General features: G+C 69.4%; 52 protein-coding genes (1 of these 52 only partly in view). 32 read left to right on the top strand and 20 right to left on the bottom strand.

Going from position 1 to position 56994, the window contains the following annotated elements; genetic code table 11:
- Positions 1-72: 72 nt before the first annotated feature.
- Entirely contained in the window at positions 73-891 is an 819-nt protein-coding gene (locus ACYQ78_RS37535) for an NAD(P)-dependent oxidoreductase (protein WP_459805754.1), read from the bottom strand.
- A 57-nt stretch (positions 892-948) separates the two neighbouring features.
- On the opposite strand from ACYQ78_RS37535, the gene ACYQ78_RS37540 reads away from it, so the two are divergent.
- The 4 genes from ACYQ78_RS37540 to ACYQ78_RS37555 are packed head-to-tail and all read left to right on the top strand — an operon-like array spanning position 949 to position 3745.
- Positions 949-1284: a winged helix-turn-helix transcriptional regulator gene (locus ACYQ78_RS37540; protein ID WP_459805755.1), complete on the top strand. Its 336-nt coding sequence runs from the start codon at positions 949-951 to the stop codon at positions 1282-1284.
- Positions 1277-1669, top strand: coding sequence for a VOC family protein (locus tag ACYQ78_RS37545; RefSeq protein ID WP_459805756.1), 393 nt, complete (start codon positions 1277-1279; stop codon positions 1667-1669). The genes ACYQ78_RS37540 and ACYQ78_RS37545 overlap by 8 nt, the downstream gene beginning before the upstream one ends.
- On the top strand, positions 1666-2601 hold the full coding sequence (locus ACYQ78_RS37550; protein ID WP_459805757.1) for an NADP-dependent oxidoreductase: 936 nt from the start codon (positions 1666-1668) through the stop codon (positions 2599-2601). Before ACYQ78_RS37545 ends, ACYQ78_RS37550 begins: the two co-directional genes overlap by 4 nt.
- 28 nt (positions 2602-2629) lie before the next feature.
- Positions 2630-3745 carry an acyltransferase family protein gene (locus ACYQ78_RS37555; RefSeq protein WP_459805758.1) on the top strand — a complete coding sequence of 372 codons (1116 nt, stop codon included), beginning with the start codon at positions 2630-2632 and terminating at the stop codon, positions 3743-3745.
- Here ACYQ78_RS37555 and ACYQ78_RS37560 read toward each other — a convergent pair.
- Positions 3727-6006 (bottom strand): right-handed parallel beta-helix repeat-containing protein, encoded by a 2280-nt coding sequence (locus ACYQ78_RS37560; protein ID WP_459805759.1) that lies wholly within the window; start codon positions 6004-6006, stop codon positions 3727-3729. The genes ACYQ78_RS37555 and ACYQ78_RS37560 overlap by 19 nt on opposite strands.
- A gap of 202 nt (positions 6007-6208) precedes the next feature.
- Between ACYQ78_RS37560 and ACYQ78_RS37565 the strand changes: the two genes are divergently transcribed.
- Positions 6209-6547, top strand: a complete 339-nt coding sequence (locus ACYQ78_RS37565; protein WP_459805760.1) for a hypothetical protein — start codon at positions 6209-6211, stop codon at positions 6545-6547.
- On the opposite strand, the gene ACYQ78_RS37570 is transcribed toward ACYQ78_RS37565, so the two are convergent.
- The 3 genes from ACYQ78_RS37570 to ACYQ78_RS37580 all read right to left on the bottom strand — a co-directional run bounded on the left by ACYQ78_RS37570 (position 6522) and on the right by ACYQ78_RS37580 (position 9784).
- On the bottom strand, positions 6522-6863 hold the full coding sequence (locus ACYQ78_RS37570; protein WP_459805761.1) for a DUF742 domain-containing protein: 342 nt from the start codon (positions 6861-6863) through the stop codon (positions 6522-6524). The genes ACYQ78_RS37565 and ACYQ78_RS37570 overlap by 26 nt on opposite strands.
- Positions 6860-8827, bottom strand: a complete 1968-nt coding sequence (locus ACYQ78_RS37575) for a sensor histidine kinase (RefSeq protein ID WP_459805762.1) — start codon at positions 8825-8827, stop codon at positions 6860-6862. Before ACYQ78_RS37575 ends, ACYQ78_RS37570 begins: the two co-directional genes overlap by 4 nt.
- A gap of 582 nt (positions 8828-9409) precedes the next feature.
- Positions 9410-9784 carry a barstar family protein gene (locus ACYQ78_RS37580; RefSeq protein WP_459805763.1) on the bottom strand — a complete coding sequence of 125 codons (375 nt, stop codon included), beginning with the start codon at positions 9782-9784 and terminating at the stop codon, positions 9410-9412.
- A gap of 220 nt (positions 9785-10004) precedes the next feature.
- Here ACYQ78_RS37580 and ACYQ78_RS37585 point away from each other — a divergent pair, with 220 nt between their 5' ends.
- From ACYQ78_RS37585 to ACYQ78_RS37600, 4 genes are all read left to right on the top strand, one after another.
- Positions 10005-11018 carry an EamA family transporter gene (locus tag ACYQ78_RS37585; RefSeq protein ID WP_459805764.1) on the top strand — a complete coding sequence of 338 codons (1014 nt, stop codon included), beginning with the start codon at positions 10005-10007 and terminating at the stop codon, positions 11016-11018.
- On the top strand, positions 11015-11623 hold the full coding sequence (locus ACYQ78_RS37590; protein ID WP_459805765.1) for a GntR family transcriptional regulator: 609 nt from the start codon (positions 11015-11017) through the stop codon (positions 11621-11623). The genes ACYQ78_RS37585 and ACYQ78_RS37590 overlap by 4 nt, the downstream gene beginning before the upstream one ends.
- Positions 11624-11668: 45 nt before the next feature.
- Positions 11669-12010 carry a hypothetical protein gene (locus tag ACYQ78_RS37595; RefSeq protein ID WP_459805766.1) on the top strand — a complete coding sequence of 114 codons (342 nt, stop codon included), beginning with the start codon at positions 11669-11671 and terminating at the stop codon, positions 12008-12010.
- A 71-nt stretch (positions 12011-12081) separates the two neighbouring features.
- Positions 12082-13146, top strand: a complete 1065-nt coding sequence (locus ACYQ78_RS37600; protein ID WP_459805767.1) for a hypothetical protein — start codon at positions 12082-12084, stop codon at positions 13144-13146.
- Positions 13147-13200: 54 nt separating this feature from the next.
- Here the strand turns inward: ACYQ78_RS37600 and ACYQ78_RS37605 are convergent, their stop codons facing one another.
- On the bottom strand, positions 13201-14082 hold the full coding sequence (locus ACYQ78_RS37605) for an SDR family oxidoreductase (protein WP_459805768.1): 882 nt from the start codon (positions 14080-14082) through the stop codon (positions 13201-13203).
- Between the two features lie 103 nt (positions 14083-14185).
- Here ACYQ78_RS37605 and ACYQ78_RS37610 point away from each other — a divergent pair, with 103 nt between their 5' ends.
- Positions 14186-15061 (top strand): helix-turn-helix domain-containing protein, encoded by an 876-nt coding sequence (locus tag ACYQ78_RS37610; protein ID WP_459805769.1) that lies wholly within the window; start codon positions 14186-14188, stop codon positions 15059-15061.
- 180 nt (positions 15062-15241) lie between these two features.
- On the top strand, positions 15242-16144 hold the full coding sequence (locus tag ACYQ78_RS37615; RefSeq protein ID WP_459805770.1) for an NAD(P)H-binding protein: 903 nt from the start codon (positions 15242-15244) through the stop codon (positions 16142-16144).
- On the opposite strand, the gene ACYQ78_RS37620 is transcribed toward ACYQ78_RS37615, so the two are convergent.
- Positions 16137-17072, bottom strand: coding sequence for an LCP family protein (locus ACYQ78_RS37620; protein WP_459805771.1), 936 nt, complete (start codon positions 17070-17072; stop codon positions 16137-16139). The genes ACYQ78_RS37615 and ACYQ78_RS37620 overlap by 8 nt on opposite strands.
- A gap of 349 nt (positions 17073-17421) precedes the next feature.
- On the opposite strand from ACYQ78_RS37620, the gene ACYQ78_RS37625 reads away from it, so the two are divergent.
- The 4 genes from ACYQ78_RS37625 to rfbD are packed head-to-tail and all read left to right on the top strand — an operon-like array spanning position 17422 to position 21670.
- Positions 17422-18867, top strand: coding sequence for a sugar transferase (locus tag ACYQ78_RS37625; RefSeq protein WP_459805772.1), 1446 nt, complete (start codon positions 17422-17424; stop codon positions 18865-18867).
- Positions 18868-18870: 3 nt separating this feature from the next.
- The gene (locus ACYQ78_RS37630) at positions 18871-19938 is read left to right on the top strand and encodes a glucose-1-phosphate thymidylyltransferase (protein WP_459805773.1); all 1068 of its coding nucleotides are present in this window, start codon (positions 18871-18873) and stop codon (positions 19936-19938) included.
- Positions 19935-20861 carry a dTDP-glucose 4,6-dehydratase gene (gene rfbB, locus ACYQ78_RS37635; RefSeq protein ID WP_459805774.1) on the top strand — a complete coding sequence of 309 codons (927 nt, stop codon included), beginning with the start codon at positions 19935-19937 and terminating at the stop codon, positions 20859-20861. Before ACYQ78_RS37630 ends, rfbB begins: the two co-directional genes overlap by 4 nt.
- Complete coding sequence (rfbD, locus tag ACYQ78_RS37640) at positions 20858-21670, top strand: dTDP-4-dehydrorhamnose reductase (protein WP_459805775.1); 813 nt, start codon at positions 20858-20860, stop codon at positions 21668-21670. Before rfbB ends, rfbD begins: the two co-directional genes overlap by 4 nt.
- Here rfbD and ACYQ78_RS37645 read toward each other — a convergent pair.
- The 6 genes from ACYQ78_RS37645 to ACYQ78_RS37670 form a co-directional block, all read right to left on the bottom strand.
- Entirely contained in the window at positions 21639-22601 is a 963-nt protein-coding gene (locus tag ACYQ78_RS37645; RefSeq protein ID WP_459805776.1) for an FkbM family methyltransferase, read from the bottom strand. The two genes, rfbD and ACYQ78_RS37645, sit on opposite strands and share 32 nt — an antisense overlap.
- 55 nt (positions 22602-22656) lie before the next feature.
- Positions 22657-24282: a PQQ-binding-like beta-propeller repeat protein gene (locus tag ACYQ78_RS37650; RefSeq protein WP_459805777.1), complete on the bottom strand. Its 1626-nt coding sequence runs from the start codon at positions 24280-24282 to the stop codon at positions 22657-22659.
- A 19-nt stretch (positions 24283-24301) separates the two neighbouring features.
- A complete protein-coding gene (locus ACYQ78_RS37655; protein WP_459805778.1) occupies positions 24302-25318 on the bottom strand; it encodes a hypothetical protein in 1017 nt (338 codons plus the stop codon).
- Positions 25293-26561, bottom strand: coding sequence for an MATE family efflux transporter (locus ACYQ78_RS37660; protein ID WP_459805779.1), 1269 nt, complete (start codon positions 26559-26561; stop codon positions 25293-25295). The genes ACYQ78_RS37655 and ACYQ78_RS37660 overlap by 26 nt, the downstream gene beginning before the upstream one ends.
- On the bottom strand, positions 26561-27775 hold the full coding sequence (locus tag ACYQ78_RS37665) for a hypothetical protein (RefSeq protein ID WP_459805780.1): 1215 nt from the start codon (positions 27773-27775) through the stop codon (positions 26561-26563). The genes ACYQ78_RS37660 and ACYQ78_RS37665 overlap by 1 nt, the downstream gene beginning before the upstream one ends.
- 62 nt (positions 27776-27837) lie before the next feature.
- Positions 27838-28947 carry a glycosyltransferase gene (locus tag ACYQ78_RS37670; RefSeq protein ID WP_459805781.1) on the bottom strand — a complete coding sequence of 370 codons (1110 nt, stop codon included), beginning with the start codon at positions 28945-28947 and terminating at the stop codon, positions 27838-27840.
- 71 nt (positions 28948-29018) lie between these two features.
- On the opposite strand from ACYQ78_RS37670, the gene ACYQ78_RS37675 reads away from it, so the two are divergent.
- Positions 29019-30110, top strand: a complete 1092-nt coding sequence (locus tag ACYQ78_RS37675) for a DUF1972 domain-containing protein (RefSeq protein WP_459805782.1) — start codon at positions 29019-29021, stop codon at positions 30108-30110.
- The gene (locus ACYQ78_RS37680) at positions 30107-30964 is read left to right on the top strand and encodes a phosphotransferase (RefSeq protein WP_459805783.1); all 858 of its coding nucleotides are present in this window, start codon (positions 30107-30109) and stop codon (positions 30962-30964) included. The genes ACYQ78_RS37675 and ACYQ78_RS37680 overlap by 4 nt, the downstream gene beginning before the upstream one ends.
- A gap of 212 nt (positions 30965-31176) precedes the next feature.
- Here ACYQ78_RS37680 and ACYQ78_RS37685 read toward each other — a convergent pair whose 3' ends face one another.
- On the bottom strand, positions 31177-32016 hold the full coding sequence (locus ACYQ78_RS37685) for a sulfotransferase (protein ID WP_459805784.1): 840 nt from the start codon (positions 32014-32016) through the stop codon (positions 31177-31179).
- Between the two features lie 217 nt (positions 32017-32233).
- On the opposite strand from ACYQ78_RS37685, the gene ACYQ78_RS37690 reads away from it, so the two are divergent.
- The 5 genes from ACYQ78_RS37690 to rfbC all read left to right on the top strand — a co-directional run bounded on the left by ACYQ78_RS37690 (position 32234) and on the right by rfbC (position 41710).
- On the top strand, positions 32234-33457 hold the full coding sequence (locus ACYQ78_RS37690; protein WP_459805785.1) for an O-antigen ligase family protein: 1224 nt from the start codon (positions 32234-32236) through the stop codon (positions 33455-33457).
- Positions 33458-33467: 10 nt separating this feature from the next.
- Positions 33468-35099, top strand: coding sequence for a hypothetical protein (locus ACYQ78_RS37695; protein WP_459805786.1), 1632 nt, complete (start codon positions 33468-33470; stop codon positions 35097-35099).
- The gene (locus ACYQ78_RS37700; RefSeq protein ID WP_459805787.1) at positions 35096-36772 is read left to right on the top strand and encodes a right-handed parallel beta-helix repeat-containing protein; all 1677 of its coding nucleotides are present in this window, start codon (positions 35096-35098) and stop codon (positions 36770-36772) included. The genes ACYQ78_RS37695 and ACYQ78_RS37700 overlap by 4 nt, the downstream gene beginning before the upstream one ends.
- 118 nt (positions 36773-36890) lie before the next feature.
- A complete protein-coding gene (locus ACYQ78_RS37705) occupies positions 36891-41063 on the top strand; it encodes a LamG-like jellyroll fold domain-containing protein (RefSeq protein ID WP_459805788.1) in 4173 nt (1390 codons plus the stop codon).
- A gap of 62 nt (positions 41064-41125) precedes the next feature.
- On the top strand, positions 41126-41710 hold the full coding sequence (rfbC, locus tag ACYQ78_RS37710) for a dTDP-4-dehydrorhamnose 3,5-epimerase (RefSeq protein WP_459805789.1): 585 nt from the start codon (positions 41126-41128) through the stop codon (positions 41708-41710).
- On the opposite strand, the gene ACYQ78_RS37715 is transcribed toward rfbC, so the two are convergent.
- From ACYQ78_RS37715 to ACYQ78_RS37730, 4 genes are all read right to left on the bottom strand, one after another.
- Positions 41703-42749, bottom strand: coding sequence for a 2-oxoacid:ferredoxin oxidoreductase subunit beta (locus tag ACYQ78_RS37715; protein ID WP_459805790.1), 1047 nt, complete (start codon positions 42747-42749; stop codon positions 41703-41705). The genes rfbC and ACYQ78_RS37715 overlap by 8 nt on opposite strands.
- On the bottom strand, positions 42742-44589 hold the full coding sequence (locus ACYQ78_RS37720; protein ID WP_459805791.1) for a 2-oxoacid:acceptor oxidoreductase subunit alpha: 1848 nt from the start codon (positions 44587-44589) through the stop codon (positions 42742-42744). Before ACYQ78_RS37720 ends, ACYQ78_RS37715 begins: the two co-directional genes overlap by 8 nt.
- Before the next feature lie 134 nt (positions 44590-44723).
- Complete coding sequence (locus ACYQ78_RS37725; protein WP_459805877.1) at positions 44724-44807, bottom strand: putative leader peptide; 84 nt, start codon at positions 44805-44807, stop codon at positions 44724-44726.
- Between the two features lie 28 nt (positions 44808-44835).
- Complete coding sequence (locus ACYQ78_RS37730) at positions 44836-46278, bottom strand: polysaccharide deacetylase family protein (RefSeq protein WP_459805792.1); 1443 nt, start codon at positions 46276-46278, stop codon at positions 44836-44838.
- Positions 46279-46375: 97 nt separating this feature from the next.
- Here ACYQ78_RS37730 and ACYQ78_RS37735 point away from each other — a divergent pair, with 97 nt between their 5' ends.
- Genes ACYQ78_RS37735 through nuoH form a run of 4 tightly spaced genes read left to right on the top strand, consistent with a single transcriptional unit; the run spans position 46376 to position 48712 of the window.
- Positions 46376-46747 (top strand): NADH-quinone oxidoreductase subunit A, encoded by a 372-nt coding sequence (locus tag ACYQ78_RS37735; RefSeq protein ID WP_459805793.1) that lies wholly within the window; start codon positions 46376-46378, stop codon positions 46745-46747.
- A 3-nt stretch (positions 46748-46750) separates the two neighbouring features.
- Positions 46751-47248 carry an NADH-quinone oxidoreductase subunit B gene (locus ACYQ78_RS37740; RefSeq protein WP_459805794.1) on the top strand — a complete coding sequence of 166 codons (498 nt, stop codon included), beginning with the start codon at positions 46751-46753 and terminating at the stop codon, positions 47246-47248.
- Entirely contained in the window at positions 47245-47772 is a 528-nt protein-coding gene (locus ACYQ78_RS37745) for an NADH-quinone oxidoreductase subunit C (protein ID WP_459805795.1), read from the top strand. Before ACYQ78_RS37740 ends, ACYQ78_RS37745 begins: the two co-directional genes overlap by 4 nt.
- A complete protein-coding gene (gene nuoH, locus ACYQ78_RS37750; RefSeq protein ID WP_459805796.1) occupies positions 47765-48712 on the top strand; it encodes an NADH-quinone oxidoreductase subunit NuoH in 948 nt (315 codons plus the stop codon). Before ACYQ78_RS37745 ends, nuoH begins: the two co-directional genes overlap by 8 nt.
- On the opposite strand, the gene ACYQ78_RS37755 is transcribed toward nuoH, so the two are convergent.
- Positions 48709-50079 carry a serine/threonine-protein kinase gene (locus ACYQ78_RS37755; RefSeq protein WP_459805797.1) on the bottom strand — a complete coding sequence of 457 codons (1371 nt, stop codon included), beginning with the start codon at positions 50077-50079 and terminating at the stop codon, positions 48709-48711. The genes nuoH and ACYQ78_RS37755 overlap by 4 nt on opposite strands.
- A gap of 39 nt (positions 50080-50118) precedes the next feature.
- Positions 50119-50739, bottom strand: coding sequence for a ComEA family DNA-binding protein (locus ACYQ78_RS37760; protein ID WP_459805798.1), 621 nt, complete (start codon positions 50737-50739; stop codon positions 50119-50121).
- A 156-nt stretch (positions 50740-50895) separates the two neighbouring features.
- Here ACYQ78_RS37760 and ACYQ78_RS37765 point away from each other — a divergent pair, with 156 nt between their 5' ends.
- The 6 genes from ACYQ78_RS37765 to ACYQ78_RS37790 all read left to right on the top strand — a co-directional run.
- Positions 50896-51654 carry a 4Fe-4S binding protein gene (locus ACYQ78_RS37765; protein WP_459805799.1) on the top strand — a complete coding sequence of 253 codons (759 nt, stop codon included), beginning with the start codon at positions 50896-50898 and terminating at the stop codon, positions 51652-51654.
- An 80-nt stretch (positions 51655-51734) separates the two neighbouring features.
- The gene (locus ACYQ78_RS37770) at positions 51735-52184 is read left to right on the top strand and encodes an NADH-quinone oxidoreductase subunit J family protein (RefSeq protein WP_459805878.1); all 450 of its coding nucleotides are present in this window, start codon (positions 51735-51737) and stop codon (positions 52182-52184) included.
- Positions 52184-52492 carry an NADH-quinone oxidoreductase subunit NuoK gene (gene nuoK / locus ACYQ78_RS37775; RefSeq protein ID WP_459805800.1) on the top strand — a complete coding sequence of 103 codons (309 nt, stop codon included), beginning with the start codon at positions 52184-52186 and terminating at the stop codon, positions 52490-52492. The genes ACYQ78_RS37770 and nuoK overlap by 1 nt, the downstream gene beginning before the upstream one ends.
- Positions 52489-54315 carry an NADH-quinone oxidoreductase subunit 5 family protein gene (locus tag ACYQ78_RS37780; RefSeq protein ID WP_459805801.1) on the top strand — a complete coding sequence of 609 codons (1827 nt, stop codon included), beginning with the start codon at positions 52489-52491 and terminating at the stop codon, positions 54313-54315. The genes nuoK and ACYQ78_RS37780 overlap by 4 nt, the downstream gene beginning before the upstream one ends.
- Complete coding sequence (locus tag ACYQ78_RS37785; protein ID WP_459805802.1) at positions 54312-55793, top strand: complex I subunit 4 family protein; 1482 nt, start codon at positions 54312-54314, stop codon at positions 55791-55793. Before ACYQ78_RS37780 ends, ACYQ78_RS37785 begins: the two co-directional genes overlap by 4 nt.
- On the top strand, positions 55790-56994 hold the 5' portion of the coding sequence (locus ACYQ78_RS37790) for an NADH-quinone oxidoreductase subunit N (RefSeq protein WP_459805803.1). It continues 214 nt past the right edge of the window; the window shows 1205 of its 1419 coding nt (coding positions 1-1205); its start codon is at positions 55790-55792; its stop codon lies beyond the right edge, outside the window. The genes ACYQ78_RS37785 and ACYQ78_RS37790 overlap by 4 nt, the downstream gene beginning before the upstream one ends.

Below are 56994 nucleotides of genomic sequence, written 5' to 3' on the forward strand. Positions count from 1 at the left end.
GACGACGTCACAGCGCACTCGACGGTCATCCACCGATCAGCCGCCTGTCACCAACGTCGTGACCGAGTACAGCTAGAGCAGCGCCGTATACGCGTCACGTCCGCGCCCACCCTCGATCGCCCGGTCGGCCAGGCCGAGGGCGGCCCGGAGCACGGTGGCGTCGAGCCCGTGGCGGTCGGCCGCCTCGACGACATGGGCCATCCCGGCGCGGGCCGAGACGATCGTCGACTCGTCGCCCGGATGCTCGCCGGTCGTGTGGTGGCCGGCGAACTCCTCGATGATCGGCGGCAGGATCGCGCCGATGCCCTGGAGGAAGGGCGCCAGATCGGCGGGCATGACACCTTCGCGCGAGGCCAGCTCGAAGGCGTGGACGAGGCCGGTCATCGACGTCCAGAAGAAGTCGAGCAGGGCCACGTCGAACGCCGCCGCCCGGCCGATCTCCGTGCCCACATGGGTCACACCGCCGATGGCGGCGAGGGTGGCGGCGTGGCGGTCGTACACCTCCTGAGGGCCGGAAAGGATCACCACGCCACTCGCGGTTCCGATCGTCGGTACGGGGGTCAGGATCGACCCGTCGAGATAGTCGATGCCGTGGCCGGAGGCCCAGGCGGCCATGTCGCGGGCCCGGTGCGGGGCGTCGGCGGTCAGGTTGACCAGCGTGTGGCCCTTCAGCGCGACCGGATCGAGGATCGACGCCGCCGCCGCGTAGTCGATCACGCAGACGACGGTCAGGGGGCCGGCCGCATCTCGTACAGAGGAAGCTTCGAAGGTTCCCTTCGGGGCCTTGCCCGGGGTTCTGTTCCACACGGTCGTCGGGTGGCCCTTGGCCGCGAAGGCCGAGGCCAGGGCGCCGCCCATCGGGCCGAGCCCGAGAACTGTCACTGGGGTCATGCCGTCGATCCTCGCCAGGGCACTAACTTTCCGGCAAGTACCCACTATTTTGTCAGTATGAAGAAGGTGTCCTATTCCTGCGGCCTCGACGCGGCGATGGACGTCGTCGGCGGCAAGTGGAAGGCGCTGATCCTCTGGCACCTGCACGCCGAGCCGCTGCGGTTCGGGGAGCTGCGGCGCCGGGTCGGCGGCATCAGCGAGAAGATGCTCACCCAGCAGGTGAGAGAACTCGAACGCAACGGAGTGCTGCACCGCGAGGTGTACGAGCAGGTGCCGCCCAAGGTGGTCTATTCCCTGACCGAATTCGGGCAGACGCTCAACACTGCCTTGGAACCGCTGGGGGAATGGGGCCATCGTCACATGGAGACGATCGAGGCGATGCCCCGTGACTGAGGTGCGTGAACTGCGGCTGGTCGTGACGGCCGAGAACTACGAGGAGGCCCTCCACTTCTACCGCGACGTGCTCGGCCTCCCCGAGATCGCCGACTTCTCCTCCGACGAGGGGAAGGTCCGGCTGCTGTCGGCCGGGCGGGCGACAGTGGAGATCATCGATGTACGCCAGGCGCGCTTCATCGACCGCGAAGAGGTCGGCCGCCGGGTCGCCGGGCACATCAGGGTCGCCCTGGAGGTCCCCGACGCCGAGTCGACGACCGCCCTGCTCGAAGAGCACGGCGCCGACGTGCTCGCCCCGCCGACCCGCACCCCCTGGAACTCGCTGAACGCCCGGCTGACCGCCCCCGACGGCCTGCAACTGACCCTGTTCGAGGAGCTGGAATGAAGGCCATCAGCCAGGACACCCTGGGCGGACCCGACGTGCTGCACGAGATCGACCTGCCGAAGCCGGTCCCCGGGCCGACCGAGGTGCTGGTCAGGGTGCGCGCCGCCGGGCTCAACCCGACCGACTGGAAACACCGCTCGACCGGCGGGCTGCTCGGCAAGCCGCCGTTCGTGCTCGGGTGGGACGTCTCGGGCGTCGTCGAGGCCACCGGCATGGGAGCGGCCGTCTACAAGCCCGGCGACGAGGTCTTCGGGATGCTGCGCTATCCGGTCGGGCACGGCTCGTTCGCCGAGTACGTCACCGCGCCGTCGCGCACCTTCGCCCCCAAGCCGATCTCGCTCGACCACACCCAGGCCGCCGGGGTGCCGCTGGCCGGGCTGACCGCCTGGCAGGCGTTGGTCGACGTCGCCAAGGTCCGCGACGGCGACCGGGTGCTGGTGCACGCCGCGGCCGGCGGGGTCGGGCACCTCGCGGTGCAGATCGCCAAGGCGCGCGGCGCCTACGTCTACGGCACCGCCAGCGCGGCCAAGCACGACTTCCTGCGCCGCATCGGGGTCGACCAGGTGATCGACTACCGCTCGACCGACTTCACCACCGTCGTCGACGGGCTCGACGCCGTGATCGACACCATCGGCGGCGACTACGGCCCCCGCTCGATCACCGTGCTGCGCCCCGGCGGCGTCATCGTCTCCCTCGTCAGCTCCATGGAGGTCACCGACCTGCGGGAACACGGCGAGAAGCACGGAGTGCGGGTCGAGTCGATGCTGTGCGAGCCCGACCTGTCGGCGCTGCGCAGCCTCGCGGCGCTGATCGACGCCGGGCGGCTGCGGGTCGCCATCGCGGCGGTCTTCCCGCTGGAGGAGCTCGGCAAGGCCATGGAACTCGGCGAATCCGGCCGGACCACCGGAAAGATCGTGCTGACCGTCGACTGATCGGGTTCGCCGGGTCGACACTGGCGGGATGGTGGCCCAGCAGACGTCGACCCGGCGGCCGGAACTCGATCTGATCCGGACCCTCGTGGTCTTCGGGCTGATCTTCTTCCACGCCGCGCTGGTGTTCGACGCGGAAGACGACTTCTACGTGAAGAACGCCGACACGACCGGCGTCACGATGATCCTCGCCGGGTTCGTGGTCATCTGGGCGATGCCGCTGCTCTTCCTCGTCTCCGGATTCGGCGCCTTCCACTCGCTGCGGAAACGGGGCTCGGGCGGATTCGCCGCGGATCGATTACTCCGGCTCGGCCTGCCGCTCGTCGTCGCCGTGGTGACGATCGTGCCGATTCCCCAGTGGATCCGGGCCGGAATGACGGAGAGCTACTGGGCCTTTCTGCCGAAGTTCTTCGACGTCCACGTCGACCTCACGAATTTCCCCTTCGTGCTGCGCGGCGAGCATTTCGAGACCGGGCACCTGTGGTTCGTGGTGATGCTGCTCGCCTGGTCGCTCATCCTGGCGCTGATCGCCCGCTGGATTCCCGCGGATGTCGGCTTTCTCGCCCGTCGCGGCCTGATCCTGCTGCCCCTCCTGCCGATCGCGCTCGTCTGCGCCTTCTTCGGCCTGGAAGAGGGCTTCGCCGCCTGGAGCCGCTGGGCCTACCTGCTCTTCTTCCTGTACGGCTACATCATGGCCGGTGACGATCGGCTGAGGGCGGCCATGCGCAGGGACGCGGGTCTGGCGGCCTCCATCGGCGGCGTCCTCTTCGCCGTCGGGATGACGGGATTCCTGCTGGTCCCCGGTGATCCGATGACCGACATGGGGCCCTACGAAATCGGCGTCCGGGTGCTGTACGGCGCCGCCTCCTGGTGTGCCTGCGTGGCCATTCTCGGATTCCTCGACCGGCACACCTGGACGGAAAAGGGCGGCTACCTGATGGCCGCCGCCCTCTTCGTCTACATCGTCCATCAGCCCGTCGTGGTGGTGGCCGCCTATTACGTGGTGCAGTGGAATGCGCCGATTCTCGTCAAGTACGCCGCCATCGTCGCGGTGTCGTTCGCGGTGACGCTGGCGGCGTACGAGATCGTGCGGCGGATTCCCTATGCGCGGGCGCTGTTCGGGGTGCGTCAGGCCGGGCGGACGTAGAACGCGATGTGCTCGTAGGTCCAGCCGCTCGCGGCCGCCGCGTCGCGGGCCTGCGGGCCGACGACGTAGGTGTGGAAGGCGCCCTTCCTCAGGCGGTAGACGGCGGTCGTGCCCGGGGTGTTCTGGTTGACGGCGTAGAAGGTCACGCCCTCGTAGACGTAGCCGGAGCGGGCCACCGCGTTGTCGCGCTCGACGGTGCTGCGGGCGAACAGCCGGTCACCCGTGGTCGGGTGGACCAACCGGTGGATGGGGACCAGACCCGGGGCCATCCGGCCGGAGGCGAGGACCGCCACGCCCTGGTCGGCGTAGCCGTACCGGGCGACGGCCCTGTCGGCTTCTCCTCTGCTCAGGGTCAGGAGCGTGTGGCCCTGGGTGGGGTGGGTGACGACGTACAGAGGCCTGCGCAGTGAGTCGAGCACCGGCGCCGAGGTGATCGACGGCGAAGGTGTCGGTGTCGGTGTCGGGGTTGGGGCCGGTGTCTTCGAAGGAGTCGGAGTGGCGCTCGGCGAAACGGTGGGCGTCTGCGAGACAGTCGGCGTCTGCGACGGGGAGGGCGCCGGAGGCGGAGGCGTCGACTCCACGCTCGGGCCGCGCAGAGCGCCCAAGGCCACCTTCTTGCCCGCCGGTACACCGATCGCCTCGGCCACATCCGCCGGTAGCGGTGCTCCCGCGCCCGCCGCCGACGAGCCCGACTTCAGTTTGTAGTCGGTGCCGTTGAAGAAGCCCTCCGCGCCCTCCTGGTAGTGGGCGTTGCTCTCGCGGCCGGTCGACTTCAGCTGGGTCAGGCTGGTGAACGCCTGGTCGTTTCCGGCCGGTACCGCCCACTTCGCCACCTGGGAGGCGGTCGTCGGGCGGTAGTAGCCGTTGTTGTCCATCTGCCCGGCGGGGATCATCTTCGCCGCGCCGACCCGCTTCCCCGACGACGCGCTGTTGGCGTCGACCGTGTCCACGAGGGCGCCGCCGCCCGACCGGCCGGAGAAGATGTTGTTGATCAGGGTCACGTCGGCGGTGTCCCAGGTCACGCCGCGGGCCACCGCGTCGGGAGCGGGGCAGTTGTCGGCGTTGCAGCGGTCCAGGTGAGGCCGCGGGTCCTCGGCGACCTGGATCGGCGAGGCGTTGTCGGCGAGGGTGTTGTTGTAGACGCGGACCTTGTTCGAGCCGCTGATCTTGAGGCCGAACTGGCCGTTCCCGGCGAGCAGGTTCGAGGCGATGAGCCCCCGCGAGGACACCTCGTAGTACATGCCGTGCTTGGTGTTGCCGCGTGCCACGTTCCGGACGAGCCGGACGTTCTCGCACGACAGGTCGCACCAGAACCCGGCGCCCTGGTTGCCGTCGAACACGTTGTCGCGGATGTTGGCGTTGACGAGGAACGTCGCCTTCATCCCGGCTCCGGCCAGGCTGGAGACCGCGACCAGGCCGATCTTCTCGGTGTTGTTGCCCGAGACGACGTTGCCGTACATCGTCAGGTTGGCGGCCTTGTGAGAACTGACCCCGGTGAAGCCGTTGGAGGTGATCCGGTTGCCGGTTAAGCGCATGTCACTCGCGAGCACCGACACCCCGGCGGCCGCGTTGAGGGTGACCACGTTGTCTTCCAGCACGACGCCCCTGGCCTGCGAGATGATCGCGGCCGGCTTCTTGCGGTAGTCCTGGCTGGTGGCGTAGTGGGCGAAGCCGAGGCCGCGCAGCACCGAGTTCTCCGCACCAGGCAGGAAGTGGACGGCGTAGGCGATGGAGGCCACCTCCACCCGCGCCTTCGCGGGGTCGTCGCCGAGGAAGAGGGTGCCGCGGCCGTCCCAGTAGAACGTTCCCGGGGCGACGGACGAACGGGAGCCCACCTGCTGAAGAGGCTTGCCGTTGGCGAACACCATCTCGGGGTCGCCGCCGATGGCGTTGCCCGAGGCGATGTCGGGCGGGTACACGCAGGCGGTCCGGCAGATGTCGGGGTTCCAGCCGTCGAGGCGCCAGGCGGCGCCGTCGCGGGCGAACTTCGCGGCCGCGACCTCGGTGCTCCCCTTGAACCAGGCCTGCTCCCCGGGCGCCGACTCGATCGTCACCGGCTTGCCGATGCTGCCCAGGGACTCGCGGTATTCACCGCCCCGAAGGACGATCGTCGTCATCACCCCGCCTTTGGCGCGCTTGAGGGCGGCGGCGACGGTACGCAGCGGCGCGCTCTCGGTTCCGGGGTTGGCGTCGTTCCCGAGGCTCGCGGAGACGTGCACCGCGTTGGCCGCCGGTGGGGCCGCGATCGCCTGGGTGGCCATGTCGACTCCGATCGCACCGCCGATGGCAAGCGAACAGACGACGAATCTTCTATAACGAAGAGGCATAGGGCCTTTCATACCGAGAGGACCGTGATCGTGTACACAGAAGTTACAAAAACGGCCTGAGTCCCTCAGGTCACAGCGTATGCCTGTATTAACGAGGATTACCCGAGCCGTGCGCGACGATTTTCTAAGGGCCGCTATGGCCTCAGCCAGCGCTTTTTCCGAGGCGGGCCGCGACCTTTACCTCGACTTCCATCCCGACGTCCGGCGCTGGTCCCCCATCACCGATCTGGTCGGGCGGGTCCGCCTCGGGGTGTCCTTCACTCTTCCCGACGGCCGCGAACTGGTCTGTGAGGTGCGGCTCGAGCCGCGTGGGCGGGAATGGGCGGTCGAGGGCTCGGTCGACCTCGACGGCGAGGAGTTACTTCACTTACCCGAGGCCGCCGGGCACCTGCTCGGTCATTACACCGAGCAGGTGCTGGAGCCGGCGCGCCGGCACCTCGACGACGCCCTCACAGGGCTCGCAGACCCTGGATGACCTCACGCAGCAGCCGCTCCTCGGGGAGCTGGGCCACGGTGGCCTGCGGCCGGGCGGTGATGAGGTCTCGGTCGCGCAGCCCGCTGAGCAGGATCCGGACGACGTTCAGCGACAGCCCGACGTCGGAGGCGAGGTCGGCCACCGACGCCGGTGCCACACAGAGCCGAAGGATCTTGAGCTCCTCCGGCGTGAGGCCGGAGAGCGGCCTTCCCGGGACCGTCCGGATGATCGTCATGAGCTCGAACTCCGGCCCGGTGGGCCGGGTCCGGCCCCGGGTGAGCGTGTACGGGCGGAGCAGAGGTGGTTCGTCGCTCACGGCTGTTCTTCCTCCGCTCGGCGCCAGCCGGCCTGGAACGAAGAGAACAAGTCGGGCTTGCTCGGCTCTTCGCGCAGCTGCGGCGCCATGTTGGTCTGGCGGACCCGCCGGGGCAGGTTCAGCCCGGCCGCCGAGGGCGTGGCGGCGTGCGTCCCGGCTCCGTGCCTACCGGACACGGGTGCGAGCAGGGGTGCCTTGGACGGCCGCACCGGCGCCGTCTGCTCGGCCGCCGCGACCTCCATGGGGTCGGGCACGACGACCAGTTCGGTCGGGATGAGCACGATGGCCGTGGTGCCGCCGTACGGCGAGGGCCGCAGGTTGACCATGATCTCGTGCCGCTTGGCGAGGCGCCCGACGACGAACAGGCCGAGCCGGTCGCTGTCGGCCAGGTCGAACTCCGGCGGGTTGGCGAGCCGGTCGTTGATCGAGTCCATCTCCTCGGAGCTGAGCCCGAGCCCGCGGTCCTCGATCTCCAGCACGAACCCGCGCGCCGCCAGGTCACCGTGGACGTTGATCCGGGTGTGCGGCGGGGAGAAGATCGTGGCGTTCTCGACGAGCTCGGCGATCAGGTGGATGACGTCGGTGACGGCCGGGCCGACCAGCTTCGCGTGGTGCGGCACGTTGACGTCGACCCGCAGGTAGTCCTCGACCTCCTCGACCGAGGCGCGGACGACGTCGAACAGGGCGACCGGCTCGCGCCAGCCGCGGCCGGGCACCGAGCCCGACAGGATGATCAGGCCCTCCGCGTGACGGCGCATGCGGGTGGTCAGGTGGTCGAGGCCGAAGAGCTGCTCCAGCAGCTTGTGGTCCTCGGTCTGCCGCTCCAGGCCGTCGAGGATGCTGAGCTGACGGTGCAACAGTGATTGGTTTCTGCGGGCCAAGTTGAGGAACACCTTGTTGACGCCCTGCCGGAGCTGGGCCTGGCCAACCGCCGCTTGGACGGCGGTCGACTGCACCGACGTGAACGCCGAGGAGACCGTGGCGACCTCGGCGGTGTTGCCGGGCACCTCGACCGGCGGGGTCTCGGTCGCGATGTCGACCTCGTCACCCCGGCTGAGCCGCCGCACGATGTCGGGCAGCCGCCGGTCGGACAGGTCGGTCGCGGCACTCTGGAGGGCGCCGAGTTCGGCGGCGATCCTGCGGCCGAACCGCACCGACACCAGCAGCGTGACCACCACGGAGATCAGGCCGACGACCACGAGCAGACCGAGCCTGATCAGCACGTCCATGACGGCCGGCTGCATGCGGTTGCCGATCTCGGCGCTGGCGTCGCCGCCCAGCTTGTCGAAGGTGACCGAGAGCGCCTCGGTGGTGGCCTGCCAGCGGCCGGCCTCCGGGGGCAGCGGCTGCTCCGGCGTGACCTTGTCGCGGACCGCGCCTTCGAGCTTCACGAAGTCGAGGTAGGCCGGGGTGCCGTTCAGCTTCACGTAGGGGTCGCGCAGGGAGCCTTCGAGCCCGCTGAAGCCGAGGCTGTAGAGGAGGGATCGCTTGGACGCCATCTCGGCGAACATCGTCTGCTCGCGCTCGCTCATGCGTCCGGTGCCCAGGGTTCCGGCGAGCAGCGCCGACTCCTGGCTGACGATCTCGCGGGCCCGTCCGATGAGGACGACGGCCTTCGTCTGGCTGATCAGATCGAGGTCGGGGGCGATCATCATGCGGTCGTAGACCTGCCAGCCGACCTCGGCGATCTCGCTGTACTGGGTGAGGGCGTCGAGACGGCCGATCTCCCGGTTCTCCACCTGGCTGCGCAGGCGGTCGAGCCGGTCGAGCTGGCGGAGGAGTTCCTGCGCGCGGTCCCAGAGGGCGGGCGGTGCGGCGTCTCTTCCGGAGACGGCGTGCCCGGCCAGGCTGGCCGCGATCTCGTCGGTGCGCTTCTGCTGGGCGTCGAGGTCACCGTGGAAGGAGGAGGTCCCGCCGAGGTAGGTGACCGACATGAGGCGTTCGTGCTGTAACTCGGTCAACACGGCCCGTGAGGGCAGAACGATGTGTTCATAGACCGTCCCGACTCGGAGGTATTCCCGGCCGGATGTGAGGGTAATAGCCGCGGTCAACGCCCAGATGACCGCGAGAGCGGTCACGGGGGCGAGCAAGACCGCGAAGATCTTGAACCGGATGGAGCGTTTGCGGCCAGCCATGAGACCTCAACAGAGGGCGAACACATGCGTTAATAGTGGCGAAACAATAGCAACGCGTGAGCTGTGGAACTAGGTGGCGTTCGCAACGAAATGGGGGCTATTTAGGTTTGACACCGTTTCGCGGCTTTCTGGACGCGCTGCCCGAATGAGATTCGGGTCGAATATGACCCTGAGTTGCGCTCACCTGTGTTCGCTACCTGCATTAATGTAGAAAATGTCCGATTTGATGGTGACGGCGGTCACACTCCGCTGTGTAGTCCATCGACTCCGATCTTAGGGTAGCGCACCACCCGAAAGGAAGGTTTCGGTCGTGGGGGTGGACGACCGGTGCCGGAGGTGGGCCACGGGTGGCCGGCGGGCGAACGCGCGGCGACCGCGCCTGACCCGGTGGGGCGGGGGACCCGGACTCTGTCAGTTGTCCAGCATGATCACTGTCAAGGTCGCGTCGCCCTTCGTGCCGTCGACGGTGGCGTCCGAGAGGGCGGAACCCAGTCCGTCGTAGGCGGTCGCGTCGGATTTCCGCAGCAGCGACGGCTTCGACCAGATGAGGACGTGTTCGCCGGGCGAAAGCCACGACAGGTCCGTCAGGTGGTCATACAGGGCGTCGAGGCAGTGACCGAAACCCTCGGGGAACTCCAGGGCGCGGGCGATGGCCTCGAAGGCCGCGGCGGAGGTGTCCATCTCGGCGCCGTCGAGGAGGTGGGGGGTGGCTCCCCGCTCCTTGGCATCGGCGATGGCGGCGGCGACCCCGACGGTCCTGGGAGCTCGTACAAACCGACTCAACATGGTTGCGGTCTTCCCCGAGGAAGTCTCTTCCCACTTGTCTGGGAATCTTTCGGGTAAAAACATCTCTTCTTATTGGCTTATGGACCGATCTTTGGTGCATTGTCATGACCTCTGGCCTGGCAAGTCAATGATTCCTGTCAGATCTTTACTTGTGGTCATAAAGATCGGTTGAGGGTAAATCACTTGCCACTTAGTGTCTAGTTGTCAGACAATCTGACGCATGCCCCTCCTCGTCGTCCTCGCCGCCGTCCTCTGGGGGACCGCCGGCACCGTGGGAACCTTCGCCGCCGCAGGTGCGGTCGCGCTGGCCGCCGCCCGGCTCGTCATCGGTGGCACGGCGCTGGCCGGATTCGTGCTGCTCAGGCCGCGTTTCTCCAGGGCGGGTTCGGCGTCCCCCAGCGCGGGCTTGGCGCATTCGAGGCCGCGCTCGGCGCCCTCAGGGTCGGGCGCGGCACTCTCCGGGGCGGGTCCGGTGCTCTCCAGGTCGGGCGCGGCGCTCTCCGGGGCGGGTCCGGCGCGCGAGCCGGGGCCGGGGCCGTCCGGGTTTCGGCCCTCGCCGAGTCTGCTGCTCGGGGGGCTCTGCGTCGCGCTCTACCAGCTCTGCTTCTTCGTCGCGGTGAACATGACCGGGGTCGCGATCGGGACCGTCATCCTCATCGGCAGCGGGCCCGTCTTCACCGGGCTGCTCTCGTGGGTGCTCGACCGGCGGGCGCCCACGCGTCAGTGGATGTGGGGGACCGCCGCCGCGATCCTCGGCTGCGCCGTGCTGCTGCTGCCGGGCGGCGGCACCGTCGACCCGCTCGGCGTCGGCCTGGCGCTGGCCGGCGGGTTCATCTACGCGTCGTACGCCGTCATCGCCGCCCGCGCCATCGTCGCGGGGAACCCCAGCGACGGCGTGATGGCCGTCATGTTCGGCGTCTCGGCCCTGATCATGCTGCCCGTCCTGCTGACCGGCGACCTCTCCTGGATCACCGACCCGGCCAGCCTGGTCACGCTCCTCTATCTGGGCCTGGCGACGACCGCCCTTTCCTATGTCCTGTACGGCCGGGGCCTGCGCGGCACCCCCGTCGCCACCGCCAGCACCCTGGCCCTGGCCGAACCCGCGGTGGCCGCCCTGCTGGGTGTGGTGGTGCTGGGCGAGACCCTGAGCCTGCCCTCGTGGGCGGGGCTGGGGCTGCTGGCGCTCAGTCTGATCGTGGTGGCCCGGCCGGAAAAAGTAGGCTCTCCGGCGTGAAGCTGCGCCCCGTCTCCACAGTGGAAGCCCTCGCGGACGCTCTACGCACCCGCATCCTGTCGGGTGACGTCCCCGCCGGGACCCAGTTCCCCGAACAGGAGATCTCGGCGACCTACGGCGTGGCCCGGCCCACCGTCAGGGAGGCCATCGCCGCGCTCGTCCACGAGGGCATCCTGCGGCGCGAGCGCAACAAGTCGGCGTACGTGCCCGACTTCACCCGCGCCGACCTCGACGACCTGCTCTATGTGCGCCGTCCACTCGAAGACCTCGTCGGCGCGGCGGTCGCCGGCCGGCGGATCGAGGAGGCCCGCAGGGCCCTCGACGCGATGGCCGCCCTCCCCGACGACGCCCCCTGGGCCGGGATCGTCGCCCAGCACATGGCCCTGCACGAGGCCCTCGCGCGGGCAGCCGGGAGCCCCAGGTTGCTGCGCCTGTATCTGTCGCTCTCGGCCGAGACGCGGCTCGGCGTGGTACGCCTGCGGGAGGCGTATCCGCATCGAGATGAAATGGTGACGGAACACCGTGACCTGCTCGAACGGCTGGAAGCCGGGACATCCCGCGAGGCCGCGGAAGCCGCCCGCGAGCACCTCGTCTGGCGTATATAACGCGCCATCTTGCCGGGGTCCCCAAAGCCCGACACAATCGCGCCCATGCACGTGCCGGATACCTACGTGTACGTCACCGAAGAAGGCGTGACCCGCCACTACGCCGACGGTTCCGTCGAGGCGCTGGCGTGGGAGGACGTCATCGAGGTAAGAGTCGGTGGCGTCACCGAGTCCGACGTGCACATCGTTCTCGAAGATCGGGCGGGCGACAACTGCGTGGTGCCCCGCTCGGCCACCGACGCGACCTTCCTGGCCCGCCTCCGCTACCTCCCCGACTTCGACCTCGAACGCCTCACCTGGGCCGTCGAGAACGCCGACGACGGCTACGTCGTGGTCTGGCGCAGCCCCGATCCACCCCATCCGCTCCCAGATTTGGAATACGACTAGCCAAGATCACCCCTGAATCCGACATAGAGTGACAAAGAGCGTCTGTTGTCACCTGGGTTTGGATTCAGACCATGAACGTCGATCTGCGCAGTCTCATCGCGCGTGTCTGGGAACCGTCCGGCGACGTCGTCCGCGTGACCACGGGGGAGATCCCACCGGGCTACCGCGAGGCCGAACGCTACTCGTTCACCGGAGACCGCCTCCGTCCACAGGGTGTCTTCGCCTTCTATCCGCTCGTCGTCAGCGTGCGGGAGGACACCGACCCCGACGAGACCCTGCTGGTCTCGTGGCTGAGCGCCCTCCTGGGCCGGGGCCGCCTGCGCGCCGCCTTCTCGCTGCGCGCCGACCGCCCCTACGTATGGCTCTACTCCAAGGGCCGCCCGGTGGCCAAGGCGACCGTGGGCTGGAACGCCTCGACGAGCGTCCTGGCCGTCAACGAGGCCGTGACCCTGGCCGCCGTGCACGGCCACCGGCTCGCCCCGAGGCTGCTGGCCGAGACGGAGTGGCAGGGCCACCCCGTGACCGTGACCTCGTGGACCGGCCGCCCCCACCGCCAGGGCGACCCGGCCCCGTCCCCCCAGATCATCAGGGACATCGCCTTCAGCGGCCCCCGGAGCAGGGTGGTCCTGTACGAGGCGGCGTACTGGAAGCGGCTGCGTGCCGAGATCGCCACCCTCCGCGACGCCCCGCGCCTGGCCGCCGTGACCGGCCGCCTGGCCGACCGTCTGGAGCGCTGCTACGGCGACGTCGCCCTGACCTTCGGCCGCTGGCACGGCGACCTGGTCCCCGAGAACGTCCTGTGGACGGGTGGCCGCCCCCGCCTCGACGGCTGGGGGCTGAGCGCCCCCGACGTCCCGCTGGGCTTCGACATCCTGCACTGGCACTTCCACGACGCCCTGGTGACCCGGGGCCTGTCACTGCACGAGGCCGCCTCGGCGGCCGGCGACGCGGCGGTCCGCCTGCTGGGCGAACTCGGCGTCCCCAGGGAGGCCAGGCCGCTGGTGGCATGGCTGTTCCTGCTGGAGACGGCGCTGCGCGCCTACCGAGAGCGGCTCGACGGGTCGGCATGGCACCCGTCGATCTACCCGGCGATCATCCACGTCCTGTCGGAGGGCGGCGTCTACGCCGCTCCCTAAAGCCGAGCCGGGCCGATCGGGCCGTGAGGTCATGGCGATATCGCGGCGTCGGTTTCATCCCTTGTCGGGTAGGTCGGTCGGGCCGCCTGTGACGGCGCCTGCGAGCGGGGCGTCGGTCGCGCGCGCCGAGTCGTGCTGGGTGCGGACGTCGGCCAGCCGGGCGGTGAGCGCCGCCTCGATGCCCTGGTAGGAGTCGCCGCCCAAGATCAGGCGGCGGGGTGCCGGGTTCCGGTCGACGCTGGCGATCATTGCGTCGGCCATCAGGCCCGCGTCGCCGATGGCCTGGGCGGTGCGTTCGGTGAGGATGCGGCGGATCCCCGCGACCGGGGTTCCGTCGTAGGCCGCGATCCGGTCGGCCAACACGGAGCTGCCGTACCGGAAGTTGGTGCGGGCGCTGCCCGGTTCGACGATGGTCACGCCGATCCCGAACGGGGCCACCTCACCGGCCAGCGCGTCGGCGAAGCCTTCGATGCCCCACTTCGTGGCGTGGTAGAGCGATCCGCCCGGCCAGGCGACCTGGCCGCCGACCGAGGACAGTTGCAGGATCCGGCCGCCGCCCTGCCCGCGCAGGTGCGGCAGCGTGGCCCTGATCAGGCGGATCGAGCCGGTCAGGTTGGTCGCGATCTGGTGGGTGATCTGCTCGTCGCTCAGTTCCTCGGCGGCGCCCATCAGGCCGTACCCGGCGTTGCTGACCACGACGTCGATCCGGGTCAGCGCGGCCCAGGCGTCGTCGACCACGGCGGTGATCTCGGCCGGGTCGGTGACGTCGAGGTGGGCCGCGCGGAAGGTGTCCGGCCATTTGGCCGACAGGTCGTCGACGCTGCCGGTGGCGCGGAAGGTGCCGACGACGCGGTCGCCTCGGGACAGCAGCCGCTCGCTGAGGTGCCGGCCGAAGCCGCTGTTCGCGCCGGTGATGAGCCAGGTTCGTGAAGTCATGGCGGCAGCCTGCTCCGGAGCGGGGGAACCAGCCATTCCCCTGGTGAGAGGGGTGCCAGCAGGGCTACCCAGCGGGTATACCGCCGCGTTTATGGTCGAAGGTGTGAACCTGATCGGTGAATACCTGCGGGCCCGGCGCGAGCTGATCCGCCCCGAGGACGCCGGCCTGCCCGACAACGGCCACCGCCGCGTCCCGGGCCTGAGGCGGGACGAGCTCGCCATGCTCGCCGGGATCAGCACCGAGTACTACACCCGCCTCGAACAGGGCCGCGACCGCCGCCCGTCACCGCAGGTCCTCGACGCGATCGCCCGGGCGCTCGGCCTCGACGAGGACGCCACCGCCCACCTGCACGCGCTCGGCACCCCGCAGGAACCCCGGCGCCGCCGCCCGGCGCGGGTCCGCCCGGGGGTCCAGGCGCTGCTGGACGCCTGGCGCGACACCCCCGCGTACATCCAGGGCCCGTTCCAGGACGTCCTGGCCGCCAACCGCCTGGCCCGGGTGCTGTCGCCGGTCTTCACCCCGGGCGGCAACGTGCTGCGCGCGGTGCTGCTCGACCCCGCCGCCCAGGAGACGCTGCCCGGCTGGCAGAACCACGTGGGCAACCTCGTCGCCGCCCTGCGGGCGCTGGCCGGTCCCGACGTCGACGACCCCCGCCTGACCGACCTGGTCGGCGAGCTGTCGGTGAAGAGCGAGGTGTTCCGGCGCCTCTGGTCGCGCCACGACGTGAAGCCGCTCGCGGGCACCGGCGTGCAGCACCTGCGCAACCCGATCGTCGGCGACCTCGAACTGTTCTACGAGAAGTTCGCCGTCGCCGGAGCCGACGGCCAGTTGCTCGTCGTCTACCGCGCCGAACCGGGCACCCCGAGCAGCGACGCCCTCACGCTGCTGGGAGCGTCGGCGGAGGGACCTGGCGATGGCGGGCGCCGCAGGAAAGACACGCCTGCTTCTCCTCCCGCACCTCGCAGCCGCCGAGGATGAACCGCCCCTCCTCCAGGGCCAGCTTCAGCTCCTCGGTGAAGTGCGGATATCCGTACGCGATCGGGACCAGCCGCCCCGTTCCGCACGCCGGGCAGAGTTCGTTCGTCATGTGGCGGTAGACGCCCCGAACAGCCCCGAAGTTCGCTTTCGTATGATTACCGAGAGTGATGGAGGTGTGCGGTGGCCGGAAGACTGGTTCTCGTCCCCGGGTCCCGGGGCCTGGGCCGCAAGGTCCTGGAGCGGTTGCGCGGCATGGACGTCCCCGTCCGCGCCATGGTCCGCCACGACGACGCCCGCGCCGAGGAGCTGCGGGCCGAGGGCGTCGAGGTCGTCATCGGCGACCTGACCGAGCCCGACACCGTCGCCCGGGCGCTCGACGGCGTCTCGAGGATGTACTTCGGGATGAGCGTCTCACCCGACCACCTGCTCGCCGCGACGGTCGTGGCCACGGTCGCCAAGGACATGCGTCAGCTCGACGGCCTGGTCGACCTCTCCCAGATGACGGTCTCCCAGATGACCGCCACCAGCACCGCCGAATCCCACCAGCAGCGCCTGCACTACCTGGCCGAACAGGTCTTCAACTGGTCGGGCCTGCCGGTCACCCACGTCAGGCCGACGATCTTCCTGGACAACCCGCTCTTCACCACCCTGGCCGCCGCCTCGATCCGCCGCGACGACACCCTCTCGCTCCCGTTCGGCGCCGGCCGCACCTCCCCGATCGCCACCGACGACGTCGCCCGCGTGGTCGCCGTGATCCTGCGCGACCCGACCCCGCACCTCGGCGAGATCTACCAGCTGACCGGCCCCCGCTCTCTCGACCTGAACGGCGTGGCCGAGGAGTTCACCCAGGGCATCGGCCGCCCGATCACCTACCGCGACGTCCCGATCGACGGCTGGGTCGCCGACGTCCTGCCGAAGACGGGCCTGCCCCCGCACACGCAGCAGCACATCGCCACCATGGCCAGACTGCACAGAGAGAACCGCTACGACCGGGCGACCGGCGACGTCTTCCGGGTCACCGGCCAGCCGGCCCAGAGCATCGCCCAGTTCGTGGCCGCCCATCGGGACATCTACGTCAGTTGACCTGTTTGGTGTTCGACGTCCCCCCGTGATCGTCGAAGTACTGCTCCAGCTTGTCGTCCCTGATGGCCGCGTACATGACCTTCGCCGCCTCGTCGTCGAGGCGGACGATGCTGGCGCCCTTCACGGTGTCCGTCCCGGCCAGCGGCACCGTCGAGGCCACGAGGCTGCCGCCGCGGATGTTGCGCAGTTCGATCGCCAAATCGCGCAGGGTGCCGATCGAGACCCCCGAGTCGACGCTGATCGACTTGGTGAGGGCGCCCAGGAAGTCGTTGAGGGCGAAGGGGTCGGTCACCACGCCGCCGTTGATCAGCTTGTCGGCGACCGCGCGGAGGAAGGCCTGCTGGCGCTTGATCCGGTCGAAGTCGCCGCCCGGCAGGCCGTAGCGCTGGCGGACGAAGAGCAGGGCCTTCTCGCCCTCCAGGTGAACGGTTCCTTGCGACCAGGTGATCTTGTTCGCCGAGTCGTAGGTCTCTCTTGACACCTCGACGTCCACGCCGCCGATGGCCTTGCTCATTTGGACAAAACCACTGAAATCGAGCGCGGCGAAATGGTCGATTCGTACTCCTGTGAGTTTCTCCACAGTCAAGATCAGGAGTTTGGGTCCGCCGTAGGCGTACGCGGAATTGATCTTGTCTGAACCGTGCCCGGAGATCGGTACGTAGCTGTCACGGGGGATGCCGACGAAGAAGATCTTCTGCCGGTCGGCCGGCACGTGGACCAGCATGATCGAGTCGGCGCGGTGGGCGCCCTTCTCTCCCGGACGGGCGTCCGAGCCTATGAGCAGCCAGTTCTGTGCCTCACCCACGGGTTTGGCGGGGCGCTCGGGCTCGGCGGGGAAGACGTCGTCGATGCGCTTGATGTTGCGGTCGTAGGTGTACTGGCGCTCCATCGCGACCGTGAAGAGGGCCGCCAGCGGCACTGACAGCACCAGTAAGGAAATGATGAGAATGTTACGTCTTCGTGTAGATCTCTTTTTCGGGGCAGGCTCGTCTGCGGTTTGGGTCACGGGGCCATCCGGGGCTGGAGACCTGCGGGTTTGCCGAAAAGGTACAGGTCGATGCGTGTACGGTTACAGCTGTCCAGAGCTGCTGCTGAAGTATAAGTGGCCATATGTGGACGTTCGGATGAACTTTCCCTCCATGTTGCGGCGATCTTACGATCGTTCCACCGTTCACAGTCCTCATGGTCATCAAGATCAGTCAGTGAGGACGGTAAACCGGCGGTTCACGTGGGGCGTCCGTCAGGTATCAAGTGTGGGGGAAAGGCGCATCTGCGACATGGGTGTTGCTCTGGAAGAGGTGGTTCGCTCCGGGATCAGCGATCCCGGGTGGTCACGGCGCTACATCCGCGCCGCCGTCGCCATGGACATCGTCTCCGGTGTCGTGGCGATACATGGGGTTGTTCTCGTCCGCATCGCGCTCGGGATCGCCCATCCCGTCGAGGTTCCGCTCGCGCTGGCCATCACCGCCGCGTGGCCGCTCACCCTGGCTCTCGTCGGGGGATACGACCGGCGCAACATCGGTGACGGCGCCGACGAATATCGCAAGGTCATCCACTCCGCGGGGATTCTGGCGTCGGTCGTCGCGATCAGCGCCTACGTCACCCAGACGTCCATCGCCCGGTCCTACGTCATGGCCGGCATCCCGATCTGCGCGCTGCTCACCCTGGGCGTGCACTACGGCCTGCGCAAGCGGCTGCACCGCAGGCGGCGGGCCGGTGAGTGCCTAAGGCGGGTGGTCGTGGTCGGCCACTGGACGTCGGTGCTCGAACTGCACGGCCAGTTCTCCCGCGAGCGCTACCACGGCATGCGGATCGTGGCGGCGTGCGTGCCGCCCGACCAGGCCGGACAGCTGCCGGCGCAGGTCGACGGCTTCCCGGTGCTGGGCGACTTCAAGAACGTGCCCGAGGTCGTCGTGGCGGCGCAGGCCGACAGCGTGGCAGTGCTGGCCTGCCCGGAACTCGACGGCCACGCCCTGCGGCGCCTGGCCTGGCAGCTTGAGGAGCGCGGCACCGAACTGCTCGTCGCGACCGCGCTGATGGAGGTCGCCGGGCCGCGCATCAACATCCGGCCGGTCGCCGGGCTCGCGCTGCTGCACGTCGAACACCCCGACATCCGGGGCATGCGGCAGGTCATCAAGAGCGTGTTCGACCGGGTCATGGCGACGGTGGCGCTGCTGTTGCTGCTGCCGTTCATGCTCGCCATCGCGGCGGCGATCAGGATCTCCAGCCCGGGGCCCGCGCTGTTCCGCCAGGGCCGCATCGGCAAGGACGGCGAGGAGTTCGTCGTCTACAAGTTCCGCACGATGACCGCCGACGCCGAACGCCGGAAGATCACGCTGCGATCCTTCGACGACGACGGCAACGGAGTGCTCTTCAAACTGCGGAACGATCCAAGGGTCACGCCGCTCGGAACCTGGCTCCGACGCTACTCCCTCGACGAGCTCACCCAGCTCATCAACGTGGTCAAGGGCGAGATGTCGCTCGTCGGCCCGCGCCCGCCGCTGCCCGAGGAGGTCGCCCAATATGGCGACGACGTCCGCCGGCGGCTGCTGGTCAAGCCCGGCATGACGGGCCTGTGGCAGGTCAGCGGACGGTCCGATCTCACGTGGGAGGAGTCGGTCCGGCTCGACCTGCGTTACGTCGAGAACTGGTCGCTCACCCTCGACGTGCTCATTCTCTGGAAGACGTGGTCCGCCGTCTTCGGCGGGCGGGGAGCGTACTGACACATGAAGGCCCTGGTTCTGGCGGGAGGCTCGGGCACCCGCCTGCGGCCCATCACGCACACCTCCGCCAAACAGCTCGTACCGGTCGCCAACAAACCGGTGCTCTTCTACGGACTGGAGGCCATCGCCGACGCGGGCATCCGTGAGGTCGGCATCGTCGTGGGCGACACCCAGGCCGAGATCGAGGCGGCGGTCGGCGACGGCTCGCGGCTCGGCCTGAACGTCACCTACCTGCGGCAGGAGGCCCCGCTCGGGCTGGCGCACGCGGTGAAGATCGCCCGTGAGTTCCTCGGCGACGACGACTTCGTCATGTACCTGGGCGACAACTTCATCGTCGGCGGCATCCGGGAAGTGGTCGCCGCCTTCCGCACCGACCGCCCGGCTGCGCAGATCATGCTCACCCAGGTCCCCGACCCGACCCAGTTCGGCGTCGCCGAACTCGACCCGACCGGCCGGGTGAAGAACCTGGAGGAGAAGCCCGCCAAGCCCAAGAGCGACCTCGCCCTGGTCGGCGTCTACCTGTTCACCCCCGCCGTGCACGAGGCGGTGGCCGAGCTCAAGCCGTCGGCGCGCGGCGAACTGGAGATCACCGACGCGATCCAGTGGCTCATCGACGACGGCCGCCGCGTCGAGTCGACGATCATCTCGGGCTACTGGAAGGACACCGGCAACGTCGCCGACATGCTGGAGGTCAACCGGCTCGTGCTGGAGTCTCTGGTTCCTTCTGTACGCGGCCACGTCGACGCCACCTCCGAGCTCATCGGCCGCGTGGTCGTGGAAGAGGGCGCGGTCGTGACCGGCTCGCGCATCGTCGGCCCGGTCGTCATCGGTCCGGGCGCCCGCGTCAGCGACTCCTATGTCGGGCCGTTCACCTCGGTGGCGGCCGGCTGCGTCATCGCCGACAGTGAGATCGAATATTCGATCCTGCTGGCCCGGTCGTCCATCACCGGGGTGCGCCGGGTCGAGGCGTCGCTGATCGGCCACGACGTCGAGGTCACCCCGGCCCCCAACACCCCCCGAGCCCACCGGCTGGTGCTCGGCGACCACAGTAAGGTGCAGATTTCCGCATGACACGTGTCCTGGTCACCGGCGGTGCCGGGTTCATCGGCTCCCATTTCGTGCGCACCCTGCCCGATGCCAAGATCACCGTCCTCGACAAGCTCACCTACGCCGGCAACCGCGCCAACATCGAGGGCGTCGACCACGACTTCGTCCACGGCGACATCTGCGATCCCGATCTGCTCGCGGAGGTCGTGCCGGGCCACGACCTGGTGGTGAACTTCGCCGCCGAGTCACACGTCGACCGGTCGATCGACGGCGCGGCCGACTTCGTGCGCACCAACGTGCTGGGCACCCAGACCCTCATGCAGGCCTGCCTCGACGCGGGCGTCCAGCGCGTGGTGCAGGTCTCCACCGACGAGGTGTACGGCACCATCGAGACCGGCTCCTGGAATGAGAGCAGCCCGGTCAACCCCCGGTCGCCCTACTCGGCGGCCAAGGCGGGGGGCGACATGATCGCGCGGGCCTACGCCGTCACCCACGGCCTGAACGTCTCGATCACCCGCTGCGGCAACAACTACGGGCCCTACCAGTATCCCGAGAAGGTCATCCCGCTGTTCGTGACCAACCTCCTCAACGGGAGGAAGGTCCCGCTCTACGGCGACGGCGGCAACATCCGCGACTGGGTCCACGTCGACGACCACTGCCAGGGCATCCGCCTGGTGGCCGAGCTCGGCGAGCCGGGCGAGGTCTACCACATCGCCGGAACCGCCGAGCTGACCAACCGCGAGCTGACCGACCACCTGCTCACGGCCTGCGGCGCGACCTGGGACAGCGTCGAATACGTCGAAGACCGCAAGGGCCACGACCGCCGCTACAGCCTCGACGACTCCCGGCTGAGGGCGATGGGCTACGCCCCCCGCTGGACCTTCGACCAGGGCCTGGCCGACACCGTCGCCTGGTACCGCGACCACCCCACGTGGTGGGAGCGGTGACCCGCTGGCTCATCACCGGCGGCGGGGGCATGCTCGCCACCGATCTCGTACGAGTCCTCCAGGGCGCCCACGTCACCGCGCCCACCCGTTCTGAGCTGGACATCACCGACGAGACCCAGATCGCCGAAGCGGTGGCCAACGCCGACGTGGTGGTGAACTGCGCGGCATGGACGGCGGTCGACGACGCGGAGACCCGTGAAGCCGACGCCCTGAGGGTCAACGCACCTCTGAAGCTCGCGGAACTGGCGGGCCGCAAACTCATCCACGTCTCCACCGACTACGTCTTCTCCGGCGAGGGCACCGACCCTTGGCCGGAAGACGCGCCGACCGGCCCGATCAACGCCTACGGCCGTACCAAACTGGCCGGTGAACGAGCGGTTCTGAACAACAACGGCACGGTCGTCAGAACCGCCTGGCTGTACGGCGCCCACGGCCCCAACTTCGTGCGCACGATGACCCGCCTCGAACAGTCGCACGCAACGGTCAACGTCGTCGCCGACCAGCACGGCCAGCCCACCTGGACCCACGACCTGGCCATCCAGATCGTCGACCTGGCGGGTGCCGGGGGTGTCTTCCACGCCACCAACTCGGGCGCCACCACCTGGCACGGCCTGGCCCAGGAGGTCTTCCGCCTGCTGGGCGCCGACCCGGCGAGGGTCAGGCCGATCACCTCGGCCGAGTTCCCCCGCCCGGCCCCCCGCCCGAAGAACAGCGTGCTCGCCAACACCCGGTCCAAGCCGATGCGCGACTGGCGAGAGGCCCTGACCGACGCCTGGTCTAGGGAGCTTTCTCCGCCGGAACCACGATGACGTCCCGGGAGCCGTAGCGCGGCAGCGGCTCCTCGGACGCGAGTTCGGCGTCGGTGATGACATGGAGCGCGTCGTGGCCGATGGCGTGGATCTCGTAGTTCTCCGCGCGCAGGTCGCGCAGCACCTGCCGGAGCGCCGGGACGTTCCGCAGCACCTCGACCACGATCGTCGGCCGGTTGGCCAGCAGCTTCGGCCAGACCGCGCGCAGCACGCCGGCCTCGTAGCCCTCGATGTCGAGTTTGATGAGGTCGACGCCGTCGACCAGGTCGGACATCTTCACCGTCGGCACCGTGATGGTCTTGGAGGCGGGACGGTTGCTGATGCCCTCGCCGCCCTCCGACAGGTAGGCGCCGGTGGGGGCGACGTAGGTCTCCTGGTCGGGCAGTGACAGCTCCAGCGTGGCGGGTGCGCCGTCGGGCACCACGGCGGCCTGGATCACCTTGACGTTGCCGAGGTCGTTGAGGTCGGCGTTGCGCTGCACGATCGCGGCCGCCTCGGGCTGCGCCTCCACGGCGACGTAGGGAACGTTCCTGGCGGCGTCCGCACCCTGGACCGTGTAGTAGCCGATGTTGGCGCCCAGCTCCAGGATGCCGCCGGTGGCCTTGGCGCACAGGTCGCGCCAGCAGTCGGTCTCCATGCCCTCGTAGCCGCGCTGGCCGTACCAGAACAGGATGCGGACCAGCCGCGACTCGACGGCGGCCAGGCGGATGCGCGGGTTGTCGGGCAGCGTGAAGTCGGAGACGAACCCCAGCGGCCGGTGCCGCAGCACCTTCACCGCCTGGCCGAGCACCGCGCGCGAGACCCCGGTCGACGAGTGGTAGCCCGACCGGGCCCGCATCGTCACCCCGGCGGGGACCACGGCCAGCGAACGCGAGAGCAACTCCCGGGCCCGCTGCCGCGCGCGCAGAGCGGGCGAGAGTTTTTCGACCATCGACTTCTCCCGTTCATGGGGAATTGTCGACTCAGAATATATTGATGTGTCCTGATTAGCGGCTAATGATCCGCAGGTCGAAGCTGATGTCGCTGGAATCGGGACGATCCTGGTGGATTTCGACGGCGATGGTGTTCTGTCCTGATTGGAACTGCGCCGGGGACAGGGTCACGTCGGTCCACTGCGTCTCGCCCGCACCTGAAATGGTGGACAGAGCGCGGCTGGCGGCGGTGATCGTGCCGGTCGGCATGTTGTTGCGCCAGACCTCGGTGCCGTTCAGGTAGACGACCGCGCCGTCGTCCCTGATGAGGCTCATCGTCACCTGGCCGAGCGTGCCCGGGTCGGCGATGCCGAAGGCGGTGCGGAAGTAGTAGGTGATGCGGCCCGAGGCGACCACCTGGCGTTCGTCGCCGTCGCCGAAGCCGAGTTGGGCGGCGCCCTGCGGCCAGCCCGTGTCGTCGAACCCGGCCGCGCGCCACGCGGTGCCCTGGTCGGTGCCGTTGTCGAGGTAGCGCCAGGTCGAGCCGCCGGGCAGCAGCGTGACATCGCCCGAGGGCGGGATCAGCGGGAACTCGGTGTAGTTGGGGCGGGAGACCCCGTTGAGCTGGCCGTAGCCGCCGCCCGCGCGGAGCGCGTCGGGTCCGGCGCTGAGGGCGAACACCTGCCCGTTGGCCGTGGGGGCGAAGTCGGTGTCGACGGCGCCCGTCCCGGCGTCGACGGCCGCGAAGTCACACCGCTGGAACCCGCCGAAGTCGGGGCAGAAGTGACCGGCGGCGTACACATAAGAGCCTCTGACCGCGACCGACTCCACGTCGCCGTCGGCGGTGCGCTCCCAGCGCCGCGAACCGTCGCTCAGCCGGTAGGCGGTCAGCCGGCCGCCCACCCCGGCGATGGCGGCGTAGGCGTTGGTGTCGTCGGCGGCGAGGTCGAGCACCCAGCACTGGTTGCTCGGCACGTCGCAGGCGGCCGGAGGGGTCCAGCCGGTGACGGCGCCGTTGAGGTCGACCGAGCCGAGGAACAGCCGGGTCGCACCGCCGAGGGTGCGGAACTGGCCGCCGACCAGCACGCTCGCGCCGTTGGGCGCGGGCTGCATGACCATGACGGTGTTGTTGGCGCCCGGGTTCCAGGCGCGCAGCGCGCCACTGTTCAGATCGACGGCCGCCAGCCGGGTGCGGTTCTGCCCGGCGAGCTGGGTGAACGCGCCACCGGCGTAGAGGGTGTCGCCGATCACGGCCAGGCCGCGGACCGTGCTGTTGGCGGCGGGCGTCCAGCCGCCGACCACGGTGCCGGTCGCCAGGTCGACGGCGGCCAGCCGGGTGCGGGTCTGGCCCGCCACGGTCGTGAAGTCGCCGCCGAGGAAGACCCGGCCGCCGCCGGTCGCGAGCACCTGCACCGCGCCGTTGACGGCGGGCGCCCAGGTGCGGATCAGGTCGCCCGACGCCGCGTCGAGCAGCGCGACGCGCTGCCTCGCCACGGTCTCGCCGGTTGTGGAGTGGCGCAGGCTGGTGAACTCGCCCGCGATCACCACCCGATCACCCGTGTGGACGATGGCCAGCACCCGCCCGTTCGGCAGCCAGTTGGCCCGGGGCTGGCCCGAGTAGTCGGCGGCCCACACGGGGGTCGCGAGCAGACCGGTCAGCAGGATCGCGAAGGACACGACGGCCAGGAACTTCTTCCGCATGGCCGGAGTATGAACCTGATTAACGCCTCAGTCGACGGACCGCCGCGCCGAGCCCGATGAGCACCACGAGCCCGGCCGCCCCGCCGAGCATGAGCTGCGGCAGCCGCGACGGCTCCTTCGCTCTGGCGGTCTGTTGGATCGCGTTGGGGTCGGGCTGCGGGCCCGGCTTGCGGATCGGGCCGGTGACCAGCTCTTTCGGCAGCGCCAGCGTCCAGATCGCGCTCTTCTCGCCCTCGCTGCCGACCAGCAGGCTCCTGCCGTCGGCGCTCAGCGCCATCGACTCGCCCTGCGGCTGCTTGGGGGCGTCGATCGTCTGCACCACCTGGCCGGTGACACCGGAGAAGATGCGGATCTTGGCCAGGCCGCGCAGGTACATGCGGCCGTCGTAGCCGATCAGGCCGTCGGAGATGACGTGGGGGACCGGCACCAGCTTCTCGAGCCGGTTGGGCACCCCCGGCACCAGCGACGCGGGGGCGGCGTAGACGGCGCCGCCGGTCGGCGTCTTGCTGACGAAGTAGAGGTTGCCGTTGGAGGGGTTGACCAGCACCGCCTCGGAATCCTGCGGGCCGTCGGGGTAGACGATCGGATAGCGCTCGGCGGTCACCTTCACGTCGCCCAGCGTCTTCGGCTCGGGGAAGACGAACAGGGTCACCCCGGCGGTGCGGGTCTTGTCGTTGTCGCCGGTGTCGGCCAGATAGATCAGCGCGTTGCCCCGCTGGTCGACGAACCCGCCCATGGCCTCGGTGTCGACGGCCGGGGCGCCCTCGATCGTGACGGTCGCCACGGTCGAGCCGTCGGGGCCGATGGCGTAGAGGGTGGCCGGGCCCGCGCCGTCGTTGTGGGTCCAGACGACGCCGGGGTGGAGCGGGGAGGCGTACAGGCCGCTCGATTCCTTGACGTCGAGGTCGGCGATGAGCCGATCCTGCTTCCACGCGGGCTTCACCTGCGTCAGGGGCGCGGGCTCGGCGTGCGCGGGCACCGCCCCCGTCAGGGCGAACGCCAGCAGGGCGCTACTCAGCAGCGTTCGTGGTCGCATGAGGGGTCTCATTCCGTGACGGGACGGGGGCCTTGCGAAGGTGCCACCATAGGAGGAATCCCGAGGCCAGGCCGCCGAATCCGATGCAGTAGGGCGCCAGGTGCGCCAGGTCGGGCGCGACGGCGAGCACGACCAGCATGGCCGCCAGGCCGATGCCGGTCTCGGCCGCCCGCACCAGGAACACCAGGCGCGACAGGGTGTAGGCCGCCGCCATCATCGACAGCGGCAGCGTCGCCGAGAAGCTCACCGTGTAGGCGATCCACCCGCCGACGGTGATCGCGTCGAGCGTGAAGGCGCCGCCGGTGATGAGCGGGCCGACCCATCCGAGAACGGCGATCGCCGCGAAACCGCAGGCCAGCGTGCCGACGATGAGCACGACTGATGCGGCGAGCGCGTCGCGCGGCCGGATGGGCACCCCCGCGTCCCGCCGCCGCACGAACGTCGGCAGCAGATAGGAGCCCGCGCCCTGCACGACCGTGAGCGCGGGAGAGAGCAGCAGCCGCCCGGCCTCGACGGCCGCCAGCACCGTACGCCCGGCGAAGGTGTCGATCGCGACCCGCATGACCAGCAGCGCGACCGGCCGCAGCGACGCCTGCGCCGACCGCCACGCCGCGAAGGCGGTCACCTCGCCGAGCCCGGCCAGGCGCGGCCACGGCAGCCGGTATTCGGCCGATGGCAGCAGCACCAGCGTCAGCGCCAGCGAGAGCAGTTGCCCCGCGCACATCGCGCCGAGGATCCACGTCAGCGTGAACGGCGTGTCGCCGAACCAGAGCCCGGCCAGGATCGCCAGCGTGACGCCGACGTAGACGAGGTCGTTGAGCACCAGGCGGCCGAACTCCAGCCGCGCGTTGAGCAGCCGCCGCGCGCTCTCCTGCGGCAGCCACAACACCGTGAGCAGCGCGAACGCGGCGACTCCGGCCCCGTCGGCCAGGTCGAGCAGCAGCGCGAACGCCACGCCGACGACCGTTCCGGCCGTGGTCAGCCCGAGGATCGAGGCGCTCAGCGCCGCCCTGATACGCGGATTGAAACGGTCCAAAACGTTGAGCGAGTCGCCCACCCACGAGGAGTAGACGGTGGTGACCGCGACCAGCACGGCCATCATGATCGCGTAGGCGCCGAAGGCCTCGGGCCCGAGGAAGCGCACCGCGATGAGCTGTAAGACGACGCTGCCACCGGCCGTGACGGCCTGGGAGGTGACCGACCCGCCCGCGCGGGCGAGGAGCTTGCGGAGAGAGCCGGCCATCAGGAGGCGGCGCCGGTGTCGATGGTCACCACGGGCTCGGAGTCGTCGTCGGGAGGTCCTCCGGCGGTCGGCGCCTTGCCGGGCGGCTCGGGCCAGGTGCCGGTCGCCGGGCGAGAAGCCTTCTCGGGCGCGGGCCGCTCCGGCGTCTCGGAAAGCGGTCTCTCGGAGTTCGGGCGCTCAGAACGCGGACGCTCGGCCGCGGGCCGGGCCTGCGCCGGTCTCTCGATCGCCGGTCTCTCGTGGACGAGCCGGTCGGGCGCGGGCTCGGCCGGTTTCGCGGGCAGGCTGATGCGCTCGAAGGCGGCCGTCGGACGGTCGTCGTATTCGGCCCTGGCCGTCGAGCCGTTGATCTCGGGCCGGGGGAGCAGCGGGCGCCGGGGCTGGGCGGGCTTGTGGCGCTGGCCGGTCGGCGTGGTCGCCTGACGGACGGTGCCGATCGGGTTGGTGGCCCGCAGGAACGCGATGACGACCGCCAGCAGCGCGCCGACCGCCAGGCCGATCGCGATGTTGGTCGGCACCTTGCTCGGGGTGATCTTCAACGGGTTGGCCTGGTCGACGAACCTGACCCCGCCGCCGAACTGGGCGAGGTCGATCGTCGCCTCCGACTCCTTCAGCTGGAGCTGCACCAGCGCCTCGGTCAGCGAGGCCTCGGTGGCGCTGCCCTTGGGTGTTCGTTTAAGATCATCTTGTACGCGTTCGCGGGTGGTGCGCACACTCTTGAGGAGTTTCTCCTGGTCGCGCTGCGCGTCGGCCTCGGTCAGGATCTGGTAGGCCGCCACGACCGAGTTGGACATCTGCGCGGCCAGTTTGTCGGTCTTGGCCGTCGAGGTGACCACGACGATGCCACCGGCCGTGCCCGGCGAGGCGGTGACGCTCTGCCGCAGCGTCTCGAGGTCGACCACGACCTTCTGCTCGGTCTCCAGGAGCTGCCTGGCCCGGTCGAGCACACCCGCCGACTGCGCGAACGCGGCCCGCTGGGCGGTGTAGGCGATGTAGCTGCTGTCGGAGGAGACGCCCATGCGCAGGTAGGTGGTGCTGCGCGGGTCGACGACCGCGAACCGGGCGGTCGCCTCGACGTTGCCGAAGACGAAGAAGGTCGCCGCCCCCGCGATCACCGCGGTGACGAGGATCAGTGCGACGGACGACCACCGGTAGCGCCACACGGCCTCGAGTAGGCCGACCTCCGGGGTCTCGTCACGTTGATCTGTGGCCACGAATGCCTGTTCTCCCCCGTTGTGCATCTTTCTTCACGGTAAAGAAGCGGTCGATTCACAGTTTAGACATCAGCTTCGGACCCGAGAATCGCCTGCTTCATCGCCGCTGTGTAACGTTGAAGGCTGAAACGGGACATCGCATCGTCAAAACCCCTGTTCGCAAGGGCTTTCGCGGCGGGCCAGTCGTTAAGCAAAATTTCGACGGCGTCGGCCAGCGCCACGGCGTCTCCCGGGGCCACGAGCAGGCCGTTCTCCTCGTTCTTGACGATCTCGGCCAATCCCTGCACCGCGCTCGCCACCACCGGCCGTCTCGCCAGCATGCCCTCGACGGCGACCAGCCCGAACGGCTCCACCCGTGAGGGCACCAGCACGACGTCGGCGGTGGCCAGAAGTGGCCACACGGGGTCGGTGAACCCGGCAAAGACCACCTCGGGGCCTGCCTTGGCGCGGAGTTCGGCCTCGAACCACTCGTAGCCGGGGAAGATCGTCCCGGCCAGGGTCAGTTTCACCGGCACACCCCGGCCGACCAGGATCTTCGCCGCCTCGACGGCGACGTCGTTGCCCTTGCGCGGCGACAGCCGGCCGACCATGACCAGGTGGCCCTCATGGTTCTCGCGGGGCTCGGAGGGCGGGGGACCGGCGACGCCGTTGTGGATGACGGTCGTTTTCCCGTCAGGGCCACCATCGGCCACGATTCGGTCGCGCACGCTGTGGCTGATGGCGATGATCGCGTGGGCCAGCCGCAGCGGCAGCGCCAGCGCCCGCCTGATCGGCCCCGGCACGTTCTCTTCTGCCTCGTGGACGTGGCACACGACCCTCGGCACGCGGGCGAACCTTGCGGCCAGCAGCCACCAGGGGATGGTGACCGTGTTGACGTACACCACCGAAGGGCGGTTCTTCCGCAGGTAGGAGACCATGCGGGGGAGGCCGGTGGCCAGTTCGCGGGCCAGTTTCAGCAGGCCGAGCGGCTTCAGATAGGCCTTGCGGAGCACCGGCACCGGCACGATCTCGACTTTGGCGCCCGCTTCGGTGATCAAGGTGCGCAACGGGCCGTCAATGGGGAGGACGACCGTGATTTCGGCCGTTTCGGCCAGGGCTCTCACCGATTCGACGAGCATGCGATCGGAGCCGTAGAGATCGGGCGACGGGTGGGCCATCACCACTCGAACCATGGATGCGCATCCAAATGTTTGGTTACCGTTTACGGTTGGATGTTCATCTTGTCATCCATCGAAGGGGACGCATGCGGATCGCCATGATCGGTACTCGCGGGGTGCCGGCCCGTTACGGGGGCTTCGAGACCGCCGTCGAGGAGATCGGGGCACGCCTGGCCGACGCCGGGCACGACGTCCGGGTCTACTGCCGGGGGGCGGTGGAGAAGGTCCCTTCGTACAAGGGGATGACGCTCGTCCACCTGCCCGCCGTCAAGCACAAGATCATGGAAACGCTCAGCCACACCGGGCTGTCGGTCGGCCATGTGCTGTTCCACCGCACCGACGTCGCGCTGGTGTTCAACGCGGCGAACGCGCCCCTGCTGCCCTTCCTGAAGCTGGCGCGCATCCCGGTGGCCACCCACGTCGACGGGCTGGAGTGGAAGCGGGCGAAATGGAACGGTGCAGGGCAGCGCTACTACCTCGCGGTGGAGAAGCTGTCGGTGCGCTGGTCGCAGCAGATCATCGCCGACGCGGTGGCGATCCAGGACTACTACCGGGACAAATACCACGCCGAGAGCGTGATGATCCCCTACGGCGCCCCCATCCAGGAGCGCTGTGACGACGACCTGCTGAAGACCGAGGGCTACGAGCCCGGCGCCTACCACCTGGTGGTGGCCCGGTTCGAGCCCGAGAACCACGTCGACGTGATCGTCGAGGGCTACACGCGCAGCAGCGCGAAGCTGCCGCTGATCGTCGTCGGCTCGGCGCCCTACGCCGAGGAGTACGTCCGGAAGATCAACGACCTGGCCGCCGCCGACGACCGGGTGAAGCTGGTCGGCGCCGTCTGGAACCAGGACCTGCTCGACGCCCTCTACGCCGGCTGCGCCACCTACCTCCACGGTCACTCGGTCGGCGGCACCAACCCGTCGCTGCTGCGGGCCATGGGCGCGGGCGCCTCGACCATCGCCTACGACGTCGTGTTCAACCGCGAGGTCCTGGGCGAGTCGGGCGCGTTCTTCAGCGGCCCCGACGACCTCGCCCGGGTGATCGAGCAGGCCGAGGCCGACCTGCCCGCCGCCCGCCACCGGGGTCACCTGTCCCGCGAACGCGCCCGCACCTCCTACACCTGGGACGACGTCGCCGCCCGCTACGAGCGCCTCTGCCTGGACCTGCGCGGATGAGTTTCGTGCGCTACCCGCCGGGCCGGGCCAACGTGTGGATCCCGGTCCGTGACGCCCGGTCGGCCGCCGCGGGGCTGTCGCTGCTCACCTTTTCGAAGCCGCTGCCGCTGCTGGCCCAGCGGATGCTGCACCGCGCGGTGCTCGTCGCCGGGCCGTGGCTGCTGCCGGGCCGCCGCGAGCGGTGGGAACCCCCTTTGGAGAACTGGGACGCCGTGCTGCACGACGTCGCCGAGGTGGTCGGGCCGGTCGACGAGGTGGCGCTCTACCTGCGCCCGCAGGCGTCCCGGCCGGGTGCGGCGGCGCTGCTGCTGCGCTCGGGGCGCCCGGTCGGGTTCCTGAAAGTGCGTGAGGGGCTCGACCACGAGACGCAGGTGCTGCGGCTGCTCGACGGCGGCGACGGCTTCCGGGCCCCGGCCGTTCTGGGCGAGGGCCCTTCGTGGCTGGTGATGTCGGCGATGGAGCCCGTCCCCGCGCGGCCCTTCAAGAAGATCGACATCGCCGACCTGACGGGCCGTATCCAGCGGTTGCTCGCCAAGATGCCCAAGCCGCCGGGCACCCCCGACCACTGGCTGCCGATGCACGGCGACCTCGTGCCGTGGAACCTGCGCCGGACCAAGGGGAAGATCCCCTGGCTGATCGACTGGGAGGACGCCGCCTGGGCGCCCCCCGGCGCAGACGAGGTCTACTACCGGGCCGCCGAGACGACCTTGTTCGGGGTCGACCCGGTCCCCACGGGCTACGCCGAGGCCGCCGCCCACTGGGAGGCCGTGATCTCCCGGCGCCACGACGACCTGCCACTGAACGGCGGCATGCTCGCCGCACTGGAGATACTCCGCCGCCCGCCCGGCCACTGAGCCCGCGGCCGGAAAGCGCGCCCAACGGGGCGGCTCCGGCCCAAGCGAGGCATTCGGGCGCAGGTCCGGCCGAGCGGTGCCTTAAAACGCTGGTCGGGTCGGGCGGTCTCCGACCGGGCGGCGCGTCAGGCGCTGGTCCGGTCGGGAAGCCTTCAGTCGGGCGGCGCGTCAGGCGCTGGTCCAGTCGGGAGGTCTCCGGCCGGGCGGTGCGTTCAGGCGCTCGTCCAGTCGGTGAGTTTGCGACCCAGCATCTCCTCCAGACGCTGGTTGTGCGGGGCGAAGTGGCGGGCGAGCTTTTTTCGTACATCTGGCGAAATGTCGCCCGGGGCGGCGGCGTTCCAGACCTTGCTTGCGCGGGGTAGCGGCGCCGACGGCAGGCCGAGGAACGCGGCCGCGCCGTCGCAGGCGGCCTGGGGGTCGCGGTAGAAGTCCTCGCTGGTCAGGATATGGAAGCGGTCGCGGGGGAAGTGGGCGAACCAGCGTTCCAGGCCTCGGGCGTATTCGCTCTGGGCGACGTAGGACTGCTGTTCGTGGGCGTAGGACAGGTACGCCGGATCAGCGATGATCTTCGCCTCCTCACCCGAGGTGCGGGCCTCCTCGGCCGCGAGGGCTTCCTCGAACGACAGACTTTCCGCACCCGCCCGCACCCGCTCCCGATAGTGCGAGAACGCGCGCTCCACCGGATCGCGTAACACGAGCAGGATGCGCGCTGTTGGCACGTTCCCGGCGGCGCGTTCGGCGGCCAGCGGATGGTGCAGGTAGTAGGGCGAACCCTCGCCCGCGACCACCGGGCCGCCCGCCTTCCTGGCCGCTTTCGTCCGGCTCAGCCGGCTCGGCAGGTGCGACCGGTACCAGCGCATGCCCCGCGCGTAGTTCGAGTCGAAGTAGTGGATCCCCTTGGTGTGGTTGGCCTTGGGCAGCAGCCCGGCCGCGGGGAACAGCGGGATCACCCGGGGGTGCTCCAGCAGCGCGAAATAGAACGACGTCGACCCGCCGCGCTTGGCCCCGATGAGCAGGAAATCGGGATCGGGCCGGAACGCCGCCGTCGCCATCCCCCATCCACGGATGGACGCGCGGCCCGCATTCATGATCGATTCAGGGATCAGATCGCGGGGCTTCATTCAGTTCGTCCTCTCGATCGGTCCATAGTGAAAAGTTATTAACCGCTCGTATGCTGGCACACGTCACCAAGCACAGCGGCGATTCGGGGGGACCGGCGTGAGAGGTGCGCGCCACCGGCGGCTTCGGACGCAATGGTGGCCCACGCTCGTGCCCCTCGGGATGATCCTCGCCAGCGACTACAAGTTGCGTTCGCGTGACGTCTCCGAAGCGGTCGGCGGCGGAATCGACGCCACCGTGCTGCTGGAGATCGGCGTCTACGGCCTGTGCGCGCTCTACCTCTACCGGCGTTTCGGGCTGCGGGCCCCCCGCCAGGCGGCGCCCGCGGCGCTGATCCTGGCCTGGCTGTTCGCCGCCTACTGCGCCCTGTCGGTCCTGTGGACACCGTTCCCGCCGTTCGCGGCGGTCCGGGCCTCGCAGCTGCTCGTCACGGCGATCGTCTGTCACGTGATCGCGACCCGGGCCTCCCGCGAGGACCTCTACCGGCTGGCCCACTTCTTCGTGGGCCTGGTGGTCGTCTCGGTGGCGTTCGGGGTGGCGGTCCCGCTCAAACGCACCCCAAACACGCAAGACCGCTTCAACTGGCTGTACGTCCACCCGGTCACCGCCGGCATGTTCCTGGGCATCGCGCTGCTGCTGTGCCTGGCGTTCCTGACGGCGAACGGGCTGCCGAGGCGCTACCCGTGGCCGGTCTACGCGGGTTCGGCGGCCGTCACGGGCGCGGCGCTGGTCGCCACCGGCACCCGGGGCGCGGCGATCGGCATCGTCGCCGGGGTGGCGGCGTTCCTGCTCACCGCCCGCGGCGCCCGAGGCCGGGCTGAGATGATCATGGTCGGCGTGCCGGTCGTGGTGCTCATCCCGCTGCTGTTCGGCGACAAGCTCCTCGAGTTCGCCACCCGGGGCGAGACCGTCGAGCAGCTCGAAAGCCTGAACTCGCGCACCGACCTGTGGACCTTCGCCTACCAGGCGGTGATGAACCGGCCGGTGTTCGGCAACGGCATGTCGTCGGCGCGCGGGCTGTTCCTCGACGCCCTCGGGCTCGGCGGCGGCCACAACATCTTCGTCAACGTGATCGTCGAAGGCGGCTTCACCGGGGCGGCGATCTTCTGCCTGCTCCTCGTCGTCGTCCTGACGGTGAACCTGTCGTTCACCAGGGCCAGAGAGGTGCGGGTCGAGGCGGCCATGCTCCTCGGGCTGATGGTGTTCCTGGTGGTCGACGGCCTGACGGCCGACCAGATGGCGGGTGCGGCGAACGTCGCGTCCATCTGGATGTTCCTCATCGTGGCGTGGACATGTGTTATCACACGTAAACCTGAGAGACGTGAAGAGCGTCACGATACGCGTGGGGCCGATGTGACCTCACCTGTGCCCTGAAGGGGACCAAATGCGCAAGACCCTCTTATTGGGGCTGCTCACCGCGCTCGCGGTGACCCCCGTCCCCGCGGCCATGGCCGATACGGCACCCGCCGCGAGCGAGCCCGCCACGGTCACGGCCGACGCGCTGCCCACCTGGCAGACCGACGGCGTCGTGCTGGCGTTGGAGATCGTCAACGGCGTCACCTATGTCGGGGGCAACTTCGACCACGTCCGGCCGCCGGGCGTCCCCAAGGGGGGCGCGGGTGAGGTGGCGCGGGTCGGACTGGCCGCGTTCGACTCCGCCACCGGCGACCTGCTGCCGTGGAACCCCGTCGCCTTCTCGCCGACGTTCACCGACGACCAGGCGCAGAACGAGTGCGACAAGATCGCCACCGACCAATACCGGTGTGACACGGTCTTCGAGATCAAGGCCTCGCCCGACGGTTCGAAGATCTACGTCGGCGGCGACTTCAACAAGATCGACAATTCGCGACGCGACCGCATGGCGGCCTTCGACACCGCCACCGGGGCCCTCGACCCCGACTTCAAGCCCGTGTTCAACAACCGGGTGCGCGCGATCGCCGTCTCCGACACCACCGTCTACGCCGGTGGCCACTTCACCACCGTGAACACCGAGACCCGCACCCGCCTGGCCGCGCTCAACCCCGCCACCGGCGCGCTCACCTCGTGGGCGCCGACGGCCGACAAGCGCGTGCTGGCGATGGCGCTGACCCCGGCGGGCAACCGGCTCATCGTCGGCGGCGACTTCGACCGCATCAACAACATCAAGCAGCACGGCCTGTCGGCCGTCAACGTGAGCGACGGCTCCAAGGGCACGTTCAACAGCAACGACATCCCGGCCAACAGCTCCACCCAGCGGTCGTGGGTGACCGACATCGTCTCCGACGGCACCCGCATGTACGCCAGCGCCAACGGCGAGGGCACCTTCGACGGCCGCCTGGCCTTCAACCCCGACAACGGCTCGCGCATCTGGATCAACAACTGCCTCGGCGCGACCCAGGCGATCTCGGTGATGCACGGCGTGCTCTACAGCGGCAGCCACGCCCACCGCTGCAACATGCAGTCCTACTACGGCGCCGACGCCTTCCCCGAGACCAAGCCGCACCGCCGCTACATCGCCGAGCCGACCGGCACCGCGCAGGGCGGCAAGCAGACGATCCTGCACTGGTTCCCCAACTCGGCGCCGGGCACCGTCTACCCCTACGTGCAGGGCCCGTGGGCGATGGCCAACGACGGCACCTACCTGTGGGCCGGCGGTGACTTCCTCGAGGTCAACGACGTCGCGCAGCAGGGCCTCACCCGCTGGACCTTCCACGAGACCAGCCCCGACGTCGGCGGTCCCATCCAGGCCGGGTTCGGCGCGCCGACCCTCCAGGCCAACGGCGGCGGCAAGGTGACCATCCGCTGGGGCGCCACGTGGGACCTCGACAACCGCAAGGTCCGCTACGAGGTGCTCCGCAACGACGGCCAGGTCGCCTGCACCGCCGAGAGCTTCTCGGTGTTCTGGAACCTGCCGAACCTGTCGTGCCAGGACACCGGCCTCACCCCCGGCGCGTCGCACACCTATCGGGTGCGCGCGATCGACCCGTACAACAACCGCGTCTCCTCACCGACCAGCGCGGCGGTGACGGTTTCGTGAGACGGGGGCTCGCCGTCGCGGGGGCCGTGGCCCTCGTGGCGGCGGGCGTCCTGATCTGGGCCGCGATCATGCGGCCCGGAGCCGAGGTGCCGGCCCAGCCGTCGTGGAAGACGGCCGGGCCGGCCCCGCTGGGCCAGGCCGACTACCCCGTCCCCGACGGCGCATTTTTCGTCGCGCCGGCCGGTGACGACGCCGCTCCCGGAGACCGCGAGCGGCCGTGGAAGACCGTGGCCCACGCCGTGGAGGCCGCCCCGCAGGGCGCGACGATCGTGCTGCGCGAGGGCGTCTACCACGAGAAGATCGAGATCTTCCGCAAGAAGCTGGCGATCCAGAACCATCCCGGCGAGGTCGTCTGGTTCGACGGCAGCGAGCCGGTCGACGGCTGGGTCGCCGACGGCCCCCGCTGGCGCCGCGACGACTGGACCGTCCGGTTCGACAACACCGACTTCACCGCGGGTGGCGGGGAAGACTGGCACATGGTCGACCCGGAGCACCCGATGGCCAACTGGCCCGACCAGGTTTTCGTCGACGGACGGCAGGTCACCCAGGTCCGCGCCGCGGGCGAGGTCGGCCCCGGCACCTTCTCCGTCGACTACCAGACCGGTCAGCTCTTCCTCGGCGACGACCCCACCGGCCGCGACGTCCGCGCCACCACCCTCGACGAGGCCCTCTACTTCGAGGGCGCGAACGGGTCGTCCCTCAAAGGCGTCGGTGTACGCCGCTACGCCACCTCCCTGGCCAGGATCGCCGCCGTCAAGGCGTTCTCCGACGACATGACCATCGAGAACAGCGTCTTCGCCGAGACCTCGGTCACCGGCCTGTCGCTGAAGGGCGCCCGCATCACCGTGCGGAACAACCTGTTCGCCGGCAACGGCCAGGTCGGCCTCGGCGGCCACAAGTCCGACGACGCCACGATCATCGGCAACATCAGCCGGGGCAACAACGTCGAGCGGTTCATGATGACCCCGGTCTCCGGCGGCCTGAAGATCACCGAGTCGAAGCGCATGACGGTCGTCGGCAACCTCATGGAGGACAACCGGGGGCCCGGCATCTGGCTCGACGAATCGATCGTCGGCGCCGTCGTCGCCCGCAACATGGTCCGGAACAACGCCCATCACGGCATCCATTTCGAGATCTCCGCCGACGCGCTCATCGCCGGAAACGTCGCCACCGGCAACGGGAGCAACGGGATCTATGTGAACGAGTCAAGTCAGGTACGGATCTGGAACAACACCGTGGCCGACAACAAAGGCCGCCAGATCTATGTGATCGACGGGGCCCGGCAGCAACTCGTCCCGGGAGTGACCTGGAATGTGAGCGGCGTTCAAGTGCGCAACAACGTGCTTTCCGCCGCCGGTGCCGAACCGCTCGTGGCGGTCCGCGACCTGACCCGCCGCAAGAGCGCCGCCGACATGGCCGACCTCGACCACAACGTCTACCACCGGCGCGGATCGGGCCCGCTGGCCGACTGGGCCGACTGGTCACGCGCGGAGGCCGACGTGGCCACCCTCGACGACTTCCGGCGTTCGGCCGGTCAGGAAAACCACGGCAGTGAATCGCGTGAAATTGGCGATTTGCCCGATGGCGTAGGGCTGCCCGCGGATGTCGCGCGCTTGTTCGGGCTCCCAGATGACGCGCAAGTTAAAGCAGGGGCTCCGGGCGTCGAACTTTAATCGTTACTTCGTGAACCACGGGTAACTCCTTGATTGATTAAACCGTTCCATTACGCTTGCAGCGATGTGAGAACGATCTCCTGAGATGTAGGTGCCCGTGGTAATTCGATCATCGCGATTGGCCGCCTTCCTGGCCGCGTCATTATTGGGGGCGTCGCTCGCGGCGATCCCCCTTCCCGCCCGGGCCGACATCGACCCGCCGCCGGGAGTCACCGAGACCGTCACCGCCGACGCCCTGCCGACCTGGCAGCACAACGGCGTCGTCTGGAAGATGGCCACGGTCGGAAACACCGTCTACGCCGTCGGCAGCTTCACCCGCGCCCGCCCGCCGGGCACCGCCCCCGGGAACGCCGCCGAGGTGGTGCGGTCGAACATCCTGGCCTTCAACATCACCACGGGCAACATCACTTCGTTCGCGCCCACCCTGAACGCCCAGGCCCGCACCATCGCCGTGTCGCCCGACCAGACGAAGATCTACGTCGGCGGCGACTTCACCCAGGTCAACGGCCAGACCCGCAACCGCGTCGCGGCCTTCGACGTCGCCACCGGCAACCTCGAGTCGTGGGCGCCCTCGGTCGGCAACGTGGTCCGCGCGATCACCGTCACCAACTCGACCGTCTACCTCGGCGGCAACTTCTTCAACGTCAACGGCCAGAGCCGCAACCGCCTGGCCGCGGTCAACCGGAGCAACGGCGCCAACCAGCCGTGGGCCCCCGACACCGACGACGAGGTCTTCGCCCTGATCATGTCGCCCGACAACAGCCGGGTCATCGTGGGCGGCAAGTTCCAGCAGCTCAACAACGTCACCCGCGTGGGCATCGGCGCCGTCGACCCGGTCACCGGCGACTCGCTGCCGTGGAGCAGCAACCCGATCCCGGCCCGGATCGGCAACGACTACTCGATGACCTACGACCTGGCCACCGACGGCACCAACATCTACGCCGCCGCCGACGGCGAGGGCTGGCACTGGTTCGACGGCCGGTTCGCGGTCGAGCCCAACACGGGCGACCTGATCTGGCTCGACAACTGCTACGGCGCCAGCTACAGCGTCTTCCCGATGAACTCGGTCCTCTACAGCGTCGGCCACGCCCACGACTGCGCCTCGCTGAGCGGCTTCCCCGAGGTCTCGCCGACCCGCTGGCAGCGCGCCCTCGCGACCACGCTCGTGCCGACCGGCAACGACCCGGCGCCGCCGTCGAACAACAGCCAGTACAACGGCCAGCCCGTGCCGACCCTGCTCCACTGGTTCCCGCAGGTCAACGCCGGTTCCTACACCGGCATGAACCAGGGCGGCTGGGCCCTGTCGGGCAACAGCAACTACCTGGTCATGGGCGGCGAGTTCACCCAGATCAACGGCAGTGCCCAGCAGGGCCTGACCCGCTTCGCGCTGAAGCCGAACGCGCCGAAGACCTCCGGCCCGATCCCGAGCGCCGACCTGACCCCGACCGCGGTCTCGCTCAACGCGGGCACCGCCCGGCTCAGCTGGCAGACCACCTGGGACCGCGACCACGCGAAGCTCAAATACCAGATCCTCCGCGACGGCGGCACGACCCCGATCGGCGAGGTCGAGGTCGACTCCAACTTCTGGACCCTCCCGTCGGCGGGCTTCATCGACGAGGGCCTCACGCCCGGTTCCGTCCACACCTACCGGGTCCGCGCCGTCGACCCGCAGGGCAACGCCGTCGGCAGCGGCACCTCCGCGCCGGTGACGATCTCCTCGGCCGGAGCGCTCAGCGCCTACGCCGAGGCCGTCATCGACGACGGCGCCAGCGCCTACTGGCGTCTGGGTGAGTCGTCGGGCACGACCGCCTTCGACTACGCCGCCTTCACCGACGCCACCCGCGACGCGGGCACCTCGCTGGCGACCCCCGGCGCGATCAACGGCGACACCGACGCCGCGGCCAGCTTCAACGGCACCGGCACCGGCCTGGTGAAGACCAACAGCACGGTCGCCACCACCCCGGCCTTCTCGATCGAGGCCTGGGTCAAGACCACCTCGAACCAGGGCGGCAAGATCGTCGGTTACGGCGCCTCGCCCACCGGCGACTCCGGCAGCTACGACCGGCACATCTACATGGACAACGCCGGCCGCGTCTACTTCGGCGTCTACCCCAACGCGGTCCGCACGGTGAACAGCGCCCCCGGCTTCAACGACGGCCAGTGGCACCACATCGTGGCGACCCAGGGCAGCGGCGGCATCGCCCTCTACGTCGACGGCCGCCGCGTCGGCCAGGACCCCTCGGTCACCTCGGCCCAGGTCTACTCCGGCTACTGGCGCATCGGCGGCGACAACCTCAACGGCTGGCCGAACCGCCCGACGAGCAACTACCTCAACGGCCAGATCGACGACGTCGCGATCTACCCGGCGGTCCTGCCGCTGTCGAAGGTCGACGCCCACTACGTCGCCTCCGGCCGCACCAGCCCGATCCCGCCGCGTCCGGCCGACGACTACGGCCGTGTGGTGTACGACGACGAGCCGGTCACCTACTTCCGGTTCAACGAGGCCAGCGGCCCGGCCGCCGTCGACGCCAGCACCAGCGGCGTCAACGGCTCCTACACCGGCACCGGCGTGACCTACAACCAGACGGGCGCGATCACCGGCTCGACCAACCGGGCGGTCCGGTTCACGCTCGCCGGACGGGCCTTCTCGGCCAACTCGATGAGCAACCCGACCACCTACTCGGCTGAGGCCTGGTTCCGCACCAACTCGCTCCTGGGCGGCAAGATCGTCGGCTTCGGCAACGCCGCGACCGGCACCAGCTCCAACTACGACCGCCACGTCTACATGCGCAACGACGGCCGCCTGGTCTTCGGCACGTACACCGGCGCCTTCAACCTGATCACCACGACGGCCACCTACAACAACAACCAGTGGCACCACCTCGTGGCGACCCAGGGCGCCGACGGTATGAAGCTCTACGTCGACGGCGCGCTGATCGGCACCAACGCGCAGACCAGCGCCGAGAGCTACTCGGGTTACTGGCGCTTCGGCGGCGACAACCTGAACTCCTGGCCGAACCGCCCGACCTCCGACAACCTCACCGGGTTCATCGACGAAGGCGCGATCTACGCCAAGGTGCTCACCCCCGCCGAGGTCACCCAGCACTACCAGGAGGGCACCGGCACCGGCCCGGCCAACCAGCCGCCGACGGCGTCGTTCACCTCCAGCTGCACCGACCTGGGCTGCACGTTCGACGCGTCCGCCTCGGCTGACGCCGACGGCTCGATCGACGGCTACGCCTGGGACTTCGGCGACGGCCAGACCGGCACCGGCGCCACGCCGAGCCACACCTACCCGGCCGCCGGTGACTACCCCGTCACCCTGACCGTCACCGACAACGACGACGCCACCGCCAACAGCGCCGGTGTGGTCGTGCCGCGCCCGGCTCCGAACCCCCCGTCGATCATCGCGAACGACACGTTCGGCCGGACCCTCAACAGCTCGCTCGGCACCGCCCAGACCGGCGGCCCGTGGACGCTCGTCGGCGGCAACGGCAACTTCGCCGTCGACGGCAACGCGGCCAAGCTCGCCCTCCCGGCGACGGCGGCCAACCCGCGCGCCTACCTCGACGGCGTGTCCAGCACGACGGCCGATCTGTCGTTCTCCATCGCGAGCGACAAGGTCGGCACCGGCAACGGCACCTACCTGTTCGCCTCCGGCCGCCGCGTGGCGGGCGTCGGCGAATACAAGGTCCGGGCCCGGCTGCTCCCCTCGGGCGTCGGCCTGTCGCTGATCCGCACCGCCGGGGCCAGCACCGACACCCTGATCACGCCCGAGACCACCATCCCCGGCCTGACCTACACGCCGGGCCTGGTGCTGAACATGCGGGTGCTGGTCACCGGCACCAACCCGACGACGATCTCCGGCAAGGTCTGGAACGCCGCCGGCACCGAGCCCGCCGCCTGGCAGGTCACCACCACCGACGCCACCGCGAACATGCAGGTCGCGGGCGGCGTGGGCATCGGCGCCTACCTGTCGGGCACCGCGACGAACGCCCCGATCTCCCTGACGATCGACGACCTCGCCGCGAGCAACCTGTCGGCCGCCCCCACGGCCGCCTTCACCCCGAGCTGCACCGGCCTGACCTGCGACGTCGACGCCTCGGCCTCGACGGCCGGGTCGTCGGCCATCGCGAGCTACACGTGGAGCTACGGTGACGGCGGTGCGCCCAGCACCGGCCAGACGGCGTCCCACACGTTCGCCGCTCCGGGCACCTACAACATCACCCTGACCGTGACGGGCACCGACGGCCGGACCTCGGTCGTGGTCCACCCCGTGACCGTCGCCTGACCATCGAAAAGATGCCCCGCCGGGTCGCCCGGCGGGGCATCTGCCATGTAAAGGAGTTCCGTATGGAAGAACTGCCGATCAAGGGCGCCTACCTCTACACCCCGAGGCTGTTCCACGACGACCGGGGCACGTTCATGGAGTCGTTCCGGGCCTCGGAACTGGCCGAGGCCACCGGCCATGGTCTGCGCCTGTCCCAGACCAACGTCTCGGTCTCGGCCCAGGGCGTGATCAGGGGCGTCCACTACGCCGACGTGCCGCCCAGCCAGGCCAAATACGTGACGTGTGTCTCGGGCCGGATCCTCGATGTGATCGTCGACCTCCGCGTGGGCTCGCCCACGTTCGGACAGCACGTCTCGGTGATCCTGGATGCGGAGAGCTTCCAGAGCGTCTACATCTCCGAGGGCCTCGGCCACGGCTTCGCCGCCCTCACCGACGCCACCGTCTTCTACCTCTGCTCGGAGCCCTACGCCCCCACCAGAGAGCGCGGCATCAACCCGCTCGACCCCTCGCTGGGCATCGACTGGCAGGTCTCGGAGCCGGTTCTCTCCGAGAAGGACGTACAGGCCCCATCAATGAAGCAGGCCCTCGACGAGGGCCTGCTTCCTGACTATTCGGTGTGTACGACCTTCTACGGGACCCTTAGTTGATCTTCCAGGTGTCGCCGCCCTGGAGGAGCTCGTCGAGGTCGCCGTGGCCGCGCTGGGCCACCGCCACCTCGAGCTGCTCGCTCATGAGGCTGTCGTAGGAGGGCCGGTCGACCGACCGGAAGATGCCGATCGGCACGTGCTGGAAGGCCGGCTCGTCGAGCCGGCTCAGCGCGAACGCGAGCGACGGGTCGGGGTTGTGCACGTCGTGGACGAGGATCTCTTCAGGAGAGATCGAGTCACGCGCGACGACCTCGAGCCCACCGGTCTTGGCGAGCTTCACGGCCTGGGTCGCGTTGGCGATCGGCTGCCCGTGCTCCAGGCGCAGCGTGATCACATCACGCTTCTCCGGGTCTTTGAGCTGCTCGAACGCGTTGTCGTTGAAGATGTTGCAGTTCTGGTAGATCTCCACCAGCGAGGTGCCCTGGTGGGCGGCGGCCTCGCGCAGCACGCTGTGCAGGTGCTTGCGGTCGGAGTCGATGGTCCGGGCGACGAACCCGGCCTCGGCGCCGACGGCCAGCGAGATCGGGTTGAACGGCTTGTCGAGCGAGCCCATCGGCGTCGACTTGGTGATCTTGCCGACCTCGGAGGTGGGCGAGTACTGACCCTTGGTCAGGCCGTAGATCCTGTTGTTGAACAGCAGGATGTTCAGGTTGACGTTGCGGCGCAGCGCGTGGATCAGGTGGTTGCCGCCGATCGACAGGGCGTCGCCGTCGCCGGTGATCACCCACACCGACAGGTCGGGCCGCGAGGCGGCCAGACCGGTCGCGATGGCCGGGGCGCGGCCGTGGATCGAGTGGAAGCCGTAGGTGTTCATGTAGTAGGGGAACCGCGAGGAGCAGCCGATGCCCGAAACGAACACCGTGTTCTCGCGCTTGATCCCCAGCTCCGGCATGAACGACTGCACGGCGGCCAGGATCGCGTAGTCACCGCACCCGGGGCACCAGCGCACCTCCTGGTCGGACTTGAAGTCCTTCAGGGTCTGCTTGCCCTCGGCCTTGGGCACCAGTGCCAGGCCCTTACCGTTCAGGGATTCACTCACTGTCGATCACTTCCTGGATCACTCCGGCCAGCTCCTCGGCCTTGAACGGAAGCCCGCGCACGCGGTTGTAGCTGATGATGTCGACCAGGTACTTGGCCCGCAGCAGCATCGCGAGCTGGCCCAGGTTGATCTCGGGCAGCAGGACCTTGTCGTAGGACTTCAGGACCTCGCCGATGTTCTTCGGGAACGGGTTCAGGTGGCGGATGTGGGCCTGCGCGACCTTGCCGCCGCCCCGCCGCACCCGGCGGATCGCCGCGGCGATCGGGCCGTAGGTCGAACCCCAGCCGAGCACGAGCACCCGGGCGTCGCCGTCGGGGTCGTCGACCTCGACGTCGGGGACGTCGATGCCGTCGATCTTGGCCTGGCGCAGCCGGACCATGAGGTCGTGGTTGTTCGGGTCGTAGGAGATGTTGCCGGTGCCGTCGGCCTTCTCGATGCCGCCGATGCGGTGTTCGAGGCCGGGCGTGCCGGGGATCGCCCACGGGCGGGCCAGCGTCTCGGCGTCGCGCTTGAACGGCAGGAACGTCACGCCGTCGTCGCCGTTGGGCTCGACGGTGTAGGCGGTGGAGATGTCGGGTAGCTCGGCCTGCGACGGGACCTTCCACGGCTCGGAGCCGTTGGCCAGGTAGCCGTCGGAGAGCAGCATCACCGGGGTGCGATATTTCACCGCGATCCGGGCGGCCTCGATGGCGGCGTCGAAGCAGTCGCTCGGCGTCGCCGGGGCGATCACCGGCACCGGCGACTCGCCGTTGCGGCCGAACAGCGCCATCAGCAGGTCGGTCTGCTCGGTCTTGGTCGGCATGCCGGTCGAAGGACCGGCGCGCTGGACGTCGACCACGATCAGCGGCAGCTCGGTGGTCACCGCGAGGCCGACGGTCTCGGCCTTCAGCGCCACACCCGGCCCCGACGTGGTGGTCACGCCGAGCGCACCGCCGAAGGCGGCACCCAGGGCGGCGCCGACGCCGGCGATCTCGTCTTCGGCCTGGAAGGTGCGGATGCCGAACCGCTTGTGCCGCGACAGCTCGTGGAGGATGTCGGAGGCCGGGGTGATCGGGTAGGAGCCCAGGAACAGCGGCAGCTTCGACTGGACCGACGCCGCGACCAGCCCGAGGGCCAGCGCCTGGTTGCCCGAGATGTTCCGGTAGACACCGGCGCTCAGCGGGGCGGGTTTGATCTCGTACGAGACCGAGAACGCCTCGGTCGTCTCGCCGTAGTTGTAGCCCGCGTTGAACGCCGTCACGTTGGACTTGGCGATCTCGGGCTTCTTGGCGAACTTGGTCTCGATGAACTTGATGGTCGCCTCGACCGGGCGGCCGTAGAGCCACGAGAGCAGGCCGAGGGCGAACATGTTCTTCGCGCGCTCGGCGTCCTTCTTCGAGATGTCGAAGTCTTCGAGCGCCTTGACCGTCAGCGAGGTCAGCGGCACCGAGTGGAGCCGCCACTCGGCCAGGCTCTCGTCTTCGAGCGGGTTGGTGTCGTAGCCGACCTTCTGCAGGTTGCGCTTGGTGAACTCGTCGGCGTTCGCGATGATGTCGGCGCCGCGCGGCAGGTCGGACAGGTTCGCCTTGAGGGCGGCCGGGTTCATCGCCACCAGGACGTTGGGCGCGTCGCCGGGCGTGAGGATGTCGTGGTCGGCGAAGTGGAGCTGGAAGCTCGACACTCCGGGGAGGGTGCCTGCCGGGGCGCGGATCTCGGCCGGGAAGTTTGGCAGTGTCGACAGGTCGTTGCCGAACGACGCGGTCTCCGCGGTGAAGCGGTCTCCGGTCAGCTGCATACCGTCGCCGGAGTCACCCGCGAACCGGATGATCACGCGGTCGAGTTGCTGCACCTGCTTGGTCACAGCGCTCAGTCCTCCTCGACAGACCAAGGCAAGGTCTGCTCGTGGCACATGTGTGAATTCAATGCTAGATCCCTTTGCCACGCATGGACGCATGCGTAGGGGTTGTGACCTGGGTCGCTCTATGGGGTGGTGGGTCAGTCGGGAAGGGGTCGACACAGTCCCGACGCGATGCGGCACAGGTCGACGTGCCGACGAGCGAAGAGGATGATTCGGGTCACGGTGCCTAACTATATGTCCCCGCTCGATTCACGGTAGCGGGCGCCCATAGCGCGAGACGGCGGCGTCCACGGCCGATTCGTAGGTTCTGCCTGGCTGCATCGGGCGTGTTCCGTACAACTCGGGAACGGTGACAAAAACGTACCCACGGTCCCGCAGTTCCTTGAGGATCAGGGGGAGCGCCTCGGGGGTGGCGGGGCCCAGATCGTGCATGAGGACGATCGAGCCGGGCTTCACGCCGGAGACCACGCGCTTGACGATGTCGGCGGCCTTGGCGTCGCCCTCGTCGCCGCTGTCGACGTCGTGGGTGACCACGGCCAGGCGCAGTTCCCCGGCGATCCTGGCGACGTCGGGGTTGGTGGCGCCGTAGGGCGGGCGCATCAGGGCGGGGAGGCTGCCGGTCGACTGGGCGATGACGTCCTGGGTGCGGGAGAGCTGCTCGTAGACGCGGTTGTCGGGGAGTGTCGTCAGGTCGCGGTGCGACCACGCGTGGTTGCCGACGAGATGGCCGTCGGCGGCCATCCTCCTGAGCAGGTCGGGGCGGGCGGCGGCGCTGGTGCCGGTGGTGAAGAAGGTGGCGCGGTTGCTGCCGAGCGCGGTCAGGATCCGGTCGGTGTACGGCCCGGGACCCTCGTCGAACGTCAGGGCGACACATCGTGCGACCCGGCAGTCGGTCTTCCCCGGCACCGCCGGCGCCGTGGCCTCGGGCGCCTCCCGCAGTTCGGGCGGGGTGGTCGGCCGGGCCGACTCGACGGCCTGCTGCGCGGCTCTGCCGAAGTCCGACAGCAGCGGCGTGGCGTCCTTCTTCGGGATCGCCGTGGCCACCCGGCCGAGGGCGCCGGGCCCGATCTCGTAGTCGTCGAACTCCACCACCAGATCGCCGCGCGAGTTGAAGTCGAGCGAGTCGAACAGCTCGTGGCTGGGCCTGATCGCCGTGTGGTCGACCTCGTGGTCGCCGGCGAGCCGCGCGCCCACCGCCCGCGCGAGCGCCCCGAGATCCTTGACCAGCAGATCGGAGGCGACGACCCGGGTGCCGTCGTACCAGAGCGTCTTGGTCTCGTTGAGCCAGGTGGTGCCGTCGTAGCGGCCGGTCCGCAGGCGCACGCCGCTGGCCTTCGGTGACACGGCGGTGAGCTGCCAGTCGACGTTGATCTCCGGCTTGGGGAGGGTGGCCTTGCCCTTGGCCGCCTTCGAGCTGAACGCCTTGGCCTCGGCGGTGAGATCGGCCTTGACCCGGTCGCTCAGGGCCGTCGCACCGGGCACCTCGGGGTAGGTGAGGTGGACGTTCGAGGTGCCCGTCGTCTCGTAGATCGTCCTCACCTGGAGCCCGGGAACCGCGGCGGGGTCGACGAAAGTCAGCACCGTCGGCTCGGACGGTGGGAGTTCGTCACCCGGCGGGTTGAAGGCCACTCCGCACGCGCAGGTCGCGGCGGCGAGGAGCGCGATTCCTCCGGTGAATCGCAAAGAGGGCATGAATGCCAGATTATTGGCGCTAGAGAGCGGTTTGCTGTGACTTGGCAGTGTCCGTGAGCTTCTTTGGTTCAGCTCACAGGTGCGCGATTATCAAGGGGTGGACGGATACTTCGCGTCGTACGCGATCGTGGCGGTGCTGCTGGCCATCGGGGCCGCGATCTTCGCGGGCGCCCTGCTGATCAACCGCCTGCTGCGTCCCGACAACCCGACCGAGGCCAAACTGACCACCTATGAGTGCGGCGTCGACCCCGTCGGCGACGGCTGGGCCCAGTCACAGGTCAGGTACTACGTCTTCACCTATCTCTACGTCGTCTTCGCGGTCGACGCGGTGTTCCTCTTCCCCTGGGCGACCGTGTTCGCCGCCCCGGGCTTCGGCATGACCACCCTCGTCGAGATGTTCGTGTTCCTGGCGTTCATCGCGCTCGGCATCGTCTACGCGTGGCGCAAGCGCGTTCTGACTTGGACGTGACCCATGGTTGATCTCCCCACCCCGACGTTCCGGCCTCCAGGCGGCCCGGCGGCCCGCCTCGCGCCGAAGCCGATGAAGTTCGTGCTGAACTGGGGGCGCCGTTACTCGCTGTGGGTCTTCAACTTCGGCCTGGCCTGCTGCGCGATCGAGTTCATCGCCACCTCGATGAGCCGCCACGACTTCATCCGCTTCGGGGTCATCCCGTTCGCCAACGGGCCACGCCAGGCCGACCTGATGATCGTCTCGGGCACGGTCACCGACAAGATGGCCCCGGCCGTGCTGCGCCTGTGGGAGCAGATGCCCGATCCGAAGTACGTGATCTCGTTCGGCGCCTGCTCCAACACCGGCGGCCCCTACTGGGACTCCTACTGCGTTACCAAGGGCGTCGACCAGATCATCCCGGTCGACGTCTACGTGCCCGGCTGCCCGCCCCGGCCCGAGGCGCTGCTCAACGGGATCATGAAGCTGCAGGAGAAGATCGCGGCGGAGGGCATGGCGTGATCCTCGACGAGTTCGGCTCCCGGGTGGTGGTCTCCGAGTCCTTCGGCGAGACGACCGCCGACGTCGGCGCCGCCGACTGGATCGAGGTCCTCACCTTCTGCCGCGACCACGGCTACACCTTCTTCGACTGGCTCACCGCCGTCGACGACCCGCCCGAGGGCTTCGCCGTCGTCGCCCACCTCGCCGACCAGGACAAACACCTGCGTCTGCTGGTACGCACCCACGTACCTTTGGCCGATCCCGTCCTCCCGTCGGCGGTCCCGGTGTTCCGAGGCGCCGACTGGCACGAGCGGGAGACGTTCGAGATGTTCGGCGTGGTCTTCGAGGGCCACCCCGACCTCAAACCGCTGCTGCTCCCCGACGGCTTCGAGGGCCATCCGCTGCGTAAGAGCTTCGTGCTGGCCGCCCGGGTGGCCAAGACCTGGCCCGGCGCCAAGGAGCCCGGCGAATCGGGCACGGGCTCTCCGTCGCGCCGGAAGATGCTGCCGCCCGGGGTGCCGTCCGACTGGGGGCGCAATGCCTGAACTGCTGGAAGTCGCGATCAGGGTGATCGTGATCGTCGGGACGTTCCTGCTGCTGCCGTTGATCGTCGGCCAGATGGAACACAAGGTCATGGCCCACATGCAGTCCCGCCTCGGCCCCATGTACGCTGGCGGCTTCCACGGCTGGGCCCAGCTCATCGCCGACGGCGTCAAGTTCATGCAGAAAGAAGACGTCATCCCGGCGGCGGCCGACCGGACCGTCTTCAAGCTGGCGCCGGCCGTGGCGCTGGTGCCCTATCTGGTCGTGCTCGTCGTGATCCCGGTGGGGCCTGGCCTGCTCGGGGTCGACCTCGACGCCGGGATCTTCTTCGTGCTGGCGATGATGGGCGTCGGCGTGCTGGGGTCGATCATGGCCGGGTGGTCGTCGGGCAACAAGTACTCAGTGCTGGGCGGGATGCGGTCGGCGGCGCAGCTCATGTCGTACGAGCTGCCCCTGGTCCTGGCGGCGGCGAGTGTGGCGATGGCGGCGGGCACCCTCTCGCTCCAGGGGATCGCCGCGGCGTGGGAGCCGTGGTGGCTGGCCTGGCAGGGGATCGGCGCGGTGGTGTTCTTCGTCGCGGGCCTGGCCGAGCTCAGACGGCCGCCGTTCGACATGCCGATCGCCGAGTCGGAGATCATCATGGGCCCGATGACCGAATACACCGGCATCCGGTTCGCCCTGTTCATGCTGACCGAATACGCCGGGATCGTGGTCCTGTCGGCGCTGACGACCGTCCTCTACCTGGGCGGCTGGCAGGGCCCGCTGCTGCCCGGCCCCGTCTGGACCCTCATCAAGGTCTTCGCCCTGGCGTTCGTGGTCATCTGGTTCCGGGTCAGCTTCCCCCGCATGCGCGAAGACCAGCTCCAGCGGCTCGCCTGGGTCGGGCTGGTGCCGCTCGCGCTGGTGCAGCTCGCCCTGACCGGGGTGGTGAAGGTCCTTTAGTGGACGATCCGCAGCATGATGTCCGATGCGGTCGGCCGGTTGGCCGGATCCTTGTCCAGGCACGAGGCGGCCAGATCGCGTAACGACGGCGGCAGCTTCATCAGGTCGGGCTGGTGGTTGATGATCCGGTTGAGGATCGCCGGGATGGTGTCCTCGCCGAACGCGTTCTTGCCCGACGCCGCGAACACCATCGTGGCCGCCCACGCGAAGATGTCGGTCTCCGGCCCGACCACCCGGCCGCCGACCTGCTCGGGCGACATGTAGGCGGGGGTGCCCATGACCTGGCTCGCCGTCGCGTTGACCTGGTCGAGCGCCTTGGCGATACCGAAGTCGATCACACGCGGCCCGTCGGAGCCGATCAGCACGTTGCTCGGCTTGAAGTCGCGGTGCACGATCCCCGCCTTGTGGATCGCCGCCAGCGCGCCGGAGGTCGCGAGCGCGAGCCGGGTCAGCCCGTCTTCGTTGCGGGGTCCCTGCTCCTTGACGAGCTGCTCCAGCGACACGCCCTCGACGTATTCCGACACGACGTAGGCCAGGTCGTCGGTGATGTTCACGTCGAGCACCCGGGCCGTCGAGAACGGCGCCACCCGGCGGGCGGCGTCGACCTCACGAAGGAACCGCGCCTGCGCGTCCCTGTCCTTGGCCATGTGGGCGTGCAGCACCTTGACGGCGACCTTCCGCCCCCGCTGGTCGACACACAGGTGGACGGCCCCCTGACCGCCCGCCCCCAGGTCCCCGATGACCTGGTAGGGCCCGATGAACTTCGGCCCGGGACCGTTGCGGGGCTGCGGCCCCATGGTCGAGGGATGGGTCGGCTGCGTGTGCGGCCGGGGCGGCGGAGTGCTCATGTGCGGGGGCTGAACATAGGTCGGCCGCTGCGGCTGGTGCATCGGAGGCTGGTGCATCTGCTGGGGCTGCGGCTGGTAGGTGACCGGCCGGGGCGGCGGCATGTTCATCGGGCGCTGCGGCTGGAACTGCTGCTGCGGCGGCTGCTGGGGCCGGGGCTGCTGGACGGGCTGCCAGGCGTGACCCGGCTCGAACACGCTGCGCCGGATGATCAGGGTGTGGGCCAGCCCGCCGAACCAGGCCAGGCACAGTCCCACGGTCGTCGTGGTGTCCAGCCAGGTCGGCATCATGTCGAGCTCTTCGTAGCTGCCGATGGCGATGAAGAAGACGAGGAAGTTCAGCGCGTAGACGCCGGTGGCGACGATGAGCCACGGGCTGCGCTTCCTGGCCGCCGCGTAGCCGATGGCGAACGGGGTGCCGAACCCGCAGGTGTACAGCGGAACCAACGCCCAGAACCAGGAGGCCGCCGAGTTCGTGGCGGGCTTCTGCGGCTGCTGCGGTGGTTGCCAGTACGGATGCACAGCGCGAACAATACGTACTTCCGCCGCCAAGCGCCTCTATTACGGGAGATAGACGCCGTATTCGGAGAGTTCGTCGTTCAACGTGACGGGGAGTTCGAGCAGGTCCGACAGGTCCTCGGCCGAGGTGAACGTGACGGTCCGGCTGCGTGCCTCCAATACCCGTTCGACGAGATCGGGCGTCAGCCCGGGAACGGTCCTGAGCACGATCGCGGGAGCGTGGTTGATGTCGACCAGCCCGCCGTCGTCGAACCGCCGCCCCAGATCGGGCCGCCCCACTCCTAAGCGCCGCGCCCGGCCGGGGTTGCGGGTGGCGAGCGCCCGCGCCTGCCTGCGCAGCAGCCGGGCCCGCTCGTAGGGGCAGGCAGGCCCGAAGACCTTCTTCCTGACGGCGAACGCGTGGAGCGTTCCGCCCAGCCACGACACGAAGAGGCCCAGCACCATCACCACGGCCCAGATCCCGGAGACCGTTCCCGTCGCGTTGCCTATGAGGAGCCAGGCGGCCATCGAGGCGGCGTACAGCAGCCCGGAAAGGGCCAGCCACCAGCTACGCCGCCAGAAAGCCGCCCACAGGAAGGTGAACGGCGTCGCGAAACCAATGGTGACCAGGGGCGCCACCGCCCACAGAAATCCGCGAGCCGCCGACTGCGGCACCTGGTCCATATGCGAAGGATACGGACTTTCTGTCTCGACCTGGAGAAAACCGAAAGGGCCGGGCCGTCACATTCACGGAGGCCCTCTTCTAGGGGATGATGTTGGATCGTGGCGCGCATACCAGGAACAGGCCTGGCCAAAGGCTTGGCCGTAACGCTGCGACACATGCTCAGTCGCTCCGTGACGCAGCAATACCCGGAGGTCCGGCCGGACCTCCCGCCCCGATCCCGCGGCGTGATCGCGCTGGTCGAGGAGAACTGCACGTCATGCATGCTCTGTGCCCGGGAGTGCCCCGACTGGTGCATCTACATCGACTCCCACAAGGAGACCCTCCCCGCGCCCGAGGGCGGCCGCCCGAGGCAACGCAACGTGCTCGACCGCTTCGCGATCGACTTCTCGCTGTGCATGTACTGCGGGATCTGCATCGAGGTCTGCCCGTTCGACGCGCTCTTCTGGGCCCCGGAGTTCGAATACGCCGAAGGCGACATCCGCAACCTTCTCCACGAGAAGGAACAACTGGGCGAATGGGCCGCGAGCGTGCCCGTACCACCCCGCCACGAACCGAACGCCGAACCTCCCAAGGAACTGACGGCCAGCCGCCGCCCGCCCCGACCTCCGGCAGGTGGAGGCGACGCGGCCCCCAAAGAACCTGCCGGCGAACCGAAGGCGCGGGGGCCACGCGACGTTCGGGCCATCCGCCCGCCCGGCGGATTGCCTGACCGGGCGCCCGGTGACGATGCGCCCGCCGCCGAGGAACCCCCGGCCAAGCCCCGGGCGCCACGTGACGTGCGGTCGATTCGGCCGCCGGGGCGGTTGCCCGATCGGTCCGCCGATGAGGCGAATGGCCCGGAATCGTCGCAGGAGAGGCCCGCGGAGTCTGGTGACGGTGGGGGCGGGGAGCGGCCCGATGGGGAGGGGCCGTGAGGGCCGTCGGCTTCTGGCCGCCGTCCACGCTTGAGGTCGTTTTCCTGCTGCTCGGGGTGGTGGCGCTCGGGGCGGCGCTCATGGTGGTGACGACCCGGCAGCTCGTGCACGCCGCGCTCTGGCTGGTGGTCTGTTTCGGGGCGCTGGCCGGGTGTTATCTCGTGCTGACGGCCGAGTTCGTGGCGTGGGTGCAGGTGCTGATCTATGTCGGTGCCGTGGTGGTGCTGCTGTTGTTCGGGATCATGCTGACACGGGCGCCGATCGGGCGCAGTGACGATCTCGACTCCGGCAACCGGGTGGTCGCGGCGCTGGTCGCGGTCGCCACCGCCGGGGTGCTGGTCAGCGTCGTGGTGGGCGGGTTCCAGCATGCCTATGCCGAGCTCCAGCCGGGCGCCGGGTCGGCCGAGGAGCTGGGTGCGAGCATCTTCCGGAACTGGGTGCTGCCGTTCGAGGCGCTGTCGGTGCTGCTGCTGGCCGCGCTGATCGGGGCGATCGTGCTGTCGCGTACCGACATCAAAGGGCGGCGCTGATGCACGTCGTCTATCCCGCCGTCGTGGCCGCGCTCCTCTTCTCCATCGGGGTGTACGGCGTCCTCGCGCGACGTAACACCATCCTCGTGCTGATGTCGGTCGAGCTCATGCTCAACGCGGTCAACCTCAACCTGATCGCCTTCGACGTCTGGCTGCGCGACGTCCTGCACTCGGGCCAGGTACTGACCCTGTTCGTGATCGTCATCGCCGCCGCCGAGGTCGGGATCGGACTGGCCATCGTGCTCGCCGTCTTCCGCACCCGCCGCGCGATCGAACTCGACAGGCTGCGCGATTTGGGGGAGCCGTGATCGCGTCGCTCGTGGTGGTCCTGCCGTTCGCGGGAGCCCTGCTCGGACTGCTGCTGTCGAGGTACCCCCACGGCCGCACCCCGGCCGACAACCTGGCCGCCAACAAACGCGCGGCCTGGTTCGGGGTCGTGCCGACCGCTCTGTCGGCCGGCCTCATCGGGTGGCTGGCCTGGGAGAACACGCCGTCCACTCAGGTGCTGACCGTGGTCGGCACCGGCGGGATCCCGATCACCGTCGGGCTCGAGGTCACCGAACTGTCGGTCCTGACGGCGATGCTCGTCGGCGTGGTGGCGCTGGCCGTGCAGGTCTACTCGGTGGGATACATGCGGGGCGAGTCCCGCTACCCCTCCTTCAGCGCCTTCATCAGCCTGTTCACCAGCGCGATGCTGCTGGTCGTCTTCGCCGCCGACCTCATGGTCCTGTACGTCGGCTGGGAGATCATGGGCCTGTGCTCCTACCTGCTGGTCGGGCACTGGTGGGAAGAACGGGCCAACTCGCGCGCAGCGATCAAGGCGTTCCTGGTGACCCGCCTGGGTGACGTCGGCTTCCTGTTCGGCATCTTCGTCCTGGGCTTCGCGGCCGGCTCGTTCCGCATCTCCGACATCCTGGCCGCCGACATCCCAGCCCCCACCCTGACCCTGGCGACCCTGCTGCTCCTGGCGGGTGTGGCCGGAAAGAGCGCCCAGGTCCCGCTGCACACCTGGCTCCCCGACGCGATGGCGGGCCCGACCCCGATCAGCGCCCTGATCCACGCCGCGACCATGGTGGCGGCCGGCATCTTCGTGGTGGCCCGCCTCTACGTCCTGTTCCCGCAGCCCACCCTCGACGTGCTCGGCGTGGCCGCCGCGATCGGCATGCTCGGCGCGGCATTGGCCGCTTTCGCCCAGAACGACCTGAAACGCGTCCTGGCCTACTCGACGATCAGCCAGCTCGCCTACATGGCCGCCGCCCTCGCCGGTGGCGCCCGCGACGCCGCCGTCTTCCACCTGGTCACCCACGGCGCCTTCAAGGCCCTGCTGTTCCTGTGCGCCGGAGCCGTCATCCACCACGTGGGCTCCAACCTGCTCCACCACATGGGCGGCCTGCGCCGCTCGATGCCCGTGACGTTCTGGACCATGACCATCGGCTACGCCGCCCTGATCGGCCTGCCCCCCGCCAGCGGCTTCTTCAGCAAAGACGCGATCTTGTACGGCCTGGAGCGCTCGTCCAGCCCGATCCAGCTCCTCCTCTACGGCTCGGCCCTGCTCACCGTGGGCGTGACCGGCGCCTACGCGACCCGGGCGTGGCTGATGACCTTCTTCGGCACCGGCAAGATCCAGGCGCTCCCCGAACCCGAGCCCGGCACCGCCCACGTCTTCGACGGCCGCGAGGCCCCCATGTCGATGCTGTGGCCGATGGGCGTCCTGGCACTCCCCGCCCTGCTCCTCGGCTTCACCGACGTCGGCGAGTTCCACCTCGCTCCGGCGGTGACCGCGCTGGTCGTGGCCCTGCTGGGCGCGGCCTTCGTCTACGTGATCTGGCGAGGGTCCCCCGAACGAGATCCGGCCCGCCTGCTCGGCGCCTTCCGCGACCCCTGCGAACAGGCCTTCTACGTCGACCGCCTCTACGCCGCCGTGTTCGTCAAGCCGGTGCTCGCGCTGGCCCGGGGCGTGGTCCGCACCGACGACGTGGCGGTCGACGGCGCGGTACGCGGATCCGGGCGGGCGACGGTCGGCCTGTCGGGCCTGCTCCGCCACCTTCAGAACGGCAACGCCCAGCTCTACGTGACGGGCGTACTGGCCGGAGTGCTCCTGATCGCGGTGGGGGCGGTGATGCTGGGATGAACGTGCTGTTGGTCGTGCTGCTCGCCGTTCCGTTGCTGGGGGCCGTTGCGCTGCTGGTTCCCGGGCCGCTGGGGAAGGTGGCGGTGCGGTTCGGGATTCTGGTCTCCGGGGTGGTGTTCGCGGTCTCCGTCGCGGTGGCCTCGGTGTTCGACTACGCCAACGCCGGGAGCATTCAGGGGACCGTCGACTTCGCCTGGATTCCCGGGCTGGGGGTCCGGTTTCACCTCGGGATCGACGGGATCTCGTTGCCGCTCGTGGTGCTGACCGCGCTGCTGACGTTGCTGTGTTCCGTCTATCTGGCGGGACACGTGCCCGAGCGGGCCAGGGAGCTGGTCTTCGCGCTGCTGGTGCTCGAACTGGGGATGCTCGGCACGTTCCTCTCGCTCGACCTGCTGCTGTTCTTCGTGTTCTTCGAGGTCGTGCTCATCCCCATGTACTTCGTCATCGCCATCTGGGGCGGCCCGGGGCGGCGGGCGGCGGCGTACAAGTTCATTCTCTATACCTTGCTCGGGTCGGCCGTGCTGCTGGTCGGCCTGCTTTACGTCTGGGCGCAGACCGGCACCCTCGACATGGTCCAGTTGGCCGCCGAACACCCGATGAGCCGCACGGCCCAGATCCTCGCCTTCGTGGCCATCGGCCTCGGGCTCGCGGTCAAGACGCCGATGTGGCCGCTGCACACCTGGCTGCCCGACGCCCACACCGAGGCCCCGACCGTGGGATCGGTGCTGCTCGCGGGCGTGCTGCTCAAGATGGGCACCTACGGCTTCGCCCGCGTGGCGATCCCGATCCTGCCCGAGGGGGCCGCCGCCGTCGCGCCGTGGCTGGGGGCGCTGGCCGTCGTCGGCATCGTCTACGGCGCGCTGGCCTGCCTGGCGCAGCGCGATCTGAAGCGGCTGATCGCCTATTCGTCCGTGGGCCACATGGGGTTCGTGCTCCTCGGCTTCGCGACGCTCACGCCGGTCGGGATCAACGCCGCCCTCTACGGGAACGTCGCCCACGGCCTGATCACCGGCCTGCTGTTCTTCCTGGTCGGGGCGCTGAAGGAGCGCCACGGCACCTCCGACCTCGACGAGCTCGGGTCTGGCCTGCTCGGGCGGCTGCCCCACGTGGGGTCGCTGCTGACGTTCGCCTGCGTCGCCTCGCTCGGGCTGCCCGGCCTGGCCGGGTTCTGGGGCGAGATGCTCGCCCTCCAGGGCGCCTACGAACCGGCCGCCGGGCTGCCCCGGCCGCTGTTCGTCACGTTCATGGTGATCGGCGGGCTCGGGGCGGTGCTGACGGCGGCCTACTTCCTGGTCATGCTGGCCCGGCTGACCCACGGTCCGTGGGGCGGGCCGGGCCCGCGGCCGAAAGACGCCACCCGGGTCGAGCTGACCGCATGGGTGCCGCTGGTCGTGCTGATCCTGGTCTTCGGGGTGTGGCCGTCGGCCCTGCTCGGGCTCACCACGCCTGCGGTGCAGGTCCTTCTGGGGGTGCCGTGATCCAGTCGATCGACTATTGGGCGATCGCCGCGCCGCTGATCCTGGCGTTGACCGCCGGGCTCGTCCTGCTGCTCGACGCCTTCCTGCCCGCCCGGCGCGGGGTCAGGACCGCCCTCGGCTGCGTCACCCTGGCCGCTTTGGTCGCCGCGTTCGGGGTGGTGGTGGCCCAGGCGGGGGGCACGTGGGAGACGTTCTGCGTTCCGTCCGTCGGGTGCTCCTACGTCGTCGACCCGATCACGGTCGTGTTCGCCGGGCTGGCGCTCGGCGCCGGGATCGTGGTGGTCCTGCTGTCGATGGGGCAGCTCGCCGACGGTGACGTCCCCGTAGGAGAGTGGTACTTCCTGCTGCTCGCGGCTCTCACCGGAGCCGTCACGCTGCCCGCCTCGCGCGACCTGATCATGCTGGTCGTGGCCCTGGAGCTCGTCTCGCTGCCGGTGTTCGCGCTGACCGCCCTGCGCCGCTACGACGGCCGCGGCGCCGAGGCCGCCCTGAAGCTGTTCGTCGTCTCCGTCGTCTCCACGGCCGTGATGCTGTTCGGCGTCAGTCTCCTGTACGGCGTCACGGGCGCCGTCCACCTCGACGCGATCGCGGCGGCGCTGGCCCAGCCCGAACGCCCGGGGGCGGGCCCGGTCGTGGCGGTCGGGGCCGTCATGGTCATCGCCGGGTTCGGCTTCAAGATCGCCGCCGTGCCGTTCCACTTCTGGGCCGGCGACGTCTACCAGGGCGCCCCGATCCCGGTCGCGGCCCTGCTGTCGGTCGTGTCGAAGGCGGCCGGGTTCGCCGGTCTCATCCTCGTCCTCACCCAGGCCCTGCCGAGCGAATCGGCCACCTGGACGCCGATCGTGGCGATTCTGGCGGCGCTGACGATGACCGTGGGGAACGTGCTGGCGCTCCGGCAGACCCACCCCGTCAGGCTGCTGGCCTGGTCGTCGGTGGCCCAGTCGGGGTACGTCCTGGCGCCCATCGCGACCACCGACACCCAGGCGGCCACCGCCTACCTGGTCTTCTACGCCGCCATGAACCTGACCGCGTTCGCGGTGGTCATGGCCGTGCCGCACGACACGCTCGACGGATACCGGGGGCTGGCCTTCGCCCGTCCAGGAGCAGGCCTGGCTCTGGCCTTCGCCCTGATCTGCCTGGCCGGGCTGCCTCCCGGGCTCGCCGGGCTGTTCGCCAAGGTCGTCGTGTTCCGCGAGGTCGT

It is taken from the genome of Herbidospora sp. RD11066 (assembly GCF_054661255.1).

What these genes read in the sequence shown, in the direction of transcription:
- ACYQ78_RS37660 (WP_459805779.1), bottom strand. Translation starts at nt 26,561, where the DNA reads ATGGCCGGCTCTCTCCGCAAGCTCCTCGCCCGCGCGGGCGGGTCGGTC.
- rfbC (WP_459805789.1), top strand. Translation starts at nt 41,126, where the DNA reads ATGGAAGAACTGCCGATCAAGGGCGCCTACCTCTACACCCCGAGGCTG.
- ACYQ78_RS37555 (WP_459805758.1), top strand. Translation starts at nt 2,630, where the DNA reads ATGGTGGCCCAGCAGACGTCGACCCGGCGGCCGGAACTCGATCTGATC.
- ACYQ78_RS37645 (WP_459805776.1), bottom strand. Translation starts at nt 22,601, where the DNA reads ATGGTCGAAAAACTCTCGCCCGCTCTGCGCGCGCGGCAGCGGGCCCGG.
- ACYQ78_RS37585 (WP_459805764.1), top strand. Translation starts at nt 10,005, where the DNA reads ATGCCCCTCCTCGTCGTCCTCGCCGCCGTCCTCTGGGGGACCGCCGGC.
- ACYQ78_RS37560 (WP_459805759.1), bottom strand. Translation starts at nt 6,006, where the DNA reads ATGGCCACCCAGGCGATCGCGGCCCCACCGGCGGCCAACGCGGTGCAC.
- ACYQ78_RS37685 (WP_459805784.1), bottom strand. Translation starts at nt 32,016, where the DNA reads ATGGCGACGGCGGCGTTCCGGCCCGATCCCGATTTCCTGCTCATCGGG.
- ACYQ78_RS37760 (WP_459805798.1), bottom strand. Translation starts at nt 50,739, where the DNA reads ATGGACCAGGTGCCGCAGTCGGCGGCTCGCGGATTTCTGTGGGCGGTG.
- ACYQ78_RS37740 (WP_459805794.1), top strand. Translation starts at nt 46,751, where the DNA reads ATGGTTGATCTCCCCACCCCGACGTTCCGGCCTCCAGGCGGCCCGGCG.
- rfbB (WP_459805774.1), top strand. Translation starts at nt 19,935, where the DNA reads ATGACACGTGTCCTGGTCACCGGCGGTGCCGGGTTCATCGGCTCCCAT.
- ACYQ78_RS37770 (WP_459805878.1), top strand. Translation starts at nt 51,735, where the DNA reads ATGGTGGTGACGACCCGGCAGCTCGTGCACGCCGCGCTCTGGCTGGTG.
- nuoK (WP_459805800.1), top strand. Translation starts at nt 52,184, where the DNA reads ATGCACGTCGTCTATCCCGCCGTCGTGGCCGCGCTCCTCTTCTCCATC.
- ACYQ78_RS37630 (WP_459805773.1), top strand. Translation starts at nt 18,871, where the DNA reads ATGAAGGCCCTGGTTCTGGCGGGAGGCTCGGGCACCCGCCTGCGGCCC.
- ACYQ78_RS37605 (WP_459805768.1), bottom strand. Translation starts at nt 14,082, where the DNA reads ATGACTTCACGAACCTGGCTCATCACCGGCGCGAACAGCGGCTTCGGC.
- ACYQ78_RS37670 (WP_459805781.1), bottom strand. Translation starts at nt 28,947, where the DNA reads ATGGTTCGAGTGGTGATGGCCCACCCGTCGCCCGATCTCTACGGCTCC.
- nuoH (WP_459805796.1), top strand. Translation starts at nt 47,765, where the DNA reads ATGCCTGAACTGCTGGAAGTCGCGATCAGGGTGATCGTGATCGTCGGG.
- ACYQ78_RS37680 (WP_459805783.1), top strand. Translation starts at nt 30,107, where the DNA reads ATGAGTTTCGTGCGCTACCCGCCGGGCCGGGCCAACGTGTGGATCCCG.
- ACYQ78_RS37565 (WP_459805760.1), top strand. Translation starts at nt 6,209, where the DNA reads ATGGCCTCAGCCAGCGCTTTTTCCGAGGCGGGCCGCGACCTTTACCTC.
- ACYQ78_RS37550 (WP_459805757.1), top strand. Translation starts at nt 1,666, where the DNA reads ATGAAGGCCATCAGCCAGGACACCCTGGGCGGACCCGACGTGCTGCAC.
- ACYQ78_RS37625 (WP_459805772.1), top strand. Translation starts at nt 17,422, where the DNA reads ATGGGTGTTGCTCTGGAAGAGGTGGTTCGCTCCGGGATCAGCGATCCC.
- ACYQ78_RS37535 (WP_459805754.1), bottom strand. Translation starts at nt 891, where the DNA reads ATGACCCCAGTGACAGTTCTCGGGCTCGGCCCGATGGGCGGCGCCCTG.
- ACYQ78_RS37695 (WP_459805786.1), top strand. Translation starts at nt 33,468, where the DNA reads ATGCGCAAGACCCTCTTATTGGGGCTGCTCACCGCGCTCGCGGTGACC.
- ACYQ78_RS37675 (WP_459805782.1), top strand. Translation starts at nt 29,019, where the DNA reads ATGCGGATCGCCATGATCGGTACTCGCGGGGTGCCGGCCCGTTACGGG.
- ACYQ78_RS37540 (WP_459805755.1), top strand. Translation starts at nt 949, where the DNA reads ATGAAGAAGGTGTCCTATTCCTGCGGCCTCGACGCGGCGATGGACGTC.
- ACYQ78_RS37595 (WP_459805766.1), top strand. Translation starts at nt 11,669, where the DNA reads ATGCACGTGCCGGATACCTACGTGTACGTCACCGAAGAAGGCGTGACC.
- ACYQ78_RS37600 (WP_459805767.1), top strand. Translation starts at nt 12,082, where the DNA reads ATGAACGTCGATCTGCGCAGTCTCATCGCGCGTGTCTGGGAACCGTCC.
- ACYQ78_RS37765 (WP_459805799.1), top strand. Translation starts at nt 50,896, where the DNA reads ATGCTCAGTCGCTCCGTGACGCAGCAATACCCGGAGGTCCGGCCGGAC.
- ACYQ78_RS37655 (WP_459805778.1), bottom strand. Translation starts at nt 25,318, where the DNA reads ATGCGACCACGAACGCTGCTGAGTAGCGCCCTGCTGGCGTTCGCCCTG.
- ACYQ78_RS37650 (WP_459805777.1), bottom strand. Translation starts at nt 24,282, where the DNA reads ATGCGGAAGAAGTTCCTGGCCGTCGTGTCCTTCGCGATCCTGCTGACC.
- ACYQ78_RS37580 (WP_459805763.1), bottom strand. Translation starts at nt 9,784, where the DNA reads ATGTTGAGTCGGTTTGTACGAGCTCCCAGGACCGTCGGGGTCGCCGCC.
- ACYQ78_RS37730 (WP_459805792.1), bottom strand. Translation starts at nt 46,278, where the DNA reads ATGCCCTCTTTGCGATTCACCGGAGGAATCGCGCTCCTCGCCGCCGCG.
- ACYQ78_RS37785 (WP_459805802.1), top strand. Translation starts at nt 54,312, where the DNA reads ATGAACGTGCTGTTGGTCGTGCTGCTCGCCGTTCCGTTGCTGGGGGCC.